The organism is Cohnella thermotolerans DSM 17683 (assembly GCF_000429825.1).
Lineage (GTDB): Bacteria > Bacillota > Bacilli > Paenibacillales > Paenibacillaceae > Cohnella > Cohnella thermotolerans.
Genome location: NZ_KE386961.1, coordinates 29702 through 87026, shown reverse-complemented (window position 1 = coordinate 87026; position 57325 = coordinate 29702). Strand labels below are relative to the sequence as shown.

Here is a 57325-nt window from a genome sequence, read left to right as displayed (position 1 = left end):
CCTTCGTTATCCGCCGCGGCGACGGCAATCGGCCGCCGTCCGGCGCCGTCGTTGGGCGCGCTCGGGAACGAGTAGACGCGGCCGCGAACATTCCGGTATAATGACCAAAGAATCGAACAGACAGGCGAACGCGAACGGCACGCTGCCGTCCGCGTTCGCCTGAAGTCAGGAGTGTTAGCGCATGCCACTGTCCTGTGGTATCGTCGGGTTGCCGAACGTCGGCAAGTCGACGTTATTTAACGCCATTACGCAAGCCGGCGCGGAATCGGCCAACTATCCGTTCTGCACGATCGACCCGAACGTCGGCGTCGTCGAAGTGCCGGACGAACGGCTTCAGAAGCTTGCGGACATCGTCACGCCGAACCGGATCGTGCCGACCGCTTTCGAATTCGTCGACATCGCCGGCCTGGTGAAGGGCGCCAGCCGCGGCGAAGGGCTCGGCAACAAGTTTCTGGCCAACATTCGCGAAGTCGACGCCATCGTGCACGTCGTACGCTGCTTCGTCGACGAGAACATTACCCACGTGTCCGGCAAAATCGATCCGATCGGCGACATCGAGGTCATCAACCTCGAGTTGATTCTGGCCGACATCGATACGGTAGAGAAGCGCATGGAACGGACCCGCAAGAATATGAAGGGCGGCGACAAGAAGTACGCGCAGGAGCTCGAGGTGCTGGAGCGGATCCACGCCGCGCTCACGGCGGAGAAGCCGGCCCGCAGCGTCGAGCTCAGCGACGAAGAGAAGCTGCTCGTTCGCGATCTGCATCTGCTGACGATCAAGCCCGTGCTCTATGCGGCGAACGTCCATGAGAGCGAAGCGGGGAACGCCGACGCCAATCCGTACGTCGAGAAGGTTCGCGAGTTTGCGGCGGCGGAAGGCTCCGAAGTCGTGCCGATCAGCGCGAAGGTGGAATCCGAGATCGCCGAGCTGGAAGGCGAGGACAAGGCGATGTTCCTCGAGGAGCTCGGCCTTGCCGAATCCGGCCTGAACCGTCTCATCCGCGCGGCTTACAAGCTGTTGGGATTGTACACGTATTTCACGGCGGGCGTGCAGGAAGTCCGCGCCTGGACGATCCGCAAAGGCACGAAGGCCCCGCAAGCGGCCGGCGTCATCCACAGCGACTTCGAGCGCGGCTTCATCCGCGCGGAAGTCGTCTCCTACGAAGACCTGATCGCCTCCGGCTCCATGGCGGCCGCCCGCGAGAAGGGGCTGCTTCGCCTGGAAGGCAAAGACTACGTCGTCGCCGACGGCGACGTCATGCATTTCCGCTTCAACGTTTAATCTCATATCGATCGTTTATCGCCAACTGACAGTGGGCTGTCCCATAAGTCATGGAAAATGACTTGAGGGATAGCCCCCTTCATTTTGATCCCGTTTCTGTTTTGGGGCGGGCTCTTTTTTCGTTATCGTCTATTTGCCGCGCTTCTTCTGATACTGCTCGGCGGTTCGGTTGAACTTGCGGAGCAGTTCCCCGAACGCCCTGCAGTCTTCCTCCGGCCATTCCTTCAGCAGTTCGGCGTAAAACTGCTCGCGATTGCGCCGGACTTCCGCCAGCAGCGCGGGCACTTCGTCTGCGATGCGCAGCATGCTGATCCGTGCGTCTTGAGGATCGGTCGTCCGCTCGACGAGCCCCTTCGCTTCAAGCGCCGCAATCTGCCTGCTTGCGGTGGAGATGTCGAGCTGTAAGTCGTCGGCGAGATACTTGATGCCGACCGGCCCGTTCCGCTCCAAATACCGGAGCAGCAAATAGGCGGACCTGTCCAGGTCCCGCCCGTTCAATCGGGCCAGGCGGACGGCTTCCGCCCGTCGCATGAATACGGCGATCTCCAGTTCGATCACGTCGAACAACCCTTTGCCGTTTTCCAACCGAACCCTTCCTTTCCCCATGAGAACGTGCTTCCCTAAGCTTACCGTCCCCGGATTGGGCGTTGCAAGCGGAACCCTTCCTTGTCGATTTTTCTCTGTTGACGGCAAAAAGGTTGTATCATACAATGTAAAAGTTGCATCGTACAATATATTGCGGGCAACGCCAAGCTTAAGCTTCGCACCCAAGGGGGAGTTACGTCACGTGCATAAGAAAAGCTTGTTTTTGCACGATTGGAAAGTGATATTGGGCCACAAGCAGTTGCGCCTTGCAGTGGTCATTTTGCTGATTATTCCCGTGCTCTACGCGGGAATGTTCCTGTCGGGCTATTGGAATCCGTACGCCAAGCTCGACAAGCTGCCCGTTGCGGTCGTCAATTTGGACCAAGGCGCCAGCGTAGACGGCCAGCCGCTTCGAATCGGCCAAGAGATGGTCGACGAGATGAAAAAAAGCGACAGCCTCGATTACCGCTTCGTCGGCAGCGAGGAAGCGGAAGACGGGCTAAGATCGGGACGGTACTATTTGAGCATCGTCATTCCGGAGAACTTCTCGGCCAGCATTGCGTCGCTGAACGGCGACCATCCCGAACCGGCGCAGCTCATTTACCGGACCAATCCGGGCAACAACTACGTATCCGGTCAAATCGGCTCCAGCGCCGTCAAAGAGCTTAAAGAAAAAGTAAGCCAGAATGTGATCAAAACGTATACGACGACGATTATGAACAGCATAAAGAAGTTGTCGGACGGCTTCGCGCAGGCCGGCGACGGGGCTTCCAAGCTGTCCCAAGGCGCGGCGAGCGCCAAGGTCGGAGCCGACAAGCTGCAGGAAGGCATCGGAACGCTGAAGGCCGGCGCCTACAAGCTGGAGGACGGCCTGTCGCCGCTGACCGGCGGCATGAAGTCGCTGAACGAAAGCGCCGGGCAGTTGAAGCAAGGAACGGCTGCGCTGGCGAGCGGCTTGAAAAAGCTGAGCGGCGCGCAATCCGCTTTGGTCCAAAGCAGCGCCGGCCTGGACGCGGCAATGACAAAGCTTGCGGCCGGGCTGGGCGACGGACAGAAGAGTGCGGCCGGCGCTTCGGACGAAGCGGAACGCCTGGAGGAAGAGCTGAAGCAGTTCGTTCAGGCGCATCCCGATCTGGCGTCGGACGAACAGCTGGCCACCATCGTGAAGACGAGCGGGCAGCTTGCCGCGGACAACGGAGCGCTTAAAGAGACGGAGAGCCGACTGGCCGAGACGGCTAGCAGCTTGAGCGCCGGCCACGCGAAGCTGACCGAGGGCTTGAAATCCGCATCGGCAGGTCTCGCCGCAAGCGCTGCAAGCGGGGCGAAGCTGTCGGCCGGCATGACCGACTTTGCCGGCGGATTGAACGCTTGGAACGGGGGCTTCAGCCGGTTCAGCGCGGGCCTTCATTCGTTGGCCGACGGCTCCAGCCGGCTCAATGCCGGGGCGGAGCAGCTGGCGCAAGGGTTTGTGAGTCTGGTCAACGGATCGAAGGAGCTGAGCGACAAGCTGACGGACGCCGCCGCTCAAGCGGCAAATGCGAACATGAGCGAGCAGATGCTGGATATGTACGCGCAGCCGGTGCAGCTCGTCGAGCAGCAATTGAACGAGGTGCCGAATTACGGCACGGGCTCCGCGCCTTACTTCCTGGCGCTCGGCCTGCTGGTCGGCAGCCTCATGGCCTTTAACATCATTCCGTTCAAACTTCCGGGGAGCCCGCAGGTGGACGGCTGGCGATTTACGTTGAGCAAGCTTGGCCTGTTCTATTGCATCGGCCTCGTCCAGACGGTCATCGTCAATCTCTTGCTTCTGTTCGCGTTCGGGATCCGGCCGGTGAATATTCCGCTCATGCTGCTGTTCAGCCTGGTCGTCTCGCTGGTGTTCCTGACGCTGATCATGATGCTGGTCGCCCTGCTTGGCACGTTCGGCAAGCTGCTGGGCGTCTTCATGGTCGTTACGCAGCTGGCATCCAGCGGAGGCACGTTCCCGTTCGAGCTGGCGCCCGATTGGATTCAGGCAGTCGGAAAATGCCTGCCGATGACCTACGCCCTCCGCGGCTTTCACGCCGTCATCTCGACCGGCGACTGGAGCCTGTACCGGAAGGAGATCGGCATCCTGCTGTCCTATCTGGTGGGTTTCGCGCTTGTGCTGCTCGTGCGCATCCTCATGCAGTCCAAGTCCGGCAAGCTTTATGCGCATTCCGCCGGAGCGCATTAAGCGGCAGGGGGCGGTGCGCCGCCTCCTTCCCGGCAAATGGCTTGCCCCGGCCTATAGCGGTTCGGGGCAAGCTTTTTTCTCATCTATAGCACGCCCTTCATTCTCGCAGCGCTAACCGTTCGCCTGTTTGCTAAACCGGACTCCACCTACATCTCCACCTCCACCTGCCATTTTCACCTGACACCGATGATCACAAAGGGGACGAATGAGCGAAATAGGATCTCCTGAAATATTGGGATAAGCACAACCCCTGAGTCGCGGGGATAGCCGGTCGGCATGAGATTCTTGACAGCGTGCTGTGCGTCCCAACGCAAAGAAGCCGTCGTTCTCCAGCGCATGAGAAAAAGCGGGCTTCTTTTTTACACCAACAAAGTCTGCGTCTTCTTCAGTTCGTCCAGCAACAATTGAAGCGGGCGGCTGACGAAGGCGTTCTTTCGCATCACGAAGTTCGTCCGCATCAATCGTTCGCTTGCCGGAAGTTCGTGGATGCGCAGCAGTCCTTCTTCCACCTTCTTGGCTGCAACCGCACGGGACAGCAGCGAAATGCCCAAGCCCGCGGCCACGCCGCCCATGATCGCTTCCAGCGTGCCGAATTCCATGAGAAGCGGCTTTTTCCACGTATTTTCCTTCAACCATTTGTCCATAACCGTCCGGTAGTAGCACCTGCCCGCAAAAACGAGCACGGGCTTGTTCGCCGCCTCGGTCAGGTCGGCCATGCTCGCTTCGGAGACCATAACCAATTCCTCTTCGAACGCCGGCACGGATACAAGTTCATCGTGCTCGACCGGGCCGGACAGGAACGCCCCGTCCAGCTCGTAGCGCAAAATCCGGTCGGCCATGGACTCGCCGTAATCGGTCGTCAGCGTAATCTCCACTTCCGGATACGAGCGATGATAGTTCGCCAGCAATTTCGGCAGCCGTACCGCGGCGCACGTCTGCGTCGAACCGATGGCCAGCGTGCCGCGCGGTTCCGTCGAAGAAGTGACGGCCTTGGAGGCCTCCTCCAGCAGCCCCAGAATTTTATTGGCATATTCGAGCAGCGACTTGCCGCTGGATGTCAGCGTCATGCCGCGGTTATGCCGGTGGAACAGAACGGTCTGCAAATCCGTCTCCAACTGCTGGATGCGCGACGTGACGTTGGACTGAACGTAATTGAGCTTCGCCGCGGCTTTCGTAATCGAGCCCTCGTTCGCGACGGCCAGGAACACCCGCAAATCTCCGCTTTCCAACGCGATCCCTCCAGTAGGCCCTTGTAGGGGCGGATCCTGATATCGATTGGAATGATGGCTGGTATTGATACTAATTATTTTATCTGAAACCAATACGGAAGTACAATAACAATCATCTTCTAGCATTGGAGGCGTTCCAAAATGAATCGAACGGTCTATGCCGCCCTTATTCTGATTACTACTTTGCTCAGCGGGCTGGCTTTCCCGATCGGCCGCATCGGCTTGGATTACACGAGTCCCTTCCTGCTGATGGGAGCCCGCTTCGCAATTGCGGGGGCCGTCATGGCCCTCTTCACGGCTCGCAGGCGTCAGCCGCAAGGGTTCAGGCAGTGGGGGCGGCTCGTTCTCATCGGCGTGTGCAATTCTGCGGGCGTCATGGGCTGCGCCTACTACAGCATGCATTGGATCACCTCGGGGGAATCCGCCATCCTGACGTTCGTCAACCCGCTTCTGGTTATCGTTCTGAGCACGATTTTTACCGGGGCGCGGTACAAAGGGAGACAATGGGCGGGCGTCATCGTCGGTCTGCTCGGCGTCGCCGTGACGTTCGGCACGCATTTCCACGTTCAGCCGGGAACGTTTATCGGCTTGCTGGGCGCCTTGTTTTTCGCCACCTCGTCTCTGCTCATCAAGTCATGGGGGCCCGGCTTCGACAACTATGTCATGACGGCTTACCAGATGATTTTCGGGGCTCTCGCTCTTTTCCTGCTGAGCGCGCTCACGGAGCATCCGCACCTGACGATCAATGGAACGACCGTCGGCGTGCTGCTGTGGCTCGTGTTCATGAACTCAATCGTGCAGTTCTCGGTATGGTTTTACCTGCTGCAGAACAGCGATCCCGCCCGCACCAGCGCGTTTCTGTTTCTGGCGCCCTTCTTCGGCGTGATCGGAGGCTGGGCGCTCCTCGGCGAACGGCTTCATTGGTATGCAGGTGCGGGGGGGAGCGCTCATCTGCGCCGGCATTTTTCTGGTCAACTGGCAATCGGGAGCCCGCCGGGCAGCGGCGGAAGGGCCGCAAAGGTTGCTGGAGTGTGATATAATATGATTTTAGACAGGGAGGAGATTCCCGGACGCAGCGGAAGCCGGCGAAGACCCGACTCCGCGAGACTTTTAGGAGGTTGAGTGAACGTGCTGGACCGTCTTCAAGCGTTGGCGGACCGATATGAGAAGCTCAGCGAGCTGCTGTGCGACCCGGACGTCGTGAACGATACCAACCGGCTTCGCACGTACGCCAAGGAGCAATCGGATCTGAACGAAGCCTATCAGGCATACTTGGAATATAAATCGGTCGTGGAGCAGCTGGCAAGCGCCAAAGCGATGCTGGAAGAGAAGCTCGACGACGAGATGCGCGATATGGTCAAAATGGAGATCGAAGAGCTGACCGAGCGCCAGGCGCAGTTGGAGGAGCGGGTGCGCATTCTGCTGCTGCCGAAGGACCCGAACGACAACAAGAACGTCATTGTTGAAATTCGCGGGGCCGCCGGCGGCGAGGAAGCGAACCTATTCGCGGCGGATCTGTACCGGATGTACGCCAAATACGCGGACAGCCAGGGCTGGCGGACGGAGCTGCTTGAAGCGAATGTAAGCGACCTTGGGGGCTTCAAGGAAGTGATTTTCTCCATCAGCGGCCAGGGCGCCTACAGCAAGATGAAGTTCGAGAGCGGCGCCCACCGCGTGCAGCGCGTTCCGGAGACGGAGTCGGGCGGACGCATCCATACGTCGACGTCGACGGTCGTCGTCATGCCGGAAGCGGAAGAGATCGACGTCGAGATTCTGGACAAAGACATCCGCGTCGACACGTTCTGCTCCAGCGGAGCGGGCGGGCAGTCGGTCAACACGACCAAGTCGGCGGTTCGCGTGACGCATATTCCGACCGGCATCGTCGCCACCTGCCAGGACGGCAAATCGCAGAACGACAACAAGGCGAAGGCGCTGCAGGTGCTGCGGGCGCGCATCCTGGACATGAAGATTCGGGAGGAAGAAGCGAAGTACGCCGGCGAGCGCAAGGAGAAGGTCGGAACGGGCGACCGCAGCGAGCGGATCCGCACGTACAACTTCCCGCAGAGCCGGGTGACCGACCATCGCATCGGCTTGACGCTTCACAAGCTGGACGCCGTGCTGAACGGCGACATGAACGAGATCGTGGAGGCGCTGACGCTCGCGGAACAGACGGAGCTGTTGGCGCGCGAAGGCATGGCGTAAGCGGGCGTCAGAAGTGCCGCGGGATTTGGGCAACGGGAATAGATCGGCGAACGGCGGTCAACCCTTCGGAGGAAGGGATGGCCGCCGTTTGATCGGAAGGGGAGGTCGGGCGATGGACGGAGCGGGGGAACGCCGTACGGAGGAAATGTTCGGAGCCGGTGGAAAAGGAAGCGCGCAGACGCTGGGCGAGGCGTGGCGCAAGGGGGCGGCGCGGCTGCGGGCGGCCGGCGTCGAGGAGTGCGAAGCCAATGCGGAGCTGCTGCTGCTGCATCTGCTCGGCATTAGCAAGGCCGAGCTGCTGCGCGATCTGCGCGAGCCGTTCCCCGAGGCGCGCGCGGACGAGTGGGAGCGGCTGCTCGAACGCAAAGCGGCGGGCGAGCCAGTCCAGTACATCGTCGGGCGGCAGGCTTTCTGCGGGCGTTGGTTCGCGGTGACGCCCGCCGTTCTTATCCCGCGCCCGGAGACGGAGCTGCTCGCGGAAGCGGTGCTGGAAGCCGCCGCCGGATGGGGCGGCGGCGGGGCGCTGACCGCGCTCGACGTCGGCACGGGCAGCGGCGCGCTGGCCGTCACGCTGGCCGCCGAGCGGCCGGCGTGGCGCGTCGTCGCGTCCGATCTGTCGCCGGACGCGCTGGAGGTGGCGCGGGGCAACGCCCGCGCCAATGGGGTCGCCGAACGGGTGACGTTCGTTCGGGGGGATCTGCTGGAGCCGTTTATTGCGGCGGCTGCGGGCGGTGCGGGGGCGGACGGGCTGGCGGCGGACATTCTCGTGTCCAATCCGCCGTATATCCCGTCCGCCGACTTGCCCGGCCTTCAGCGCGAAGTGCGCGAGTTCGAGCCGCGGCTGGCGCTCGACGGCGGCCCGGACGGCCTGGCGCCGTACCGCCGCATGGCGGACCGCATGCGGCTGTTGCCGCGGCTGCCGCGGCTGGTCGCCTGGGAGGTCGGGGCCGGGCAGGCGGAGGATGCGGCGGAGCTGCTGCGCCGCGCCGCCGAGTGGGAGCGCATCTGGTTCGTGAAGGACTACGCCGGCATCGACCGGCACGTTCTGGCCGAAAGAAAAGGATAGGAGGGCGGAGCAGCGCCCGGAGAAGCCCGCGAGCGTCGCGGGCTTTTTGCTACGAAAGCTTGAGGTACTGCCGCATTCAGCCGCAACAAGGCCGAAAAAGGGCCTTGTTGCGCCACGGCCCGCCGCGCGGAGCCGCAACAAGGCCCAAAAAAGGCCTTGTTGAGCCACGGCCCGCCGCGTGGAGCCACAACAAGGCCAAAAAAGGGCCTTGTAGAGCCACGGCCCGCCGCGTGAAGCCGCAACAAGGCAAGGCACAAACGGCCTAATCTATTAAATCCGATTTCGCAGGTTTAGAGATTCGCCGGAGGGACATACTAGGGCTAAGACGTTCCGGAACGCATCGCACGGCGCCGACGGGCGCTCACAAGGAGCGAGTACGATGCGTGGTCTTGGCCCTGCCATTATTCTTATTATCGTGTTGTCGATCGTCGGGACGGCCGCAGCCGTCCATGCCTCCGCCGCGAAGCCGCAAGCCGGCGCCGCGCAAACCCGGCTTATTCCGGACGAAGCGATCCGGATTCGCATTATCGCGCAATCGGACAGCGAGGAAGACCAAGCTGTCAAACGGGCGGTCCGCGACCGCGTCTCCGCCCTGATCGAATCGTGGGGCCCGATGCCTTCCACGATCGACGCCGCCAGAAGCCTGATCCGCTCGCATCTGGCGGACGTGCAGAAAACCGCCGATCGCGCGCTGGAAGAGACAGGCGCCGGCTACGGCGCGACCGTCGAATTGGCCAAAGTGCCGTTTCCGGACAAAACGTTCGAGGGGACCGACTACCCCGCCGGAGAGTATGAAGCCCTCAGAATCACCCTCGGCCAAGGTACGGGAGCCAACTGGTGGTGCGTGCTCTTCCCGCCGCTGTGCCTGACGTCCGCCACGGCGAAGGACGACCCGGCCCCCGCCGCCGATGCGAAGGCAGCCTCGGCTGCGACGAGCGGCGAGAAGCCCGCCAAGATCGCCAAGACGAGCGGCGAAGCCAAAGTCCAAGCGGAGGCGGCAGCCGGCGCGAACCGCAACGACGCCGGCGAGAGCGATAAGCCGAAGACGGCATTCTTCCTCTGGATTCTGATCGAGAAATTGTTCGCATGGCTCGGCTCCTTGTTCTCTTAAGGAGATTTGGACCCGTGTGCTATAATAGACGGCATTAAAGGTTAATATAAGGAAGGACTGCATGATGACTTTGCATACATCATACTGGCCGCCGGAGCGAACGGACGAAGGCGTGCGCGAAGCCGCCGCGGCGCTCGCCGCTGGCGGCGTCGTCGCGTTTCCGACCGAGACGGTGTACGGGCTCGGCGGCGACGCGAGGAACGCGGATGCGGTGGCGCGCATTTTCGCGGCGAAGGGGCGGCCTTCCGACAACCCGCTCATCGTGCATCTGGCGAGCGCGGAGGAAGCGGCCGCCTTGGCTTCCTCCATCAGCCCGCTGGAGCGGAAGCTGATGGAGCGGTTCTGGCCGGGCCCGCTGACGCTCGTGCTGCCGGTGCGCGCGGGCGCGGTGTCGGAGCGCGTGACGGCCGGGCTCGACACCGTCGCGGTGCGCGTGCCCGCGCACGAACTGGCGAGGCGGCTGATCGCCGCCTCCGGATGCCCCGTCGCGGCGCCGAGCGCGAACCGCTCCGGGAGGCCGAGTCCGACGCGCGCCGCCCATGTGCTCGAAGATCTGGCCGGGCGCATCGACGGGGTGCTGGACGGAGGACCGACGGGAATCGGCGTGGAGTCGACGGTTGTTCGGGTGCTGGGCGGCGAGATTCACGTGCTGCGCCCCGGCGGGGCGACGGCGGAGCAGCTCCGGGAAGCCGCAGGCGAAGACGGCGTCGTGAAGGCGGAGCCGGCGGCCGCGAAGGAGGGCGAAGCGGCCCCTGAAGCGCCGCGTTCCCCCGGCGTCAAGTACACGCACTACGCCCCGAAGGGCGACATGGCGATCGTGACCGCTTCCGATCCCGGCCGCCTGCGCGAGGCGCTGCAGCAAGCCGCTGACACCGAGCGCGCCCGCGGCCGCCGCGTCGGCATCCTCGCTTGCGACGAGCATGCCGGCGCCTACCGCGCGGACGCGGTGCTCGGGCTCGGCCCGCGCGCGAAGCCGGAACGCGCGGCGCAGGCGCTGTACGCCGCGCTTCGCGAATGCGACGAGCGCGGCATCGAGTTCATCCTCGCGGAAGGCTACCCCGAGGACGGCATCGGCGCCGCGCTAATGAACCGGATGCGCAAAGCTTCGGGCGGCCGCGTCATCGCCGTTTGATCCCGCCGTCCTCCGCTCCCTGCGAACGCCCCCGTCCCCCCGGGGACATGTTCGTTCCCTTGTCCGCATATGTTGAGGTATCGGCCCGCCGAGGCTTTGCCGCGCCGCCGACAGTACCGCATTCAAGCTTGCGGACAAGGGGGAACGATCGATGGAAAGTATGTCCGCGTCCGCGGGTCAAATGCTTACCATTCTAATCATGGCTTTCGCTTTGGGAATGGACGCCTTCTCGCTGGGCATCGGCATCGGTCTCAAAGGCGTGCGCAAGCTGGACATCCTGAAGCTTAGCTCCGTGATCGGGCTGTTCCACGTCCTGATGCCGCTCGCCGGCATGGTGACGGGCTATTACGTCAGCAGTTTGCTGGGAGGCGTGGCCACGTCGGCCGCCGGCGCGCTGCTGCTTCTGCTCGGCGGGCATATGGTCTACAGTTCGCTTCGGGGCGAAGCGGTTCAGTCGATCAATCACCGGACGTTCTGGGGGATGCTGGTGTTCGCCATGAGCGTCAGCGTCGATTCTTTTTCCGTCGGCGTGTCTCTCGGGATGTTCGCTTCGCATATTCTGGTTACGGTGCTGACGTTCGGCATCTCCGGCGGCTTCATGAGCGTGCTCGGGCTTATGCTGGGGCGGAGAATCAGCGGCAAGCTGGGCGGATACGGCGAAGCGTTCGGAGGCGTAATTTTATTTGCTTTCGGAATCCTTTTTCTGATATAACTAGGTTCACCATAAGATTTGTGCGTTCGCGGAAGGAAGGAAGGAGCATGCCAAAGGTTTTGATCGTCTGCACGGGCAACACTTGCCGCAGTCCGATGGCCGAAGCGATGTTGCGGAAAATGGCCGAACAGAGGAAGCTGGACGTGGAGGTCCGTTCCGCGGGCGTGTCCACCGTGGACGGCCTTCCCATCTCTTCCCATGCAGCCGAAGCGCTGCGCAGAAGATCGCTGCCGCTGCCGGAAGGCTCCACTTCGCTTACCGGAGAAGGCGCCGCTTGGGCGGACCTCATTCTGACGATGACGTCCGGGCACAAGCGGGCCGTCATCGAGCGTTTCCCCGAAGCGGCCGGCAAGACGTTCACGCTGAAAGAGTACGCCCTGAGCGGAGAAGCCGTCATGGACGATGTGGCGGAGGCGGAGCGGATTTACGCCGAATGGCAGGTGAGGCAGGCGCTCGGAGAGAGCTTGCCGGAAGAGGACCGCAAACGTCTGTTGGAGCTTCAGGCCAAGCTTCCCGATTTCGACGTCGCCGATCCGTTCGGCGGGCCGCTGGAAGTTTACGAGCGGTGCGCGGAAGAGATCGCGGAGGCGCTGGCGAAGGCGCTCGACAAGTTGCCGAAAGGCGATTGATTTTTTCCGCTTCCTTCGGTATGATGAGGTTACAAGTTGCAGTTCCGATGTGACTGGCGACACGAGGTGGGTTTAACCACGGTGGAGCATCGGAATGACGGCCGGTCGCCTGGGCAGAGAGCAGCGTGCGTCTTTTCGCGCGTTTGCTCTTTTTTCGTCTTTTTTCGCGCTTTTAGGTATAATACAAGTTGACCACAGAGGGAGGGGACTCGCATGAAAATCGCAATCGGCGCCGACCACGCCGGCTACCGCCTGAAGGACGTCATCGTTCCGTTCCTTCAGGCTCAAGGTCACGAAGTTATCGACGTCGGATGCAACTGCGCCGACTCCGTCGATTATCCGGATTACGCCGTTCCGGTATGCGACAAAGTCGTCCACGGCGAAGCGGATCGGGGCATTCTGATCTGCGGCACCGGCATCGGCATGTCGATCGCCGCGAACAAGACGCCGGGCATCCGCTGCGCGCTGGTGCACGACTTGTTCTCGGCCAAGGCCACCCGCGAGCATAACGACACTAACGTTCTCGCGATGGGCGAGCGCGTCATCGGGCCGGGCCTCGCGGAGGAGATCGTCCGCGTCTGGCTGGACACGCCGTTCTCGCAAGGCGAGCGCCATAAGGGCCGGATCGAGAAAGTGAAAGCGATCGAATCGCAATTTTCCCTTCATGCATAACTAGGCTTTGCAAATCGGGTACGGGGAGGTAAACCGCATGGCGACGCAATCAACGGGAACGCCTGAACGCCCGCCTATCGCCGATCAGGTCGAGCGGGCGCTGACCGAGCTGATCGAAGCCGGACGGCTCCGGAAGGGGCAGATCGTCGTGTTCGGGTGCAGCACGAGCGAGGTGCAAGGCGCCCGCATCGGCACGTCCGGCGCGGAGGAGATCGCCGAACGCATCTACGAAGGCGTGGAGCGCGTAAGGGCGCGCGTCGGATTCCACGCGGCATGGCAGTGCTGCGAGCATCTGAACCGGGCGCTCGTCGTCTCCCGCGAGCTGGCGGAAGCCAAAGGCTGGACTGTCGTCTCCGCCGTGCCCGTCCGCAAGGCGGGCGGATCGATGGCCGCCTATGCGTACCGCCGTCTGACCGATCCTTGCCTCGTCGAGTCGCTGCAGGCCGACGCCGGCTTCGATATCGGGGAGACGCTCATCGGCATGCATCTGCGGCCGGTCGCCGTCCCGGTGCGGCCTTCCGTTCCCTGGATCGGGGAAGCGAGGCTGACGATGGCTTATTCCCGGCCGAAGCTGATCGGCGGGGAACGCGCGGTTTATGCGCTGCCGGAGCGGGATGCGCCTTCTTCCGGCTCGTGCGATTAACCGCATGAAAAATAAATCCGCTTAAACGATTGAATATATTCGCTGCCCGAACGGGCGGCCCATCATCCCGAGGAGGAACCCCGCCATGGAACAATTGCGCAAGCAAGATCCCGAGATCGTCAAGGCGCTCAATCTGGAGCTGACGCGCCAACGCAACAACCTGGAACTGATCGCTTCTGAAAATATCGTCAGCGAAGCCGTGCTGCAAGCGATGGGCACCGTGCTGACGAACAAATACGCGGAAGGCTATCCGGGCAAACGCTATTACGGCGGTTGCGAATACGTCGACATTCCGGAAGAGATCGCCCGCAATCGCGCGAAGGAGCTGTTCGGCGCCGACCACGCGAACGTGCAGCCGCACTCCGGCGCCCAGGCGAACCTGGCCGTTTACCTGGCCGCACTGAAGCCGGGCGACACCGTGCTGGGCATGAATCTGGCGCACGGCGGCCACTTGACGCACGGAAGCCCGGTCAACGCTTCCGGCCTGCTCTATAACTTCGTCGCTTACGGCGTGAACGAGCAGACGTTCACGATCGACTACGACGAAGTCCGCAAAGCGGCGTTCAAGCATCGTCCCCGCCTGATCGTCGCCGGCGCCAGTGCGTATCCGCGCATCATCGACTTCGAAGCGCTCGGCCAAATCGCGCAGGATGTCGGCGCGCTGTTCATGGTGGACATGGCGCATATCGCGGGCCTCGTCGCCGGCGGCCAGCATCCGAGCCCGGTTCCGCACGCGCATTTCGTCACGACGACGACGCACAAGACGCTGCGCGGACCGCGCGGCGGCATGATCTTGTGCCGCCAGCCCTGGGCGGCGGCGATCGACAAAGCGGTGTTCCCCGGCACGCAGGGCGGTCCGCTCATGCACATTATCGCGGCCAAAGCGGTCGCGCTCGGAGAAGCGCTGCAGCCGTCGTTCAAAGACTATGCGAAGAACGTCGTGGACAACGCCAAGGCACTGGCCGACACGCTGCTGGCCGAAGGCTTGAATCTCGTCTCCGGCGGCACCGACAACCATCTGATGCTGGTCGATACGCGCAACCTGAACATCACCGGCAAAGACGCCGAGCACGTGCTCGACTCCGTCGGCATCACCGTCAACAAGAACGCGATTCCGTTCGATCCGACGAGCCCGTTCGTCACGAGCGGCATCCGGATCGGCACGCCGGCCGTCACCTCCCGCGGCATGGGCGTCGAGGCGATGAAGACGATCGGCCAAGTGATCGCGCTGACGCTGAAAAATCCGAAGGATGAGGCGAAGCTGGAGCAAGCCCGCGGCATGGTGCGCGACCTGTCCGCCCAGTATCCGCTCTATCCGGGACTCGGCTATTAATTCGTCAGCGGTAAATAAAGGGAACTTAGGCGGGGCGGAAGGCAACTTCCGTCCCGCCTTCTTTTGGCTTCGGCGTATTCTTCATGCGCCCGGAAGCCGCGTCGGGACGCGCCCAAACTGCTTGCCGCAGGACTCGGTCCCACCCGCACCAAACTTCGTTTACCCGCATCTAATAAAAGGAACAGCCGGGGCGATCGGGATCGAATTCGGCCCTATTCGTTTGACGCGGTCGGAAGAATGGGGTTATACTTTAAATACGCTTAATTTTCGGCGTCTAGCGCCGGAAAGCGGGGGAACCAATCTTTGGGGCGAATTGCGGCCGCCTTCGGCGGACGCATAGGGGAGCCATCTGACCGAGCCCGACAGCTAACCTCGTCAGCAGTGGATGGGTCAATTCACATAACGCATCGCATTCATTGACCCTGCCGACAGGGTCATTTTCTGTTTAATTTGACCCCTCGCTTGCAAGCGTGCCCGTTCCTGACCTTCTGGGGTCTCCCGGCGACCTCGCTTGGCTCTGGAACCATCAACCGGACAAGGAGGAATGAGAAAATGACGCTGCCGCACGATTACACCGATTCTCCTGCCGCCGGCGACGCCTTCGCTCCCGTCATGGGCGCGGCCGGGCCGATGTCCGACGTTGCGAAGGCCGAAGAGCGGCGCAAGGGCGATTTTCTGCATGTGAACCGGTCCACCCTGATTCTCTCGAACGCGGAAGTCACCGATTCGTCGCCCGCTCTGCAATACCTGGCGGAGCATGAGGAGATCAATCACGTTCTGCTCACCGGAACGGACGCCTTGAGCATGCCCGCCTCCAGACTTCGGGCCATTATCGAGCGGCTGAAGGCCATCGAGCACGTTCGGATGATTCGTCTGTACTCGAGAACCCCGGCCGTTCATCCGGAACGAATCGCGGGCAACGAAGAGCTTCTCGACTTGCTCTCCGCCCACTCCAGTGCGTCCCGCAACATCTACGTGATGATGCGATTCCATCGCCCGGAGGAAGTAAGCGAGCGGGCCATCGAGGCGTTTCAGGCGCTCGGCGACGCAGGAGCCGGCCTTGTGGCCGAAATTCCGCTCCTTCGCGGCGTCAACGCGGACCCGGGCGTGCTGGCGGAGCTGATTGAACGTTTGACGAACGCCGGCGTTATTCCCTATCAGTTCATTCTGGACGGACCCGGAACGGACTCGGATGCGGAAAGGGAAGACTCGGCGATTCCGCTGCAGGAAGCTTACCGGCTCGCGGAGAGCGTGAAGGCCCGCATCTCCGGGCCCGCCCGCAGGGCCCGGCTGACGATTATGCATCCTTCCGGCTACTTCGAAATTTTGGCGATCGAGAACGGCAAAGCCTACACCAAAGGCCATTTGTCGGGCGAAGACGCCAACGGGCGCTTCATGATCTTGGATTGCCCGCGTCACGCGACGTCCTTCGACGAGGTGCCGGCTTCCCGCCTCGAGGAACGAACCGGCAAAACGCCCAGCGACGCGACTTACTTGAAAGTTCCCTACGAGATTCCGGACTAATAACGACAGAAGCGGGGGCGCAACAGCAGGCCCCGCTTCTTTTTTTGTTAAACGAAGGCGCGGCCCCGCCTAACTCTTCGGCGGTGCCCCTGTTTGTTTTCACCGGAAGTGGGGATGGCATTTGTTGGGTTCGCCGACTATAATTATCTTGTACGTGTCGAAAGGTCTGAAGGCCGTTCATAAAACGCTTACAATCGGCTGCCGGATAAATTGGCGAGAAGCCGTTGAAACTCCGGACGCTGCCATACGTATTACAATTGCAAAAGGCAAGGGGCGACCTGAGACCCCAAGGAGGATAAGACATGTCCATTTTCAAACGCTTGCGCGACCTGACGTTGTCCAACGTTTACGCTCTGATCGAGAAAGCCGAAGACCCGGTGAAGATGACGGACCAATATTTGCGCGATATGCAGGAAGATCTGGAGGATGCCGAGAAGGCTGTAGCCGCCCAGATCGCTCTCGAGAAGAAATTCAAACAGCTTTACGAAGAACAGGAAGCTCTGGTGCAGAAACGCGACGAGCAAGCGAATATCGCCGCCCAGGCGAAAAATATCGACCTCGCCCGCCGCGCGCTCGAGGAGAAGAAAGCGGCCGAACAGAAAGCCGCGGAATACAAAGCCAGCTACGACCAGAACCGGGCGGCTGCCGAGCGTCTGCGCGAGAAGCTCGAAGAGATGCGCAAGCAGTTTACGGAGATGAAGAACAAGCGGGAGACGCTCGTCGCGCGCGCCAATGCCGCCAAGGCACAGGCGGAGATCAACAAGGCGATGACCGGCTTCAGCTCTGACACCGCCATGTCCGGCCTGAAGCGGATGGAAGAGAAAGTGCTTCAGATGGAGGCGCATGCGGAAGCGACCGAAGAGCTCAGCGGCTCGAAGGGCAAATCGCTCGACGACGAGATCGCCGCGCTCGGCAAAGACAAAGCGGTCGAGGACGAATTGGCCGCCCTTATGAAGAAATACGAAGGATAACCCCTCCGGGTTTTCCTTCTTTTTTGACCCCCTGCGCGATCGATTCGCTATCGGGCGGAACCGCCGCGGGGACTCTTAGCGTTGGAGAGGAGAGGCGTTCAAGTTGACGTTGGACGAGATATTGGGAACATTACTATGGACGGCGGCCGGCGCGGTGCTGCTGTTCATCCTGATGAGCATAGACGCCATGTTTACGAAATACCGCGACCTGCAGGAGATGAAGAACGGCAATATGGCGGTGACCGTCCGCTTCGTGCTGAAGCTGGCGGCTCAAGGCTATATTCTGTCGCGCTCCATCGCCACTTCCGAGAATTTGGGGGAGGCGCTGCTCGTCTCGTTCATCTCGTTCGTCATTCTTTTCCTGCTGGAATGGGTCGTGGAGGCCGCGCTGCGCGCTCTTGCCGATCTCCGGCTGGATGAAGGCGTGCGGAACGGGATCGTCGGCTACGGCTTGATCGCCGGCTCGCTTCACGCGGTCGGGTCGCTGATCATCGGCGCGTGCTTGTGACGCTGAGCGAGGGGAGGATCGGACATGAGCTTGTTTAAACGCGTTAAAAATATTTTCAAATCCCCCGAACCGCTCCAGGAGGAGAGAAGCATCCTGACGCTCGGACCGGGGGACGTGTGCGAGGTGTCGCTCGTCACCTACCAGGTCGTCGGGAGAACGAAGCCGTTCAATCGCAATGCCGTATGGCTGACGCTGCGGGACGGCTCCGACATCCGCTATTTGTCCGTCGAGGAACGGGAGAAGACGTCGTTCGGCTTGTACACCGTCATCGACGGCCGTCTGGACTCGGTCGACGAGGTGCCGACGGAGGTCGAGCTCGACGGGGTTCAATATTATCTCGAGGAGCGCTATTCCACCCGGATCGCCACGGCGGGCAACGCCCCGTTCAATGGCGGCGGAGGCGAGCTCTACGTCTGGCAGTACCAGTCCGACGGGCGCAAATTGCTTCGCATCGAGTGGCAGGACGGGCGGTTCATGCTGTATGAAGGAGAGTCGATTCTGCCCGCCGACGTGGAGTGGCTGCGGGGGAACGGAGGATGAGTCCCCGCCTGCGCAAATGGGCGACCCGTCTTCATCTGACGGTCATTCTGGCGCTGGTCGTCACCTTGCTGTCCGCTTGCGGCAGCCTGAACGTCGAGGAGACGTACCCGCTCGAATCGGTCAATAAAGACGGCAATCAAACTTCGTACGTTTACCGGGCCGCCGGGGAGACGGTGCCCGAGGTGGCCAAGGAGCTGGCCGACAAGAAGAAGCCGCAGCAGCAGTCCAAGGAAGACCCGGATCATATGTTTCTGGTCTATTCCGATCAGATTATTCACGTCCAGAAGGATGAGAAAAATCCGGAAGACTCGCTGATCGAAGTGGACAGCAAGGAGTACGTGCGGCAAAATTACAGCCCTTCGTTCCTGGAGGGCTACCTGCTGGCAAGCCTGATCGGAAGCTTGTTCGATTCTTCGCGTCCTTCCGGCGGCTACGGCGACTACCGGGGATACGGCAGTCTGGACTCGCACCCGCCCGCGAAGGGCTCGTACCACGCGCCGACTTCGAGCGACATGAAGACGGCGCCGCCGATGACGGTGCAGAAGAAAGGCTCCATCTTCAAGCGGGGGACGACGTCGTCGGACGATGGGAGCGCCGGTTCCAACGGCTTGTTCGGCAGAAAGACGGAGAGCGGCTCTTCCGGCACGAAGGGCACGATCACCCGCAACAAGGACGGGAGCTCGGGCAGCTCCAAGTCTTCCTCCGGCTGGCTCAAGCCCCGCAAATCGACCGTTCCGAAGACGAAGATCGGCGGCTTCGGCCGCATCTCAAGACGGCGGTGACACCATGGGCAAGACCCGCTGCTTGCGCGATTCGCCGCGCGGCTGCGGGTCTTTTTTTGCGAACGTTTGGAGTTCGGCCAAAAGCTCCGGAGTTGCTAGATTTCTTCGAACAACGCCTGTCATTGCTCAGAATAAAGCGGGTTGTCTGAGTGGACGAGTCTGTAGAGAACAAATGGCGATTCAGTGAATCGGGCTTCCCACGGAGCGCGAGGGTCCATCGGACGGCTCAGTAACCGCGCAAGTACGCCTTGGCGATCGGCGCCTCGTCGCCCAGGGCGCGGAGCGCGTCGATCGCCCAATACGGATTGCGCAACATGCCGCGCGCGACGGCGACCAGATCGGCGTCGCCGTTGGCGACGACGCTCTCCGCCAGCTTCGGGTCATCCAGCAAGCCGACGGCGATGACGGGCACGTTCAGCGCCTCGCGGATCGCGCGGGCGAACGGCACTTGGTAGCCGGGGTAGTTGCCCGGCTTCCTCGATCCCGCCGGCCCTTCCCCGCCGGTCGAGACGTCGAACAGGTCGACGCCTGCGTCGCGATAGGCCCGGCACATCTCCAGGGCGTGATCGAGTCCGTAGCCGCCGTCCATGTATTCGATGGCCGATATCCGCATCAGGAGCGGCATGTCCGGCGGCAGTTCCTTTTTGACGGCGCGGATGACTTCCACTCCGAATTTGGCGTAATCGCGGCCGAATTCGTCGTCTCTTTTGTTAATGCCCGGTGAATGGAACTGGTGGATGAGATACCCGTGCGCGCCGTGAAGCTCGATCGTGTCGACCCCCGCCTGAACGGCGCGACGGGCTGCATCGCCGAATTGGCCGATCACCTTCCAGGCTTCCTCGGTGGTCAGCGCCCGGGGCTTCTTAGCGTCTGCCTGGAACGGCTCGTTCCACGGTCCGACAGGGGGCTCGGCGTCCAGCGCCTTGCGCCCGGCATGCGCGATCTGGATGGCGGCTTTGGCGCCGTATTTGTGCAGCTCGTCGATGATCCGCTTGAACGCGGGGATATGCTCGTCCGACCAGAGCCCTAGATCGCGATTGCTGATCCGCCCGTCCGGGTCGACGTCCGTCATCTCCATAATGACGAGTCCCGTTCCCCCGACCGCACGGGACACATAGTGGACGAAGTGCCAGTCGTTCGGCGCCCCGTCCTCCGCGTCGACGGAATATTGGCACATCGGACTCATGACGATGCGGTTGCGCAAGGACAACGATTTCAACTTGTAGGGCGAACCCAAATGACTCATGCTTTTCTCTCCTCCTAATGGCCCTCTGCATAAGAAGGCCGGTTTCTCCCTCATTTTAACCCAATCGCCGCCATAAGCAAGCAAACCGAAAAAACGGTAATCGGTCGCGGTGGGCCGCACCGCCAAATGAAGGTGGCAGCCGTCCGTCCCGACGATCGTGCCTTCGTACGTACGTATGCCCGTCCAGGTCATCTGTCTACAGGCTATGCGAATGACTGCCAAGGGGTGCGGAAAACGGCCGCCGTGCCATTCTTCTCGGATGGTGTGCGCGAGCGAGGAGACAATGATATAATGTACGGGATGAACGAGGAAGGGGAGAAGGTTTTGGGTCGTTTCATTATTTGCGATCATCCGCTGATCCAGCATAAAGTAACTTTTCTACGTGATAAAAATACGGACACGAAGCAATTCCGCGAGTTGGTGGACGAGTTGTCGACCTTGATGGCTTACGAGGTGACCCGCGACATTCCGCTCGAGAAGATCACGGTGGAGACGCCGGTGGCGCAAGCGGAAGGGTGCGTCATCGCGGGCCGCATGCTCGGCTTGATTCCGATTCTTCGCGCGGGCCTCGGCATGGTGGACGGGATGCTGAAGCTGCTGCCTTCCGCCAAGGTCGGCCATATCGGCCTATACCGGGATCCGGAGACGCTGAAGCCGGTGGAATATTATGTCAGCCTCCCTTCCGACGTGACGGAGCGGGAATTGATCGTGTTGGACCCGATGCTGGCCACCGGAGGCTCCGCCAACGCGGCGATTCAGTCGCTTAAATCGAGAGGCTGCCGTCCGACGAAGCTTGTCTGTCTGATCGCGGCGCCCGAAGGCGTCAAGGCGGTGCAGGAGGCGCACCCGGACATCGATATTTACGTGGCCGCTCTTGACAAATATTTGAACGATCACGGTTATATTGTCCCTGGGCTCGGGGACGCAGGAGACCGCCTGTACGGAACGAAATAATCGGGGAACCGGATTCGGCAAGGGAGAGACCGACGTGAGCAAGATTAAAGCAATGACCATATTCGGCGTGCGCCCCGAAGCGATCAAGATGGCGCCGCTTATTTTGGAGCTGCAGAAGCATCCCGAGCAAATCGAGACGATCGTCTGCGTCACCGCGCAGCATCGCCAGATGCTCGACCAGGTGCTCGAGGTGTTCCGGATCAAGCCGGATTACGATCTGGACGTCATGCAGGCGGGACAGACGCTGAACGACGTGACGATCCGCGTTCTGCAAGGCCTGGAGCCGGTGCTGCGCGAGGCGAAGCCGGACGTGGTGCTCGTGCACGGGGATACGCTGACGACCTTCCTGGCCAGCTATGCGTCCTTCATCCAGCAGATCAAGGTGGGCCATGTGGAGGCGGGGCTTCGGACATGGAACAAGCTGGCGCCGTTCCCGGAAGAGATGAACCGTCAATTGACGGGCGTATTGGCCGATCTGCACTTCGCCCCGACAGACTGGTCGGCGGGCAACTTGCGCAAGGAGAACAAACCCGAAGAGGACGTCTACGTGACCGGCAATACGGTGACGGACGTGTTCCAATATACGGTCAAGCCGGACTTCGCCCATCCGGTGCTGGATTGGACGCAAGGCAAGCGGCTCGTGCTGATGACCGCCCATCGCCGCGAGGCGCAAGGCGAGCCGCACCGGCGGATCTTCCGCGCGGTTCGGCGGATCGCCGACGAATTCGAGGATATCGCGATCGTTTATCCCGTTCATCCGAGCCCTGCGGTCAAAGAGCCGGCTGAAGCCATTCTAGGCGGGCACCCGCGCATCCGGCTGATCGACCCGCTGGATGTGGTGGAGCTGCACAATTTTTACCCGCACACGCATCTCATTCTGACCGATTCGGGCGGCCTGCAGGAAGAAGCCCCGTCGTTCGGGGTGCCGGTGCTCGTGCTTCGGGAGACGACCGAGCGGCCGGAGGGCATCGAAGCGGGAACGCTGGAGCTGGTCGGCACCGAAGAGGAGACCGTTTACGAACGGGCGAAGGCGCTGCTGACGGATGAGGAACTATATAGGCGAATGAGCCGCGCGGCCAATCCGTATGGCGACGGCCAGGCGTCGAAGCGGATCGTGCAGGCGATCCTTCACCATTTCGGGCGGGGCGAGCGGCCGGAGCCGTTCCGGAGATAGTATTTTTACCAAATAGGCGGACAGGAAGGCCAAACCCCGGCGGCGCAGACCGCTAGCGCGGGGTTTGGCTGCCCTCGCATCTGCGGGGAGATACGGCATGGGGAAATCGCCAGAAACCGGCGTCAGGCGCATCCGGAAGGGACACATGGGTAAGTTGGCATGAATCGTCCAAAAGTTCACATACAGCATACAGTTCAGCTGTATGGTTAATAATGCCTGCAAATCGCGTCCTGACGGGCTTTTTACCCCATTCGTTCACATAAAGTTTGAATTTAAGCGAATTGACAAACACGTATCAGCAAAGATACAATATAACGGGAACCTTGGGAAGAAAGGGCTTACTTTAGCGCCTTTTCTCAATCCGAAGGCGTCGAAGGAGCGGATAGTCATGCCTGATTCCCGACGTCAACCGCCCGTCCCGCCGGATGAGAATCCGTGGCGGGCCGCCGGACTGGTCACCGCGATCGGCGCGGAGCTCGCCGTGTGCGTCGGCCTCGGCTGGTGGATCGGAGCGGTTATGGACCGCGATAACGGAACCTCTTACTGGTACCTGGTCGGCCTTGTGGTCGGACTGGTCGCCGGCGTCGGCTCCGCCATCGCCCTGATTCGGAAGTATGCAGGAGAAAGGCGAAAGTAATGGACGAATTACCCGCTCTGCTCAAACGCGTTTCCAGAATAGCGTTCTTTTTTTTGTCCATGGGTTGTCTTGGCTGGGCGATATGGCCCGGTTACAAGTCTGTTTTCGGAGGGTTCCTGATCGGCGCAATCGGCGGCCTGTTCATCTCCTGGCATCTCGCTTGGAAAGTCGTCAGGCTCGGCGATGCGGCCGCATCGGGACGCAAACCGCGCTCCGGGCTCGGGTTTCTGACCCGGGCGTGCATCGGCCTGCTCGCCGGCGTCGTCTCGGTGCGCATGCTCGAATTTAATCTGGCGGCCACCGTCGTCGGATTAATTACGGCTCCGATGGCAACACTTCTGTTGGGTATTATCTCCAGACGTCGTTATTCCGACGGCCATCCCACCGATGAAAGGGGTGAGAAGCACTAACATGGAACACTTATCGCCAATCGTCATCATCGGCGGAGTCAAATTCGATCTTGCCGCTATTTTCATGATCGTTCTGACGAGCATTCTCGCTTTTGTGCTTGCACGCTTGTCGGTTCGCAACCTGTCCGTGGAGAACCCGGGCAAGCTGCAGAACTTTATGGAATGGGTTGTCGAGTTCGTCAGCAACATCATCGGGATGGCGACGGATTTCAAGAGGGGACGCGTCTATCTTACTCTTGGCCTGACTTTGATTGTCTATATTTTCATCGGCAACATGCTGGGCCTTCCGTTCAACATCATTACCGAAGCGCATCACGGCCACGCCACCTTCCTGGGGATGGAATTGTTCATGGACGGCAAGGAGGAAGCGGAATTCGCCTGGTGGAAATCGCCTACGGCGGATGCCGCCATGACCATGGCGCTGGCGCTCACGGTCATTGTCCTGTCCCACATCCAAGGGCTCAGACATAACCGGAAGCATTACCTGAAGCACTATTTCGAACCGTGGCCTTTCTTCTTCCCGATCAACCTGATCGAGACGCTGGCCAAACCGCTCACGCTCGGCCTGCGGCTTTACGGCAACATCTACGCGGGCGAGGTCATGATCAGCGTCATTATGGGAATGGGCTTTATCGGCATTCCGGCGCTGCTCGTGTGGCAAGGATTCAGTATTTTCGTAGGCGCCATCCAGGCGTTCGTATTTACGATGTTGACCATGGTGTACATCGGTCAGGCAAGCATTCACGAAGAAGATCACTAATTTACTACCCCATTTGAGGAGGACATTTAAACATGGCGATTTACGGTCTGTTGGCAGCGGCAATTGTTTTCGGTTTGGGCGCTTTGGGCGCAGGTATCGGTAACGGTTTGATTTTCAGCAAGACGGTAGAAGGCATCTCCCGCCAGCCTGAACTGCGCGGCGCGCTGCAAACGACGGCGTTCATCGGCGTCGGTCTGGTCGAGGCCCTGCCGATCATCTCCCTCGTACTTGCCTTCATCTTCATGGCGCAGTAAGAATTGAATCAAGAACGACGGGCGCGGAGTGTCATTGGCCTCCACGCCTTCCTTATGAAATAGGTGTTTGGGATTCATTTATGCAGCAGGCGAAAGGAGTGACTGTCGGTGAGCTTTAACTGGACTAGCTTTCTCATCCAGATCGTGGCTTTCGGCATTTTGTACTTGTTGCTGTCGAAATTTGCCTTTAAACCGCTGTTCGGCATTATGGAAAAACGCCGCCAACTGGTCAAAGAGCAAATCGACGGCGCCGAGAAGAGCCGCGCGGATGCGGAACGTTTCTTGGAAGAGCAGAAGCAAGCGCTGCAGCAAGCGCGCAAAGAAGCTTACGATATTATCGAGACAGCCAAAACGACCGGCGCGAAGCAAGCGGACGAGATCGTGCAAGCGGCCCGCAACGAAGCGAACCGTCTGAAGGAAGAGGCGCTTCGCGACATCGAGAGCGAGAAGAACAAGGCGATCGCTTCCCTGAGGGCGCAAGTGAGCGGCCTGTCCGTTCTGATCGCTTCCAAAATTATCGAGAAGCAAATCGACGAACAAACGCAAGCTGAGCTGGTTGATCAATACCTCCAAGAGGTAGGGACGAAGTCATGAGCCGCAGCACCGTAGTCGCGAAGCGTTACGCCAAGGCGCTGTTCGAGCTGGCGCAGGAGCAGAACCTGGTTGCCGAGACGGAGACCCAGCTGCAGCTTCTCGTGAACGCGATTGAGCAGAATGCGGATTTCCGCGCCTTCCTCGCAGCCCCGGGCATTCCGGCCGCGACGAAGATCGAGGCGCTGAAGCAGTCGTTCGCGGGTCAGCTTTTACCAATTGTTCTGAATACGGTCGGCCTGCTGATCGAACGCGGACGCCAAGGCGAGCTGTCCGCCGTTCTGGACGCGTACTTGCAAGTCGCCGGCGCCGCTCTCGGGCGCGCCGACGCGGTAGTGACGTCCGCCCAGCCGCTGACGTTAGGCGAGAAAGACAAATTGGCCAAGAAATTCGGCGCTTTGCTCGGCAAGACGATCCGTGTGCACAATACGGTCGACGCTTCCTTGCTGGGCGGACTGACGGTCCGCATCGGAGACACGCTGTACGACGGCAGTCTCCGCGGCAAGCTGGAACGTTTGGACAAAGCGCTGCAATCGTCGGCAAATTAGACAGGGGTGAACGAATTGAGTATCCGGCCTGAAGAAATCAGCACGCTGCTTAAACAGCAAATTCAAAACTATCAATCCGATATTCAAGTCGTGGACGTCGGTACGGTCATCCAAGTCGGTGACGGTATTGCGCGCGTGCACGGGTTGGAGAAATGTATGGCGGGCGAACTGCTTGAATTCGCCGACGGCACCGTGGGCATGGCTTTGAACCTTGAAGAGGACAACGTCGGCGTCGTCATCATGGGCCCGTACCTCGGCATCCGCGAAGGCGACCAAGTCAAGCGCACAGGCCGCATCATGGAAGTGCCGGTAGGCGAAGAACTGCTCGGCCGCGTCGTGAACGCGCTGGGCCAACCGATCGACGGCAACGGCCCGATCAACACGAAGAAGTTCCGTCCGATCGAATCTCCGGCTCCGGGCGTTATGGACCGTAAGTCCGTCTTCGAGCCGATGCAAACCGGCATCAAGGCGATCGACGCGATGATCCCGATCGGCCGCGGCCAACGGGAGCTCATCATCGGCGACCGCCAAACGGGTAAAACGACGATCGCCATCGACACGATCGTCAACCAGAAGGGCAACGGCGTCATTTGTATTTACGTCGCCATCGGCCAGAAGCAGTCGACGGTTCGTACCGTCGTCGAATCGCTGCGCCGCCAAGGCGCGCTGGACTACACGATCGTCGTGTCGGCGAGCGCGTCCGAGCCTTCCCCGCTCTTGTACATCGCACCGTACACCGGCTGCGCGATGGGCGAAGAGTTCATGTACAACGGCAAGCACGTTCTGATCGTTTACGACGACCTGTCGAAGCAAGCCGCGGCTTACCGCGAATTGTCCTTGCTGCTCCGCCGTCCTCCGGGACGCGAAGCGTATCCGGGCGACGTCTTCTACTTGCATTCCCGTCTGCTGGAGCGCGCGGCGAAGCTGAACGACGAACTGGGCGGCGGTTCCTTGACCGCGCTTCCGTTCATCGAGACGCAAGCCGGCGACGTGTCGGCTTACATTCCGACGAACGTCATCTCCATCACCGACGGCCAGATCTTCCTTGAATCCGACCTGTTCTACTCCGGCCAACGTCCGGCGGTCAACGTCGGGATCTCGGTCTCCCGGGTCGGCAGCGCGGCGCAAATCAAGGCCATGAAGAAGGTTGCGGGCACGCTCAAGACCGACTTGGCCCAATACCGCGAATTGGCGGCGTTCGCCGCGTTCGGATCCGACCTCGACAAAGTGACGCAATCCCGCCTCGACCGCGGAATTCGTACGCTTGAAATTTTGAAGCAAGGCATCAACGCTCCGATGCCGGTCGAGCGCCAAGTCGTGTCCCTCTTCATCGTAACGAGAGGCCATACGGACGATATTCCGGTTCAGGACGTACGCCGCTTCGAATCCGAATTCCTGTCCTATCTGGATGCGAACAACCCGCAAATTTTCGCTTCCATTCGCGATACGAAAGACCTGACCGCCGACAACGAGAAAGCGCTCGTCGAAGCGATCGGCGCCTTCAAGAAAGGCTTTGCCACGACGGCCTAAGCCCGCTACGCAAACGTCCGAATAAGCTTGCGCCGGGCGGGCCGAGCGCGTCTCGGGAAGCCCGGCAATAAGGTGGTGACATGAATGGCTAAAGGAATGCGCGAGATCAAGCGCAAGATCAAGAGCACGCAGAACACGAAGCAGATCACGAAAGCGATGGAGATGGTCGCCGCTTCGAAGCTGCGGCGCGCACAGAACGCGGCGCTCGCGAGCCGGCCGTATTCCGACAAGCTCAAGGAAGTCGTCTCGAGCATCGCGACGGGAAGCGGCAGCGTGAAGCATCCGATGCTGCAAAGCCGTGAAATCAAGCGCAGCGCTTATTTGGTCATCTCCTCCGACCGCGGCCAAGCGGGCGGTCTGAACTCGAACCTGCTGAAGAAGCTGATGGAGACGATCAAGGAGAAGCACAAGTCGAACGACGAGTTCTCCTTGTTCGTCATCGGCCGCAAGGGCTACGATTTTCTGAAGCGCCGCGGCTTCACGATTCAGCAGGAAGCGATCGGCGTGCCGGACTCTCCGACATTCGCGGACATCAAGTCGATCGCATCCGCAGCCGTCAAGGGCTTCGAGAACGGAGACTACGACGAGTTGTTCGTCGTCTACAACCGTTTCATTAATGCGATCTCCCAGCTTCCGACGATCAAGCAGATGCTTCCGCTGGACGCCTCCCAGCTCGGCGGCGATAAGTCCGGCCCTTCGGCGGACTACGAGTACGAGCCTTCTGCGGAGGAAGTGCTGAGCGTTCTGCTTCCGAAGTACGCGGAGACGCTCGTTTACAGCGCGATGCTGGAAAACAAAGCTTGCGAATTCGGCGCGCGGATGACCGCGATGGGGAACGCGACGAAGAACGCGACGAAGATGATCAACGAGTTGACGCTGAATTATAACCGCGCGCGTCAGGCTGCGATTACGCAAGAGATTGCGGAAATCGTCGGCGGCGCGAACGCGCTCAGCTGACAGGCTGACGGATTGAAACGAAGTTATAGGAGGGACACGCATGAGCAAGGGGCGCATTGTCCAGGTCACGGGACCGGTCGTCGACATCGAGTTCGAACACGGTCATCTGCCGGACATTTACAACGCTATCAAGATTCAGCATTCCGGTGAACGCGAGATCAACCTGACGGTTGAAGTCGCGCAGCACCTTGGCGACAATCTGGTCCGCGCCGTCGCCATGTCGTCCACGGACGGCTTGGTCAGAGGCATGGAAGCCGTCGATTTGGGCAGGCCGATCACGGTTCCGGTCGGTCCGGCTACGCTGGGCCGGGTATTCAACGTTCTCGGGGACCCGATCGATGGCAAGGGCGAAGTAGACCGTTCGCTGGAAAATCCGATTCACCGCAAAGCTCCGGAATTCGAAGCTTTGTCCACCCAGCAGGAAATGCTGGAGACGGGCATCAAGGTCATCGACCTGATCGCTCCGTACGCCAAGGGCGGTAAAGTCGGTCTGTTCGGCGGCGCCGGCGTCGGCAAAACCGTTACGATGCAGGAGCTTATTCATAACATCGCGCAAGAGCACGGCGGGATCTCCGTATTCGCCGGCGTCGGCGAGCGTACTCGCGAAGGGAACGACCTGTACCACGAAATGAGCGAATCCGGCGTTATCTCGAAGACCGCGATGGTGTTCGGCCAGATGAACGAACCGCCGGGCGCCCGTCTTCGCGTCGCGCTGACCGGTCTGACGATGGCCGAGTACTTCCGCGACCAAGAAGGCCGCGACGTGCTGCTGTTCATCGACAACATCTTCCGCTTCACCCAGGCGGGTTCCGAAGTATCCGCGCTGCTCGGCCGCATGCCGTCCGCGGTCGGTTACCAACCGACGCTGGCGACGGAAATGGGCCAATTGCAAGAGCGGATCACTTCGACGAAGAAAGGTTCCGTTACGTCCATCCAAGCGATCTACGTTCCGGCCGACGACTACACCGACCCGGCTCCGGCAACGGCGTTCGCCCACTTGGACTCCACGACGAACCTGGAGCGTAATATCGCGGCCATGGGTATTTTCCCGGCCGTCGACCCGCTCGCTTCGTCTTCGCGTATTCTCGCTCCGGAAATTCTGGGCGAAGAGCATTACAACGTTGCGCAAGGCGTAAAGAAACTGCTGCAACGCTATAAAGAGCTGCAAGATATCATCGCCATCCTCGGGATGGACGAATTGTCCGAAGAAGACAAGCTGGTCGTTCACCGCGCCCGCCGGGTTCAGCTGTTCCTGTCGCAGCCGCTGCACGTCGCGGAGGCGTTCAACGGCATCCCGGGCGTATACGTGCCGGTCAAAGATACGGTACGCAGCTTCAAAGAAATTCTTGAAGGCAAGCACGACGACCTTCCGGAACCGGCTTTCCACAACGTCGGGACCATCGAAGACGCCGTCGAGAAGGCGAAAAAGCTCGCACAAGGGCTCTAATCCGCCGCTAAGGAGGAATACCGATGAGCACCTTACGGTTGGAGGTCGTAACGCCGGAACGGAAGGTTTACGAGCAGGACGTCGATATGGTCGTCGTCAAAGGCGTCGGCGGCGAGCTCGGTATTCTGCCGCGTCACATTCCGCTCGTGACGCCGCTTAAGATTGCGCCGGTCAAAGCCAAGAAGGCGGGCTCGGAAGAGTTCATCGCCGTGCACGGCGGCTTCATGGAAGTGCGCAAGGACAAAGTGGTCATTCTGGCAGAAACGGCGGAACTGGGCTCCGACATTGACGTCGCTCGCGCGCAGCAAGCGAAGGAACGCGCCGAGCAGCGTCTGGCCAGCAAGCAGGAAGAGATCGACCACAAGCGGGCCGAGCTGGCTCTGCAACGCGCCTTGACGCGCATTCAATCGTCCGGACACTGACAGGCTTCATCCGAATCGCCGAGAAGCGGCACCCGAGAGGGACGCGCTTCCCGGCGATTTTTCCTTTTTGGACGGGGTCGTCTTTTATGGTATAAGTATTAAATGAAGCAAAGGAAAGGCGGTGCATCGGAGTGGAAGACGTCGTCATTATCGGCGCCGGTCCTTGCGGCTTGTCGGCGGCGGCCGAACTGCAGGATCGGGGCTTCAATCCTCTCGTCATCGAGAAGGAAAATATTGTGCACTCCATTACGTGTTATCCGACGAACATGCAGTTTTTCAGCACGGCCGAGCTGCTCGAAATCGCGGGAATTCCGTTCGTCACGCCGAACGAGAAGCCGTCGCGGCTCGAAGCGCTGCATTATTACCGCATCGTATCCGAGCGCAGGCAGATGCGCATTCGGAGGTACGAACGGGTGACGGCGGTGGAGAAGCTGGAAGAAGGCGGCTTCCGCGTGACGTCGACGAACCGGGCGGGAGAGACGCTGCACACGCTGGCGAAGGCTGTCGTGGTGGCGACCGGCTATTTCGACCATCCGAACCGGATCGGCATTCCGGGGGAAGATTTGCCGCACGTCAGCCACTTCTTCCGCGAGGCGCATCCGTACGCGGGTATGCGGGTCGCCATCATCGGAGGCAGCAACTCGGCGGTGGACGCGGCGCTGGAGCTGGAGCGCGTCGGAGCGAAGGTGACGGTCGTCTATCGGGGCGAGTCGGTGTCGGCGAACATCAAGCCGTGGGTGCGGCCGGTCTTCGACAGCAAGACGGCGAAGGGCAAGATCGAGCTACTGCTGCAAAGCCGCGTCGTCGAGATCGGTCCGGATTGGGTCCGGATCGAGCGGACGCAGACCGGCGAAGCCGGCGGGGAGCCGAAGATGGCGGAGACGACGCTTCCGGCCGACTTCGTGCTGGCGCTGACGGGGTTCCGTCCGGACCGGGCCTTCCTGCGCTCGATGGGCGTCGAAGCGCCGGACGGCATCATTCCGCCGACGCACGATCCGGAGACAATGGAGACGAACGTGCCGGGCATCTATCTGGCCGGCGTCGTCTCGACCGGTCGCGATGCGAACGAGATTTTCATCGAGTCGGGCCGTTTCCACGGCCGCAAAATCGCGGCCCATCTGGCGAGCAAGCGATAGAAGCGGTTGAGAAGCGGCGCCCTTATCGCCGCCATGGTGCTGGCCGGCCAGAACGGCGCCTTCGTGACGCACAAAAGGGGACGCAGCCTTTGAAGATTGACTGGACGAAAACGATGCCCGTATACTGGTCTAGGAACCCGAGCTGTGAGAACGGTTATCAACCGTCATTCGGTTGCTCAGGGATCGGCCAGCGGGAGGCTTACGCTATGAGACGCGCATCGACGTTCGAAATTATCGCCGCACGGGCCTGGAACGTTCTCAACGAGGGACGGCCGTTCACTCCGGTGTTCGTGGCGGGCGTTTTTTTGCTTTATCATGCCGGCGATTGGGGACAGGCCGCGTTCTGGGCGGCGTTCGGCGCCGCGCTGGCGGCCGTGCTGCCGCTGCTCGCCATTTATTACGTTTACGATTTTCCGCTCTATTTGCGCAATTACTTGTGGCTTCCCGTCGTGGCGGCACTCGTCGTCTGGGACGGCGCAAAGGACGTTATCGGCCTGTGGTTGACGGGGATCGGGCTGTACTTCTTTTTTACCGTCTTCTTCTGGGGGACGTTCTACTATCATCTGCGAATCGGCACGACGTGGCTGAACTTCACGCGGTTCTGGAAGCTGGTGCTTCAGCACAGCGATTCGACCAGCGGCAACGCGCAGGAGCAGCTTCCGAAGACGCTTCTGCTGCTTTTCGTTATGGAGACGGTGTACGGCTGGACAAGAGAAGGGAGCTCCGGCTCCGAAGATTGGGTGACGCTCTATCTGTTTATGGCGGCCGTCTGGCTCATGGCCTGGGTGCTGCACCGCTATCTGTTCGACTGGAAGCCGAAGGAGCGGTCGGAGTCGCCGGCGACGCTTCCTCCGGTGCAAGGCGCGATCAGCCGCAAAGTGTACGTGCTCGTCGTGGACGGCATGCGCAAGGAACGGTTCGAGCAGGCGAACGCGCCGTTTCTCAAACGGCTTCGCTCGGAAGGAACGGAATTCACGGCGATGGAGACGGTATACCCGGCCCGCACGGTCGTCTGCTTCTCGTCGATGTTCACCGGCGCTTATCCGCGGGAGCACGGAATCCAATCCAACTTCGTCTACCGGCTTGGCGTTCGGACGGAGACGATCTTCGACAGCCTGCGCAAAGTCGGGAAGACGGGGAGGCTGCTCGGCATCGCGCATCTGATCGATTCGATGGGGGACGACGTCGACGCGATCACCGCCGTCATGCGCCACGACCGGGCGGACGCCGAGACGGTGGAGATGGCCAAGCGGATCGTCGAGGAACGCAACCCGGACCTGATGGTCGTGCAGCTTATCGGAACGGACCAGATCGGGCACAGCCGGGGCGTCTTCTATGACGATTATTTGGAAAAGATCGAGGCGGCCGACCGGCTGCTGGAGGACTTTGTCGGCTGGCTGGAGAAGCGCGGCCTGCTGGAGGAAGCGACGATCGTCGTCTGCGCCGACCACGGGCAAGCGATCGGCATCGGCGGGCATGGCCATCTCGACGAAGGGGAGCGCTGGGTTCCGTTTTTCATGGCGGGACACGGCATCCGTCAAGGAATCAAGGTGGACACGCCGCACTCGCTCGTGTCGCTCGCCCCGACTTTGGCTTATTTGCTCGGCGCTCCGTATCCGGATCACAGCCGCGGGCCCGTACTGACCGAAGCGCTCGCGGACCGGCGGGGAGAAGAAGCGAAAGAAGGTTTGGAGACGACTTGAAAACAAGCAAAATCGTTGTATTTCTACCGGCTCACAATGAGGAAAAAAATATCGGACAAGTCATCTCTAGAATTCCTCGCGACTTTCTGCCGGGCGCGGCGGTGGAGGTGCTCGTCGTCGACGACGGGTCCACGGACGGAACGGTGGCGGCGGCCAAGGCGGCGGGAGCCGACCGGATCGTCTCGTTCGGGGCGAATCGCGGGCTCGGCGCCGCCGTGCGGGAAGGGCTGCGGCAGTGCGTGGCGCTGGGCGCCGACATCGGGCTGATGATCGACGCGGACAACGAATATCCGCCGGAGCAGATTCCCGAGGTGCTCGATCCGATCGTCCGGGGTGAAGCCGACTATACGATGGGCTCCCGTTTCAAAGGGCAAATTCGGGGGATGACGCTCGTTCGCCGGCTCGGCAATTACGGGTTCACGCTGCTGCAATCGCTGCTGCTGCGGCGCTGGATTTGGGACGGGCAATCGGGCATGCGGGGGTTCTCGCGGGAAGCGATGGCTTCTGCACGCATTATTCACGACTACAATTATGCGCAGGTGCTGACGCTGAACCTGATCCGGCAAGGATTCCGCATGCGGGAAATTCCGATTCGCTATCGGGTGCGCACCGAAGGCGAATCGTTCATTCGCTTCCGGCAGTACGTGCGCAAAGTGCTGCCGGCCGTCTGGCGGGAGCTGCGGACGCCGATCGGGAGCCGCGGCTCCGCGGAAGGGCGTGCGGCCGAAACGCGCGATCCGGCCTGGCGCGAGCTTGCGGAGGAGCGCAACGGCAAGGCATGAACGGCTGTGCGGACTGCACGCTGCGGCACGGGACAGGCTGCTCCCGATGGATAGGCGGTTTAGGGCGATATGGGGCAGCGAAGGGCGTCTAAGAGGCGGCATCGGCGGGTGGAACGAATGAGCGTTTACGGAAGCGGGGATTCTGGAAAATGGCAGTAGAGGGAGATCGGAAAAGCGGATCTCGGGATCAGCGGGTCCGGAACGGGGGCGGCCGGGTGTGGATGGGCCGAACGTTCTCGCTCCTGGCGCTTGCGGTATACGTCTTCTATGGCGCCGCGCATTTGTCGCCCTGGGCCGCCTCCTGGGACGCGGTCGACTTCGTGCTGGCGCTCGACCGGTTCGATCTGCTCGCCATGCAGCCCCATGCGCCGGGTTACCCGTACTTCGTGCTCGGCGGCCGGTTGATGCGGGCGTTCGTCCGCCAGCCGGCGCAAGCGCTCGGGCTGTGGAATTTGCTTGTCACGGCAAGCTCGGCCGTCCCGATCTTTGCGCTGGCCCGGCGCTGGCTGAACGCGCCGGCCGCCGCGCTGACGGCGGCGATCGCGCTGACGCTGCCGATGAACGCGGCGCTGGCGACGGGCCCCATGTCGGAAGGGGCTGCATTGGCGCTGCTGTGGTGGTATTTGTGGGCGGTGACGGCAGCCGGAGAGAGGCGCACGACGCTCGCATGGACCGGAGCGGCGTTCGCCTTCGGGCTGCTGATGGGCACCAGATTGTCCTATGCGCCGTTCGGCCTGGGGCTGCTCATGGTTTGGCTGGCGGAATGGAGATCGGACGGGCAATCCGGGGAGGCGGGCGGCCGTTTGGAATCCGCCGCCGCTCCGAATCGACGGCGCCGGCTGGCCCGGCTGGCTGTCTGGCCGCTAATCGCGGCTGCGTTCCAGCTGCTGTGGCTGGCCGGTCTGGCGGCGGCGGAAGGCGGCTTCGCGGGGATGCTGTCGCTGATCGAAGCGTTCGCGGCGGGCCACTTCACCGAATGGGGCGGCGGGGTAACGGCGGTCTCGATGCCTTTCGGCGACCGCCTGCTGCAGTTCCTCGGCGACAACGTCCTCTGGACCGGAGCCTTCGCCCGTACGCCCGCCCTTCTCGGGCTAACGGCGGCGCTGCTCGGCTTCGCCGTCGTGCTGCACGGCCTGGCGGACGCGCCTGCTCCCCGCCCGCCGGCTAGCCTGCGCGAACAGCTGCGGCGCGCGTTCGCGCCCGGCCCGGCCGCGCTGCTCGCGCTGCCGGCGCTCGCCTACGGCGCCTGGGCGCTGCTTGGCCAGAACATCGCCAAGCCGCGCCATGCCGCCCCGCTCGCGGCGCTGCTCGCCTTCGCGCTGGCGGTGTACGCGCTCCGCGCCTGCCGCGGCCCGGCGCTCCGCGCGCCGAAGACGGCGGCCGCCGCGCTGGCGATCGCGCTCGCCGCCGCCCAATCGCTGACCGCCGCCCGGCTGGTCGGCCTGCAGGCTGCGCAGCGGCCGGCCGTCTACCAATTGGCCGACGCACTGCGAACCGAGCCGGTGCAGCACACGGTGCTGTACACCTGGGAGGAAGAGCGGGTGCTGGGCTATTTGCGCGTGCCGGTCGAAGCCCGTCCGATCTACACATACGATTATTTTCGCGCGGAAGTGAACGCCGACCCGGCGGCCCGCATTTTGCTGACGGACAGCGTGCTCCGGGGATTCCGCCTGCAGACGGACATTCCGGATTCCAGGCTGCGGAAGCTGGCCGCGTTCCGTTCCGATTCCCGGCTCGATCCCGTTTACGGCACCGTTACGCTGTACGAATGGATCCGCTGAAACGACTATTGACACTGTAATTGAAAATGATTATCATTTTGATCGACACCGCAATGGCAATATCCTATACATTCGCATCCCGAAAGGTGTTTTCCATGAGCAAAACGTTTACCCGGCTGCTTGTCTTCTTACTTGCGTTGTACTGGCTTGTGCCGTCCTCGGCGCAGGCCTATTCATATGGCAACGCGAACACGGAGGACATCGCCGTGGCCTTTACCGATATCAACGCGAAGCTGAACGCCGATCCGGCCGACTGGACCGGCGCCAAAGCCGCCTACGAAGAGCGGAAGTCGGAGATGGCCTCGCACTTCGGGGAGCAGGTGCCGAAGGAGCTGGACGCCGCCTTCGCCGCCCAGGACAAGGAACGCGTCATCGCGGACATGCAAGGCGTGCTCGTCCTGAACATCGAGCGCCGGTTCAAGTATGCGATCGAAGGCTTCAGCGACTACAACCAGACGAAGCTCCTGCTCGCCAAGGCGCGGGCCACTTACGAGACGCTCAAGCCGTATATGGCCGGCAAGCTGAGCGACCAAGATTTGCAAAGCCTTGACGCCCAATTCGAGACCGCGCTGGACGCGCTCGGCAATCCCGGATTGTTCGGCGTCGGCAAGAAGGAAGCGAACCAGCCGTTGTTCGAATCGACGCTGAAGGCGATCGACGACAAGATCCACCCGCTTTTCCCCTTCGAAGGGGGGACGATTACGGGCGACGGAAGCGAAGAGACCGGAGCTTCCCCGTCCGCTTCGGCAGGCGCGGACCACGCGCCGATGGAAGAGACGGACAAGACGAATCCGGCCGTCACGATCGGGGTGCTGGCGGGCGTCGTCATCGTCGGCGGCGCCGTCGTCTGGCTGGTGCGCCGGCGGAAATAGCGTTGCCCCAAGGCAACAATGATTGACGGGAGTGAACCATCATGAACATGCAGGCTTTCCTGATCACGTTCCGGGAAGCGATGGAAGCGATTCTGATCGTGGGCGTCATCCTGGCCTATATTCGGAAAATCGGCGAAACCCGCTGGAACAAGTGGGTATGGACCGGCGTCGTATTGGCCATTGCGGCCAGTTACGGCGTTGCGCTTCTTTTCCAGGTCGTGCTCAGCGGTTACGAAAGCATGTCCAACCAGAATTATCTTCGCATCGGCATTATGCTCGCTTCCACCGGGCTGCTGACGCATATGATTCTGTTCATGAGCAAGCAGAACCGCACCTACCAGCAGAGCGTGGAAAGCAAGGTCGCCACCATCCTGACGGCGGGCGGCGCGCTGAACATGATCGTTCACTCCTTCCTCGTCACGCTGCGGGAAGGCGTCGAGACGGTGTTCTTCTTCGCGGCGATCGGAGGCGGCGACATCCAGTCCGCGCTGGCAAGCTGGGGAGCGTTGCTCGGCGTCATCTGCGCGGGCGTTCTCGGCTTCGTCATGTTCAAAGGGGCCAAGCGCGTTCCGATCGGCAAGTTTTTCAAAGCGACCAGCGTCTTCCTCATGCTGATCTCGGCCGGGCTGCTCGTCCAGGCGATCGGCATGCTGCAGGATCTCGGCGTCATCGGTTCGGTCTACCGTACGGCGGGCGGACAGATCGGGGAAGTGTACAACATCGTCTGGTTGATGCCGGAGCACCCGAACGACGAGCTTCATTACATTCGCGATACGGGACACCATCCGCTGATCAACGGGCAAGTGGGCCTCTTTTTCAAAGCGTTCCTCGGCTACTCCCACAATCCGTCCGTCGAAGAAGTGGCCGCTTATTGGGGCTATATGCTCCTCCTCTATATCGGGCTGTCGCGCCGCAAATCCGCCAAAGCCGCCGCCACCAAATCTGCCGAAACCGCAGCCCTTGTGAACGGCAAGGAGCAGCGCCAGGGAGCCTGAACTTCGGGCCGAACGTTCGAACGCCTGCCGCGTCCGGACGTTTTTTTTTGTTTGCGATCCTCCTTCTCTGGGCACATTATCTGGGAACCAAGCTATCGGGGAGGTAAGGATCGTGAACCCAAAAATCGTCGATAAACTGAACATTCACCTGGCCGACTGGAATGTCCTCTATACGAAGCTGCACCATTATCACTGGTACGTGACCGGCCCCCACTTTCTTGCGCTGCACGCCAAATTCGAGGAACTGTACGAATTCGCGGCGACTTCGCTCGACGAAGTGGCGGAGCGCATTCTGGCGCTCGGCGGCAGGCCGATCTCTTCGCTCAGGCAGTATCTCGGCCAGACGCTGCTGACGGAAGCGGGCAAGGAATCGACGGATACCGAGATGCTCGAAGCGGTCATCAGCGACTTCCGGAAGCTGGCGGACAGCCTGAAAGAGACCGCGAATCTCGCGGACGAATCCGGAGATAAGGTTACGTCGGATTTCCTGGGCGGCCACACCGAGGAACTGCAGAAGCAGATCTGGATGCTGACGGCGACCGCCCAAGGGCTGCCCGTCAAAGCGTAAGCCTGGCCCGGAGCCGGCTATAAGCCGCAAAAGCGCCATCCGCCCGGTCTCGAGCGGGTGGCGCTTTGTTCGTGCCGTACGAGGCGAGCGGAAGTTTGGGCTAGTGAAGCTGGCGGTCCGCAGATGCCGTTATTGGCTTGAAGCGCCCCCTTTTTCGAAGAAAATTCGGGGGATGTCGGAGCAAAGCTTGCCGTCGAATCGTGCAAACGCTTTAATCATGGACGCCTTGGGGGGCTTTTGTTATAATTGTGGGGGAAATTTCCCAGCACATGCAGTCTCTTCATTCCCGACTGCCGGAGGCGATGGTGTGGAGAAATACGCGAATCAGTACGTCATTGTTACCGTGTTTCTGCTTTTGGGCATCGCGTTTCCGATCGTCGTGCTGTGGCTCGGCAAGCTGTTGCGTCCGAGCAGGCCGACCCCGGAGAAAGAGACTACCTACGAGAGCGGCAACGATCCGGTGGGAGACAGCCAGATCCGTTTTAACGTCAGGTATTATTTGTACGCGTTAATGTTCGTCATTTTCGATGCGGAGACCGTGTTCCTCTATCCCTGGGCCGTTGCGTACAAGCAACTCGGCCTTTTTGCGCTTGCGGAGATGGCCCTGTTCGTCGGGTTGCTGTTGATCGGCCTCATATACGCCTGGAGGAAGAAGGTGCTGCAATGGAATTCGATTTGACGAAGATTTCCCCGGAAGACGTGCAGGAACTGGAGCGCAACGTCTTCATCGGCAGTATCGAATCGTTGAAAGGCTGGGTGCGCAGCAACTCGCTGTGGCCGCTTACGTTCGGGCTGGCGTGCTGCGCCATCGAGATGATGGCGGCGGGGGCGCCGCATTACGACCTCGACCGCTTCGGCGTCATGTTCCGCACCTCTCCCCGCCAGGCGGACGTGATGATCGTCTCGGGCACCGTGACGAAGAAGATGGGGCCGCTGCTCCGCAGGCTGTACGACCAGATGCCGGAGCCGAAGTGGGTCATCGCAATGGGCTCTTGCGCGACGGCCGGAGGCCCTTATGTCAAGTCCTATTCCGTTATCAAAGGCGTGGATCAGATCGTCCCTGTCGACGTGTATATTCCGGGCTGCCCGCCGAATCCGGCGGCGCTCATTTACGGCATTAACAAGCTGCAGGAGAAAATCCGCTACGAGGCCAGAACCGGGAAGCGGGTGACGAATGCATGAGCGAGGAGGAGAAGCCGAAGTCGCCGGCGGAAGCGAACGGGCCGGAAGGGGCTGCCGAAGCTTCGGAACGTTCCGCAGAGTCTGCCGTCGAAGCGCTTTCAACCGAGGCGGCGCCCGCAAGCGGGCCTGCGGCCGCTCCCGAGGCGGCGCCGGAAGCTCCCGTCCGCCGCAAGGAGACGGACGAGGAGAAGGCCGCCCGGCGCAAAGCGGCGCTGGAGGCGCGCGAGGCGGCCAAGGCCGCGGCCGCGCAAGCCGCCGCCAAGCCCGCGCCGGCGGCCGGCGGCGACGCTCCCGCGGCGGACGCGCCGCCGCCCCCGCCGCCGTCGCCGAATCAGCCGCGGCTCGACCGCGCCGTGCAGCTGCTGCGCGAGCGGGTGGCGGAGGACGCCGTGCTTGAGGCGTCCATCAACGAGCCGAACGGCCATCTGCCGACGATCGTCGTCAAGCCGGAACGCTGGTACGCCTGCGCCCAGTTGTTTCGCACCCATCCGGAGCTGGGCATCAATTATTTGCGCAACGTAGCGGGCGTCGACCACGAGACGCATATGGAGGTTGTCTACCATCTGCTCAGCATGGACAGCGGCCACGTCTATGCGGTGAAGGTCCGCACCGACCGCGAGCGGCCGTCCGTCCCGTCGGTGACGCCGATCTGGCCGACCGCGAACTGGAACGAGCGGGAAATTTACGACCTGCTCGGCATCGATTTTCCCGGCCATCCCGATCTTCGCCGCATCATGATGCCCGACGACTGGGTCGGCCATCCGCTGCGCAAAGATTACGCGCCGCTCGATCCGGAGGTGTGACTAGGGCATGATTCGTACCGAAGAACTGCTGCTGAACGTCGGCCCCCAGCATCCGAGCACCCACGGGGTGTTCCGCATCATCGTCAAGCTCGACGGGGAGATCATTACCGAGGCCACGCCGGTGATGGGCTATTTGCACCGGGGCACCGAGAAGCTGGCCGAGAATTTGAATTATACGCAGATCATCCCTTACACCGACCGGATGGACTACGTGTCCGCCATGACCAACAATTACGTGCTCGTCCACGCCGTCGAGAAGATGATGGGGCTGGAAGTGCCGGAGCGGGCCGAATTTCTAAGGCTCATCGTCATGGAGCTGCAGCGGGTCGCCAGCCATCTCGTCTGGTGGGGAACTTACCTGCTCGACATCGGGGCGCTGAGCCCGTTCCTGTACGCGTTCAACGACCGGGAGCGGATCTTGCAGCTGTTCAACGAGCTGTGCGGTGCCCGCCTCACCTATAACTACATGCGCGTCGGCGGCGTCAAATGGGACGCTCCCGAAGGCTGGATCGACAAGGTCAAGGACTTCGTCCGGTCGATGTACGGCAGGCTGGAGGAATACGACGATCTCGTCAGCGGCAACGAAATTTTCCTGTCGCGGATCAAGGGCATCGGCGCTTACGACGCCGAGACGGCCATCGCTTACGGACTGTCCGGAGCGAACCTTCGATCGACCGGGGTGAAGTGGGATTTGCGCAAAAACGAGCCCTACAGCCTGTACGACCGCTTCGAGTTCGACGTCCCGGTGGGCCAAAACGGCGACTGCTACGACCGCTACCTCGTCCGCATGGCGGAAATCCGCCAGAGCCTGCGCATTCTGGAGCAGGCCTTGGAGCAGTTCCCGGAGGGCGGGGAGACGATGGGCAAAGTTCCCCGCGTCATCCGGCCGCCGGCCGGCGAGATCTACGTGCGGATCGAATCGCCGCGCGGCGAGATCGGCTGCTATATCGTCTCCAAAGGCAAAGCCGAGCCGTACCGGCTCAAGTTCCGCAGGCCTTCGTTCGTGAACCTGCAAATTCTGCCCAAGCTGCTCGTCGGCGAGAGCATGACGAATCTGGTGACGATTCTCGGCGGCATCGATATCGTGCTCGGGGAGGTGGACTGCTGATGCAGCGTTACTGGGACTCTCCCGTATCGTGGGGGCACGCGGGCATTTTCCTGCTCGGAGCGCTTGCGGTGCTCGCTGTCGTCATTCTGTTCGTCACCTACGCCATTTACTTCGAGCGCAAGGTGATCGGGTGGATGCAGTTCCGCCAGGGCCCGAACCGCACCGGGCCGCTCGGGCTGCTGCAGACGGTGGCGGACGTCGCCAAGCTGCTGCTCAAGGAGGATACGATTCCGGCCAAAGCCGACAAAGCGCTGTTCATTCTCGCCCCCGCGCTGGCGTTCATGCCTTCTTTTCTCGTGCTGGCGATCATTCCTTACGGACTTCACCTGCAGTTCGCCGACCTGAACGTCGGCTTCCTGTATTACATCGCCCTCTCCGGCATCACGACCATCGCCATCGTCATCGCGGGCTGGGCGTCCAACAACAAGTACGCCTTGCTCGGCGGAATGCGCTCCGCGGCCCAGATGATCAGCTACGAGGTGCCGCTCGTCATGTCCGTCGTCGGCGTCGCGATGATGGCGGGCAGCCTTAACCTGCGGGACATCGTCCTTCACCAGGCCGGCTACTTCTGGCATTGGAACTTCATTCCGCAAATCGTCGGCTTCGCCGTCTTCGTCGTCGCCGCGGTGTCGGAGCTGAACCGGACGCCGTTCGACCTTCCCGAAGCGGAGTCGGAGCTCGTCGCGGGCTACCATGTCGAGTACAGCGGCTTCCGTTTCGCTTTCTTCATGCTGTCGGAGTACATCTACGTGTACGCGATCGCCTGTCTGGGGACGATTCTGTTCCTCGGGGGATGGAATCCTCCTTTTCCGCAGCTCGATTTCATTCCCGGGCTCATCTGGTTCGCGCTCAAGTTCGCTTGCATCGTGTTCTTCCTGTTTTGGATCCGCGCCACGCTGCCGAGGCTTCGCGTCGACCAGCTCATGGGGCTCGCCTGGAAGGTGCTGCTTCCGCTGGCGATCGCGAATATTTTCCTGACGGCGCTCGGGATCGAATGGTTCGGTAAAGGAGGCTGACGAGGATGAAAGGAACGGGCATGCTTAAAGGGCTCGGCGTCACGCTGAAAACGATGGGAAGCAAGAAGGTGACGCTCAAGTACCCGGACGTCCCGATCGAAATGCCGGACCGGTTCCGCGGCATCCAGTATTTCGAGCCGGACAAATGCATCGTTTGCAACCAGTGCGCGCGCATATGTCCGACGGAATGCATCACGCTGACGGGCAAGCCCAATCCGGATCCGGAGAAAAAGGGCAAAGTCATCGATACGTTCGATATCAACTTCGAAATTTGCATCCTGTGCGATCTCTGCACGGAGGTGTGCCCGACCGAAGCGATCGTCATGACGAACAACTTCGAGCTGGCCGCCTACAGCCGCGACGATCTGTTCAAGGACCGCGACTGGCTGTACGGCAACAACACGAACGTCCGCCAGGACAACAACAACATCGGGGCTCCCCAGAGAGGAGGCGCGAAATAAGCCGTGCTCAACTTTAACATCGACTTTACCGGGGAATTTTTCGCCTTCTTCCTGCTCGCCGTTTGCGCGATCGTCGGAGCGGTGCTGGCCGTCAATTTCACCAAAGTCGTGCATATGGCGCTATCCCTGGCGTTCACCTTCGTCTCGCTGGCGGGGCTGTACGTCGTCCTGCAAGCCGAATTCGTCGCCTTCGTGCAAGTGCTGCTGTACGTCGGGGCGGTGACGATTCTGATGATCTTCGGCATCATGATGACGAAGCATCAGAGCGAAGGGCAGGAGCGGGGACGACCGCTGCTCGAGACGCTGGCGGCGATCGGATGCCTGTGCCTGTTCGGCATTCTGTTCTACGCGATCCGCAGCGCCGGGTTCGCCAAGCCGGACGTTCCGCTTCCGGACAACAATACGCTGAGCATCGGCAAGCTTCTTTATTCCACGTACGCGATTCCGTTCGAGCTGGTGTCGGTGCTCCTGACGGTGGCCTTCATCGGAGCGGTTGCGCTCGCCAAGAGGGAGGAAGATCAACCGTGAGCATGCTGGCTTCCTACCTGACGCTGGCCGCCGTGCTGTTCTGCATCGGGCTGTACGGCGTGCTGACCAAGCGCAACGCCATCATCGTTCTGCTCTCCATCGAATTGATGCTGAACGCGGCGAACCTGAACCTGGTCGCGTTCTCCAAATACGGCGTCGTCCCGTCGCTGACGGGGCAGGTGTTCTCGCTGTTCGCCATGACGCTCGCCGCTGCGGAAGCCGCCGTCGGCGTTGCGGTGCTGATTGCGCTGTATCGCAGGCGGGCGACGGTGAATGTGGACGAATTCGACGAATTGAGGAGGTGACGCCATGGCAACCGTCTTCTCGCAATACGCCTGGCTTGTGCCCGCGTTCCCGCTCGCGGCGTTCGCCATTCTGACGGCGTTCGGGCGCGGCTGGAGCCGGGCGGGAGCGTGGATCGCGACGCTCGCTTCGCTGGCTTCCTTCGCGCTGTCGCTGATCATCGCCATCGAGCGGATCGTGAGCAACGCCGAGGATTACGTAGGCGGCTTCGATTGGCTCCGGGCCGGCGCCGTGAACCTGACCGCGGGCTACGAGGTGACGAATCTGACCGCGCTCATGCTGGTCGTCGTCACCTTGGTCGCTTTTCTGGTCAACCTGTACTCCCTGGGCTATATGGGCGAAGACGAGCGCATGACGGTGTTTTTCTCCTACGTGGCCTTGTTCACCAGCTCCATGCTGGGGCTCGTGCTAGCCGACAACCTGATGATCCTGTACGTCTGCTGGGAGCTGGTCGGCGTCTGCTCGTTCCTGCTCATCGGCTTCTGGTACCGCAAGCCGGAGGCGAGGGCGGCGGCCAAAAAGGCGTTCATCGTCACCCGCGTCGGAGATTTGGGCCTGCTGATCGCCATCCTGCTGTTGTTCTGGTATATGCCCGATCACGCGCTCGACTTCGCGAGCTTGCACAACGTGTTCCACACCCAGAGCGGTATTATTTCGACTTCGATTACGACGCTGATCGCGCTCCTCATCTTCGTCGGCGCGGTCGGCAAATCCGGGCAATTCCCGCTGCACGTCTGGCTGCCCGACGCGATGGAAGGGCCGACGCCGATCAGCGCGCTCATTCACGCCGCGACGATGGTGGCCGCCGGCGTCTTCCTGGTCGTGCGGACGTTCGACATTTTCCAGGCTTCACAAGCCGCGTTGGACACGGTCGCGATCGTCGGCGCGTTCACCGCCCTGTTCGCCGCGACGATCGGCCTCGCGCAGAACGACATCAAGCGGGTGCTCGCCTATTCGACGGTCAGCCAGCTCGGCTACATGATGCTCGCGCTCGGCGTCGGCTCCACGACCGCCGCGATGTTCCACCTGTTCACGCACGCGTTCTTCAAGGCGCTGCTGTTCCTCGGCGCAGGCAGCGTCATCCATGCGATACATACGCAAGATATCCGCGAAATGGGCGGGCTCGGCAGCCGGATGAAAGCGACGGCCTGGACGTTCGGCATCGGCGTGCTCGCGCTAAGCGGCATTCCGCCGTTGTCCGGCTTCTGGTCCAAGGACGCCATTCTGTCCGCGGCGCTGGAGAAGAGCCCTTGGCTGTTCGCCGTCGGCGTCTTGACCGCCTTCTTCACGGCGCTGTATATGGCGAGGCTGTTCTTCCTCGTCTTCACGGGCAAAGCCCGGGGCGACGCCGCGACGTACGCCCGCGCGAAGGATGCGCCGTGGACGATGACGATTCCGCTGATCGTGCTGGCGGCGCTGGCCGTCGTCTCCGGGTTCGTGCAGACGCCGATGAGCGGTTGGCTGGGCTCCTGGCTGTGGAGCGGGGAGGCGAAAGAGCACGCCGAAGGGGTGGCGATCGTCGCTTCCGTGGCGGCGTCTCTGCTGGGCATTTACCTCGGCTGGCTCATCTATGCCAAAGGGACGATCCGCCGCGACGCCGTATCGTCCAGGCTGCCTTGGCTGGTCAAGCTGCTGGAACGTAAATATTACATCGACGAGCTTTACGAGCTTTTGTTCGTCCGGTCGCTGCGGGGCTTGGGCAAGGCGCTCGCCGTGTTCGACGACGTCGTCGTGGACGGCGCAGTCAAGCTGGCCGGCGGCGCGGTCGCCGGACTGGGCCGGCTCAACACGCGGCTGCAGAACGGCCAAGTCCAGACGTACGGGCTCGTCGCGGTCATCGCGACGGTCGTTCTCGTGCTGGCGATCGCCGGAAGGAGGTTCTGGTGATGCTGGAGAACCTGCCGGTCTTGTCCCTGATTATCTGGATTCCGCTGCTCGGTTCGCTCGTCGTTCTGTTTCTTCCCGGCTACAACGCCAGAGCGGTGCGGGGAGCCGCTATCTTTTTTGCCGTGGTGCCCTTGCTGCTCGCCCTTTGGCTCTACGCTTCGTACGAACCGATCGTCGGCGGGCAAGCCTTCGCGGAGCAGGGAACGTGGCTGTCGGTGCCGCTCAACGCGGAGGCCTTCGGTCTCCATGCGAACGTCGCGTCTTACCGGCTTGCCTTCGACTACCGGCTGGGCGTCGACGGCATCTCCCTGCCGCTCGTTCTGCTGACGGGCGTCGTCGCGGCCATGGCTTCGCTGGCATCGGTGCACATCCGCAAAAGGTGGAAAACGTACTTTACGCTCTTCCTTCTGCTGCAGACGGGCATGTACGGCGTGTTTCTGGCCCGGGACGTCACGCTGTTTTTCATCTTTTTCGAGCTGACGCTCGTGCCGATGTTCTTCCTGATCGGCATCTGGGGCTACTTCGGACGGGAAAAGGCCGCCAACCGCTTTCTCGTTTACAACGGGCTCGGCTCGGCGGTCATGCTGCTGGCGTTCCTCATTCTGATCGCGACGCTCGGCTTCTCCTCGGCGGAGACGTCCGGCGGAACGGAGCTGATCTTCAGCGGCAGCTACGACACGATGCTGGCCAATTTGAAGGATCCGAACGCCGCGGCCCATCAGAACAGCGCGATGTTCCTGTCGGAGAATCTGAAGTGGGCGGCGTTCGTTCTGCTGCTGGTCGCGTTCGGCATCAAGCTGCCGATGTTCCCGTTCCATACGTGGATGCTGAAGGTGCACACGGAAGCCCCGCCGGCCGTGGTCATGATCCACTCCGGCATTTTGCTCAAGATGGGCGCTTACGGTCTCATCCGCTTCGCCGCCTTTCTGCTGCCCGTGCAATTGCACGCCTCGTCGACGGTGCTCGCCATTATCGGCGTCGTCAATATTTTGTACGGAGCGGTACTTGCCTGCGTTCAGAAAGAATTCAAGCTCGTGCTCGCCTACTCCAGCGTCAGCCAAATGGGCATCGTGCTGCTGGGCATCGCGTCGCTGAACGAGACGGGCTTCGAGGGCGCGATCTATCAAGCCGTCTCGCACGGCCTCATCTCCGCGCTGCTGTTCCTTCTCGTCGGCAGCTTGCACGAGCGAACGGGCACGACGCGCATCGACGAGTTGGGCGGGCTGGCGCAGACGGTGCCGTTCCTGTCGGGCATTCTGCTGACGGCGGGGCTCGCGTCGCTCGGATTGCCGGGTCTGTCCGGTTTCGTCGGCGAATTTCTGTCCTTCCTCGGCTTGTTCAGCTCGATGAAGGCGTTAACGGCGGTCGGCGTCATCGGCGTGCTGCTCGCGGCCGTCTACGTGCTGCGAAGCGTACTCGCCATCACGAACGGCCCGCTGCCTGAGCGCTTCGCCGGCCTGAAGGACGCACGGTTCGTCGAGGCGCTGCCGATGGTCGTTCTGACGGCGCTCATCGTGCTGCTGGGCATTTATCCGTCCTTGCTGACCGATCTGATGCAGCACGGGTTCGACGGATTGCTCAAGGAACTTCAGACGAGGGTGGGGGGCTGAACATGGAAGCTTTGCAGACTTTGGCGTGGAGCGACGCCTGGTATCTCGCCCCGGAGCTCGCCCTGGCCGCCGCCACGCTTCTGCTCGCCGTCGTCGACCTGCTCTTGCCCGGCCGCGTAAACCGGGACGTTATCGGCTGGGGGGCGCTTGCCGGATTGCTCGTCGCCGGCGTCTTCGTCGGCTGGCATCTTCACGATTTGCAGGCGGCCGCCGACGCGGGGGAGCAGCCGGTCCGGAACGTGCTCGGCGGCAGCTATCGCGTCGACGACTTCGGCAATTTGCTGAAGCTCGTCTTCCTCGGGGCGTCGGCGCTGATCTTGCTGGCTTCGCTCGGAACGGTTAGGAGAGAGGACGTCCCGATCAAGGGCGAATTCTACTATCTGTTTCTGCCCGCCGTCATCGGCGCGATGGTGATGGCTTCCTCCGGCGACATGATCACGCTGTTCATCGGGATGGAACTGCTCGGCATTACCTCTTACGTGCTCGTCGGGGTCCGGAAAAGGAGCGGCCAGTCGGGCGAAGCGGCGTTTAAGTACGTGGTGACGGGCGGTACGGCTTCGGCGTTCGTGCTGTACGGCATGTCGTTCCTGTACGGAGTGACCGGCACGACGAACCTGACGCTAATCTCTCAGGCGCTGGGCACGGCGCTGACCGAGTACCGGGCGCTCGTATACGTCGCCTTCTTCCTGATGATCGTCGGCTTCGCCCTGAAACTCGCGCTGGCGCCGTTCCACGCCTGGGCGCCGGACGTTTACCAGGGGGCGCCGACGCCGGTTACCGCCTTTCTGGCCGTCGTCGCCAAGGGCGCGGCGTTTGCGATGGTGTACCGCATTTTTCTGAACACTGCCTTCTTCGCCTACGCGGACAACACGGAGGTGCGGGAGGACTTGTTCCTCGCGCTCGCCGTCCTCGCCGCTGCCGCCATGATTGTCGGCGTCGCGGGGGCGATGAAGCAGCAGAACGCCAAGCGGCTGCTCGCGCTCTCCGGCGTGGCGAACGCGGGCATCCTGCTCGTTCCGCTGACGCTGGACGTAACCAATCTGCATTCGTCGATGTTTTCCGAGTTTATTTATTACTTGCTGGCGTACCTCTTCATGAATGTCGGCGCGTTCGCGGTGCTGACCGTCGTCTCCCGCTCGTCCGGGCATGAAGAGCTGTCGGCGTTCGCGGGTCTGTACCACCGCGCTCCATGGACGGCGGGCGCGATGACCGTGCTGCTCTGCTCGCTCGCCGGACTGCCGGTGACGGGGGGCTTCTTCGGGAAGCTCTTCATTTTGTTCGGCACGGTGCAGACGCGAAGCTATTGGCTGGCGGCGATTTTGCTCGTCACGACGGTCGTATCCTATTACGTCTATTTCTCGTTCATCCGGCAGATGTACATGCGCAGCGGCGAAACCGAGCCCCCGGCAACCGTGCCGGTTCCGTCCGGCATCGTCATCTGGCTGTGCGCCGCGGCCTCCGTCGCGCTGGGCATTCTGCCCAAGCCGATTCTGGATTGGATTAACGATATTTTCTCGCTATCGGCGGATTTCTTAACAAGATAGGATGGCAAAGGCCGAGCGATCGGCACCCGTACAGACCTCCGAATCTACCGGGCAGGTAGGCAGGAGGTCTGTCGGCTTTTTAAGGCCGTCTCAGGAGAGGTGCTGCGGGCGGCTTCGACAATCGATACGGAATTGCGACAAAAGTCCCTTTTTTTCGGAACGAGACAGGAAAAGGGAGTCGAAACTCGAATCTTTTCTAAGAGAGAAAAAATCTTTTTATCCCGGACATGGAGTCAGATTCGAACGCCCGGGGTACATAAGATATACTGCACTACAACGGCGTGGGAGAATTAGAGGTTGGGATCGGCCATGGGAACCAGAATTAGACCGAGCGTTCTTGCATTCGCGGCGTGCTTCTTGGTCTTGGTGCAAGGGATCGCGGCAGCGGCATCCGCAGGCGGGGGCGCCGGCGAGGTTGGCAACTCCCGCGAAGTGCGGGCGCAGGGCGAGGCGACATCCGCGGCTCCGCCTTCCAAGCAGCCGTCCTTCCTGGCGGCCATCGGCGTTCCCGCCGCATGGCGGCTGCTCGCCGGCGATGTCGCCGGGACGATTGCGGTCGTCGATACCGGAGTCGACTTGAAAAGCGCGGCGTTGAAGCCGTATTTGACGAGCGGGATCAATCTGCTCGACGGAAGCAAGCCGCCGCAGGACGACAACGGACACGGAACCGCCGTCGCGGGCATTCTTGCGGAGATCGCGGGAGCTGCCTCCTCATCGTCTTCGGGCGCTTCCTGGAAGATGAAGATCATGCCCGTCAAGGCGCTTGATCGCAACGGCGAAGGCGAAGAGGCGGATCTTGCCCGGGGTATCCGCTATGCCGTCGAGCACGGAGCGGATATCGTCGTGCTCTCGCTCGGGCTTCGGCGAGACTCGCCGGAGATGAGGCAAGTGGTGGAGCTGGCCGAGAGCAAGGGCGTCCTCCTCGTCGCGGCCGTCGGCAACAATGCCGCCGAGTTCGGGACGAAGGCGGCGGTGCAGTATCCGGCGGCGTATCCGACCGTGCTGGCGGTAGCCGGTTCGGAAGGGACGAAGGCGGAGAGCCGCTCGACGTCCGGGACGGAAGTGGACGTGTCGGCCCCGTGGCAGGTGGAGACGCTCAAGCTGGGCGGCGGCACGACGTCGATGGAAGGCACGTCGATGAGCGCACCGCAGGCGGCGGGCGTCGCGGCGATGCTGAGAGCGCGCAGGCCCGAGGCGACGCCCGCGCAGCTGCGGGATCTGCTGCGGCGCACGGCGCAGGACATCGCCGCCAAAGGCTGGGACCGGAACACGGGCTACGGGTTGATCCGGGCGGATCGGGCCGTGCAAGCCGCGGGAGACGCCGACTGGCGCGAGCCGAACGACAGCCTTGCCTCGGCATCGGTTTTCCCGTTAGGCTCCGAGATCGTTGCGTCGTGGTCTTCGCCGGAGGATGTCGACGGGTACACGGTCGACATCCCCTATGACGGAGAATGGACGGCCGCCTGGCAAATTTACGATCCGGCTTACTCGGCGTCCAAATCGCCCAAGCCGAATCTCCGGCTGTACCCGGCGAATTCGTCCAAGCCGATCGATCCTTCGGTCCAAACCGGTTCCTCCCTGGGCTGGAAGGTAACGAAAGGGAAGTACTATCTGCGAACGAGCAAGGGAGCGTGGGGCGGTAACGGAGCCTCCGGTTATCGGCTCGTGTCGAGCTTCGCGATGGGGCCCGATCCGATGGAGCCGAATCCGAACGCGCTTGCGGCTTACACGCTGGCTCCGCGGAGCCAGACGTGGACCGGCACCTTCGACAGCCAAGGGGACGAGGATTGGGTTGTCGTCACGCTCCCGAAGCAGGGCAAGCTGCGGATACGCGTGGAGACGGACACGACCCGGATCGATCCCGCCATTCTCGTGCAGCATGCGGGAGAGTCTGCGGAGGAGACGGACAACAACGGCGACGGGAAAAGCGAAGAAATCGTGATCCCGAACGCTTCCGCCGGCAAATACTATATAAGGGTGCGCAACGCTGTATCCTCTTACCCGGATCCGGTTGTTGGGACGTATAAGGCTCAATTGGAATATATTACGGCATACGAAGATCAGCAGGAGCCGAACGACGGACCGCTCTCCGCGACTCCCTTGACGCTGACGCCAAGCGCGGCGCGGCAAGGGGCGATCGATACGAGCGAAGACAAGGATTGGTACCGCTTCTCGATGGACGAGAGCCACCGGATTCGTGTCCGGCTCGGCAACTTGCCCGATGGGACGAAAGCGACGGTGAGACTCTTCGACAAGCGGCTTGCCGCGTTGCAATCGTGGAGCAACGCGGCCGATCGCTCCTTCGTCGACGGCTCGCTGGAGCTGGAGCCCGGAACGTACTATTTGTCGATTGAAGCGGACCGAGCGTTTAACGGGTCTTATTACGAGCTGACCGTGCGGAGCGAGCCGCCGGGACCGTTCTTTACGGACATCGACGGCCATTGGGCCGAGAGGCAAATCCGGGCCGTGGCGCAAGCCGGCTGGATGGTCGGGTATGCGGGGAACGAGTTCGGACCCGAGCGGTATGTAACACGCGCGGAAGCGACGGTCATCGCGGTGCGGGCTTTCCGGCCGAAGGCCGAACCGGCCCGCATGCGGTTCACGGATGTGGCCGAAGGCTATTGGGCCTATTCCGCGATCCGGCAAGCGGACGCCGCGAAGTGGCTGGGCGGCATCGCCGGCCCCAAGTTCGAGCCGGGCCGTTCGATCACGCGAGGCGAAGCGGTTATTCTGTTCGCCAGAGGGGCCGGGTTGTCCATGTCCAAAACGCCGAAGCGCCTGTTCTCCGATGTGCCGTCCGGCGACCCTGTGGCCGGGGCGCTGGAAGCATTGGCGGGCAAAGGCTGGATATCCGGTTACGCCGACGGAACGTTTCGGCCGGCCAAGCCGCTGACCCGGGCGGAATGGGCGGCCATGCTGGCCCAGTTGTTGCAAGGAGATGAGAAAGCCAAATGAGCAGCATTTATTATTCGGCGGGCTGGAACGCTTTATTTTCGATGTTCGTGACGCTTGGTTTGATTGTGGTGGTCTGGGTTTTGTTGAGAGAGATTCGGTGGGACAAAATTTTCCTCCACCCGCTCAGCCCGGGAGCCCGGCTGCTGCAGCTGCTTCTGGCTATCGTCATTGGCCATCAACTGGCCAGATTCGTGCTCGACTATTGGAACTGGACCGCTTCGTTAAAATGGTTGTTCGGCTCCGAGTGACCAAAAATCAACGCATAACCGCAAGCCTGAAAGATAACAATGGGTAATATGGCGTAGAAGCGTTCGCAGGGCGTGCAGCCGCTGGGAAACCGTACATTTTTGTCAAAACTTGCCGCTTGTGCCAAGTGCATCGGCGGTGATATGATGAAATTTGGGTTTTCTGGGGGGCGGCTACCGCCTGTTGCTTCGGAATGATTATATACCCGCGGAGGGAACCACCCATGAGCAAAATCATCGTCCGCGGCGGCCGTCCCTTGTATGGGACAGTCCGCGTACACGGCGCCAAAAATTCAGTCCTGCCTATCCTTGCCGCATCCATTTTGGCGGAACAAGGAACCTGCGTCATTCATGACGTACCCGCCCTGGACGATGTGACAAACATTATACAGGTGCTCGCGGCTTTGGGGGTTCACGCGAAGCAGAGCGAAGGCAGTGTGCATTTGAACGCGAGCCGGTTGACTTCGTACGATGCCCCGTATGATTTGGTACGGAAAATGAGGGCTTCATTCCTCGTGATGGGTCCATTGCTTGCCCGTCTGGGCCAAGTTCGGATTTCGCTGCCCGGGGGATGCGCCATCGGCACGCGTCCGATCGATCAGCACCTCAAAGGCTTCGAAGCGATGGGAGCGGAGATCGGGTTCGGCCAAGGCTCCATCGAAGCGCGCGTGAACGGCAAGTTGCACGGCGCCAAAATTTATTTGGATATCCCTAGCGTAGGCGCCACAGAGAACATTATGATGGCAGCCGCTACAGCCGTCGGTACGACAACGATCGAGAATGCGGCCAAGGAGCCGGAGATCGTCGATCTGGCGAACTTCCTTAACGCCATGGGAGCGAAAGTTCGCGGTGCGGGAACCGGCGTGATTCGCATCGAAGGCGTCGAACGTCTATCGGGTGTGGAGCATGCGGTCATTCCGGACCGTGTTGAGGCCGGTACTTACATGGTTGCCGCCGCAATCTCAGGGGGCAACGTCTATATCGAAGGCGCGATTCGGGACCATCTGGGCCCGATCATCGCGAAGATGGAAGAGATGGGCGTCACCATCGAGTGCGACGAGAACGGCGTGCGCGTTATTTCCAACGGGCCGCTGCGTTCGGTCGACGTCAAGACGCTTCCGTATCCGGGCTTCCCGACCGATATGCAGGCCCAGATGATGACGCTCCTTCTTCGCGCGGAAGGAACGAGTATCGTGACCGAGACGGTATTTGAGAACCGCTTCATGCATGTCGACGAGCTCATCAAGATGGGGGCGGAGATTAAAGTGGACGGCCGCACGGCTATCGTGAAGGGCGGAGCGAAGCTGGTCGGCGCCCAGGTGTGCGCAACCGATTTGCGTGCGGGAGCGGCTCTCATTTGCGCCGCGCTGGCGGCGGAAGGCGCCACCGAAGTGACCGGCGTCCATCACATCGACCGGGGCTATGTGGATATCGTCGGCAAGCTCGCCGCGTTGGGAGCGGACGTCTACCGTGCGCCTTCGCCCGAAGACGTGCTGGCAGAAGCCGAACAGGCATCTCGGCGCCCGGCCAAAGTTCTCGAGGCCGTCCAGGAGCGGGCAACGGCGGATGTCGCAATGCTGCGCGTGCAGCCTACGCTGGCCTAACCGGCCATTTCGAATTCCATCGTCCTTATACTTAATCGCTTCTACAGCTTCCGTCGCTGCGAGGTCCGTCCTTGGACGCCTCGCCGAGGCGGAAGTTTTTTTGCTTAAATGGTTTGTTTTCCCAATTTACACTGCGCGTTAATACCCCTATTCTCCTTTATTGTGGGCTCATCCCCGCTGCTCAGTTGTGCTTTTTTAATATTGAAGACTCCCAGGAGCAGTCGTCTCCTAAACTTCCGGGCGTAATCCACAGATAGCACGAATTCAACCCTATCTTAAGGTCTCGCCTTCCGAGTCTACTTAAATTCCGTGTGGCCGTCATAAACTTCAAGTGAAGGTCATTTCGAACGAAGAACACGTTAAAAGAAGCCGACTCTCAACCGTTCAAGCGGCTTTGCGGGTAAGCTTGGGGTAGGTAATGACGGGGCGCGCGACGCACTGCCGCAGCAAATCCCGCACGATCGACTCTTCGCGGGAAGTGAAGTTGAAGCGGTAGCCGTACTCGTCCAAGTAAGCCTGCAAATGCTTGGGACCAATTCCACAGTAAATCTCGTTCATAAAACGCGACGCTTCATAGCAGAAAGCGTTCAAAGGCCGATAACGAGCGGAGTTGTAGATGCCGGGAGCGACCTTAAGGTCGGCTTCCGATGCGACGCATTGCTGAAGGAAGCACCGCATGCCGTATCTCGTCGTCACTCCCACGAACAAATGCTCCGCCGGCACTTGATGAAGCTTTACACGGAGCAGCTTGCCCTCCTCCGAGATGGAGGCGGCGGCAATCAAGGTCTGGTACTTCACATTTCGCCTGTAAACGGAGTAAAGAGAGGTCGGCCCATGACGGTCTTCATTGACCCGCACATGACCGGTGAGCGGAAGCTCGGATGTGGTCAGACGGATGGCGTGGCGAATCTTGTGGGCGATCAGCCAGGCGGTCTTGTACGTCACTCGAATCTCCTTGGATAACTGGCGGGCCGTTACGCCTCTGGTCAGCCAATAGATCGCCAGAAACCATTTGCGAAGGGGCGTTTTGCTTTTCTCCATCGCGGTTCCTACGGTTAACGACGTCTGGTGACGGCATTTCAGGCATTCATAGAGGGGAAGCCGCCGGGTACGCGTCACGGAAGCCTCCCGATGGCGACACAACGGGCAGACATAGCCTTCCGGCCATTTGATCTCGTACAGCTTGCGGGCGCAGGCTTCTTCGGTAGCAAACCGCCGGCTAAAGGCTCCAATAGACAACTTCCAATCCATCGAGACTCCCCCTCAAACCGAATGTATGTTCCTATATTTGGATTATAGCAAACAAATGTTCGCATTTCAAGAAGCAGTGCTCAACAAGTGAGAGGGAAAGGAACGCCCTATCTGAGGCAAAGGGAGCCTCAAAAAGAGTAGAAAGGGACAAATTTTAGGAAGGGACAAGCCTAGAAACGGAAGGTTAAAAAGGCTCCCCCTAAGCGAGCAAATAGACAAACCATGCATGGGCTGAGGTACGGGGATAAGCGTCCAAAAGAGTTGAGAGGCATATGTTTGAAGGTCGAAAGTCTAGGATGATTCTTGTAATGTGGCAAATGTAAAAGGGACGCGTCGGCTGAGGTATGGGGATAAGCCGCCAAATGTGTGAAATACCCATATAACGGGGGAGGGGGCGCCCAAGACGCTCAAGTTCCGCTAAGGCGATGCTCCCCGGGACAGGCTCGGGTTCTATCCTTTCGCACGGCGTCATAGATTGTAAGACTAGAGAGGCTCGATGATCCGGAGGTGGACGATGAACAGACGAAAAGGACTTCGCGCGGCCCTGATCCGAAGAATGGATTGGGCAGGCTTTGTCGGGGGGGCGCTGGTCGCGGCGGCGGTGTGGCTGATTGTTCATGGGAGCCATGAACCGTCGGTTAGTCCGGATCCCTGGAACGGGACCGGGACGGAGTGGACGGCGGGGGCCGAAGCGAACGGAGCGCCGGGGAACGATCGGGAGGCCGGCCAGGAGAAGAGCGGCGGAGAGAAGGCGAAGGCCGAACAGAAGGCGGGCGGGAAAAAGGGCCAAGGAGAGAGCCGGGAATCGTTCCCATCGGCGGATAAACCCGTTCAAGCGCAGTCGTCGATCCCGCTGACGGACAGGCTGCTCGTGAGAGTCTATTTATCGGCCGAAAAACGGATCGAGACGGTGCCGCTAGAGACGTACGTGCGCGGAGTGGTCGCGGCGGAAATGCCGCTTAGCTTCGAGCCGGCCGCGTTGGAAGCTCAGGCGTTGGCGGCCCGGACTTATATCGTCCGCAGGCTCCTATACAGGGACAAGACGGGCGTGCCCGTTCCGGCGGCGGATGTGACGGATACGCAGACGCATCAGGTTTACCGGTCGCTGGCGGACATGGACAGCCTCAAAAAGTCCGACGAGGCAGCCTGGGACAAGGCGGATGCGGCGGCCAGGAAAACGAAAGGCAAAATTCTGACCTATAAAGGCGAGCCGATCGAAGCGCTCTATTTCGCCTCGAGCAACGGCTATACCGAAAACTCGGAGGACGTCTTCCCCTTTTCGCTTCCGTACTTGCGCTCGGTGGCCAGTCCTTGGGACAGGGAGGAAACCGACGCTTGGTCGGAGACGAAGGAATTTTCGCTGCAGCAATTCTATAAAGCGCTCGGAATCAAGAACAGCGCGGTTTTGGCGCGCAACGGCGCCTCCGACGATGTGCACATCGCGGACCGAACGAAGGGCTTGCGGGTGAAAACGCTCCAGGTCGGCGGGCAAACGCTGTCCGGCACGGAGGCGAGGGACAAGCTGGAGCTGCGGTCGGCCGCGTTCGACCTGACGGCGACGAGCCGGAACGTCGTCATTACGACGTACGGCAACGGTCACGGCGTAGGCATGAGCCAATGGGGCGCGGAGGGCATGGCGAAGCAGGGCAAAACCGCCGAGCAAATCGTCAAACACTATTATCTCGGAATTCAGGTGGAGGAAGCTTCAAAGCTGGCAGGACGCCTTGCCCTATAAAAATGGCAATCTTCTAAAAGCGGGACGTATAAAACTCTATCACCTGGTAACACTTGCTTACTGAGGTGATAAAAAATGAGTGATCAAAACAAAACCACTCGCAAGATTGAAGAAGCCCCCAAACCGGGAGCCGCATCGTCGCAGGTCAAGCCGTCAGGGATGAAGAGGTTTTTCTCGAAACGCTGGGTCTTCCCGGCAGTTTACATGGCCGCCGCAGCAATCATCGTAACGATTCTCTGGCTGAATGCGGGCGGCGGCACGAAGGAACCCGATAACGCGGTTCCGGGATCGGCAGGCGTCGCAAGCGAAGGAGCCGCTGCGGGAACGAACAGTTCGGACGCGGTCGAAGCGAACGCCGGCGGAGAATCGCTTCGTTGGCCGTTCGAAAACGACAAGGACGTCACCCAAACGTTGTCCTTCTACGATTCGAACGCTTCGACCGAGCAGAAGCAGGCGGCGATGATCGAGTACAACAACAGCTTCATTCCGCACACCGCTGTTGACTTCGCCGGCAAGGACGACAAGCCTTTCGAAGTGCTTGCCGCGATGAGCGGTAAAGTAACGGTGGCGGAGCAAACGCCGCTTAACGGCTACGAAGTCGAAATCGAGCATCCCAACGGGTACGTCACCGTCTACCAAAGCCTTGAAAATCTGAAGGTGAAGGTGGGCGACGAAGTCAAGCAAGGCGATGTCATCGCGATGGCCGGACGCAGCGAAATGGAGCAAAACGAAGGCGTTCATCTCCACTTTGAAGTCCGCAACAACGGCGAATCGGTAGATCCGCACACGCTGATTAAAGAGCAATAAGAGGGATACGGCACGCAAGGCCAAGGGCCGGCGTCCGGAGAGCTTGCTTCTCCGGCGCCGGCCTTTTGTCTATTTCTAAAATGGACGGAAGCCGAGCGCGGGACGACCAGCGGCTCCGTAACGGCTATAATTCAAAGAGCCTTCAATCGCCGAGGTTGAAGGCTCTTTGCATGCGTTCTTGGTCGGCTATGTGATAATGCAAAAGGCGTCCAATCCAATGTTCAAACCTGTTGAGGAAGCCGTGGGAAAATAGGGGGTATAATAGGGTATAAATTTAGCCTCATGTCGCACAATAGCGATAGTCAGACTACCGAGGAGGAAACAGTTATGCATGACGCTTCCATACTTGCGATTCAACCGTCTTATTCGGCTGACATCCGGGA

Annotated in this window: 57 protein-coding genes and 2 riboswitches (1 of these 59 only partly in view); of the genes, 53 read left to right on the top strand and 4 right to left on the bottom strand. The window is 61.1% G+C overall.

The features are described from left to right. Both G485_RS0122180 and ychF read left to right on the top strand, forming a co-directional pair. Positions 1-163: the 3' portion of a hypothetical protein gene (locus G485_RS0122180; RefSeq protein ID WP_027094339.1), read on the top strand. 68 nt of this gene lie to the left of the window's left edge; 163 of the gene's 231 nt are visible here — the last part of the coding sequence; the start codon falls outside the window, past its left edge; it ends in the stop codon at positions 161-163. Between the two features lie 18 nt (positions 164-181). Beyond that, the gene (gene ychF, locus G485_RS0122175; protein WP_027094338.1) at positions 182-1282 is read left to right on the top strand and encodes a redox-regulated ATPase YchF; all 1101 of its coding nucleotides are present in this window, start codon (positions 182-184) and stop codon (positions 1280-1282) included. A 129-nt stretch (positions 1283-1411) separates the two neighbouring features. Here the strand turns inward: ychF and G485_RS0122170 are convergent, their stop codons facing one another. After that, positions 1412-1867 (bottom strand): MarR family winged helix-turn-helix transcriptional regulator, encoded by a 456-nt coding sequence (locus G485_RS0122170; protein ID WP_027094337.1) that lies wholly within the window; start codon positions 1865-1867, stop codon positions 1412-1414. A gap of 202 nt (positions 1868-2069) precedes the next feature. On the opposite strand from G485_RS0122170, the gene G485_RS27795 reads away from it, so the two are divergent. Continuing rightward, positions 2070-4082: a YhgE/Pip family protein gene (locus G485_RS27795; RefSeq protein ID WP_051318488.1), complete on the top strand. Its 2013-nt coding sequence runs from the start codon at positions 2070-2072 to the stop codon at positions 4080-4082. A 359-nt stretch (positions 4083-4441) separates the two neighbouring features. Here G485_RS27795 and G485_RS0122160 read toward each other — a convergent pair whose 3' ends face one another. After that, positions 4442-5311, bottom strand: a complete 870-nt coding sequence (locus G485_RS0122160; RefSeq protein ID WP_027094336.1) for a LysR substrate-binding domain-containing protein — start codon at positions 5309-5311, stop codon at positions 4442-4444. 141 nt (positions 5312-5452) lie between these two features. Here G485_RS0122160 and G485_RS27790 point away from each other — a divergent pair, with 141 nt between their 5' ends. The 15 genes from G485_RS27790 to G485_RS0122085 all read left to right on the top strand — a co-directional run bounded on the left by G485_RS27790 (position 5453) and on the right by G485_RS0122085 (position 19136). Continuing rightward, positions 5453-6346, top strand: a complete 894-nt coding sequence (locus G485_RS27790) for a DMT family transporter (RefSeq protein ID WP_338027785.1) — start codon at positions 5453-5455, stop codon at positions 6344-6346. Positions 6347-6439: 93 nt separating this feature from the next. Next, positions 6440-7513 (top strand): peptide chain release factor 1, encoded by a 1074-nt coding sequence (gene prfA / locus G485_RS0122150; RefSeq protein ID WP_027094335.1) that lies wholly within the window; start codon positions 6440-6442, stop codon positions 7511-7513. Positions 7514-7658: 145 nt separating this feature from the next. After that, a complete protein-coding gene (prmC, locus tag G485_RS0122145; protein WP_027094334.1) occupies positions 7659-8579 on the top strand; it encodes a peptide chain release factor N(5)-glutamine methyltransferase in 921 nt (306 codons plus the stop codon). Positions 8580-8958: 379 nt separating this feature from the next. Then, positions 8959-9690: a stage II sporulation protein R gene (spoIIR, locus tag G485_RS0122140; protein WP_027094333.1), complete on the top strand. Its 732-nt coding sequence runs from the start codon at positions 8959-8961 to the stop codon at positions 9688-9690. A gap of 64 nt (positions 9691-9754) precedes the next feature. Then, on the top strand, positions 9755-10822 hold the full coding sequence (locus tag G485_RS0122135; RefSeq protein ID WP_027094332.1) for an L-threonylcarbamoyladenylate synthase: 1068 nt from the start codon (positions 9755-9757) through the stop codon (positions 10820-10822). Positions 10823-10973: 151 nt separating this feature from the next. Beyond that, on the top strand, positions 10974-11534 hold the full coding sequence (locus G485_RS0122130; protein ID WP_027094331.1) for a manganese efflux pump MntP: 561 nt from the start codon (positions 10974-10976) through the stop codon (positions 11532-11534). Between the two features lie 47 nt (positions 11535-11581). Then, positions 11582-12163 carry a low molecular weight protein arginine phosphatase gene (locus G485_RS0122125; protein ID WP_027094330.1) on the top strand — a complete coding sequence of 194 codons (582 nt, stop codon included), beginning with the start codon at positions 11582-11584 and terminating at the stop codon, positions 12161-12163. Between the two features lie 39 nt (positions 12164-12202). Next, a riboswitch (ZMP/ZTP riboswitch) is annotated at positions 12203-12285 on the top strand. Positions 12286-12376: 91 nt separating this feature from the next. Beyond that, positions 12377-12835, top strand: a complete 459-nt coding sequence (gene rpiB / locus G485_RS0122120; RefSeq protein WP_027094329.1) for a ribose 5-phosphate isomerase B — start codon at positions 12377-12379, stop codon at positions 12833-12835. Between the two features lie 37 nt (positions 12836-12872). After that, the gene (locus G485_RS0122115) at positions 12873-13478 is read left to right on the top strand and encodes a TIGR01440 family protein (RefSeq protein WP_051318487.1); all 606 of its coding nucleotides are present in this window, start codon (positions 12873-12875) and stop codon (positions 13476-13478) included. An 85-nt stretch (positions 13479-13563) separates the two neighbouring features. Then, positions 13564-14811 (top strand): serine hydroxymethyltransferase, encoded by a 1248-nt coding sequence (locus tag G485_RS0122110; protein ID WP_027094327.1) that lies wholly within the window; start codon positions 13564-13566, stop codon positions 14809-14811. Between the two features lie 247 nt (positions 14812-15058). Next, positions 15059-15207, top strand: a riboswitch (cyclic di-AMP (ydaO/yuaA leader). A gap of 156 nt (positions 15208-15363) precedes the next feature. Continuing rightward, positions 15364-16335: a hypothetical protein gene (locus G485_RS27785; protein WP_051318486.1), complete on the top strand. Its 972-nt coding sequence runs from the start codon at positions 15364-15366 to the stop codon at positions 16333-16335. Between the two features lie 302 nt (positions 16336-16637). Continuing rightward, positions 16638-17306 carry a PspA/IM30 family protein gene (locus G485_RS0122100; protein ID WP_027094326.1) on the top strand — a complete coding sequence of 223 codons (669 nt, stop codon included), beginning with the start codon at positions 16638-16640 and terminating at the stop codon, positions 17304-17306. A gap of 103 nt (positions 17307-17409) precedes the next feature. Next, positions 17410-17814: a DUF350 domain-containing protein gene (locus tag G485_RS0122095; protein ID WP_027094325.1), complete on the top strand. Its 405-nt coding sequence runs from the start codon at positions 17410-17412 to the stop codon at positions 17812-17814. A gap of 24 nt (positions 17815-17838) precedes the next feature. Then, entirely contained in the window at positions 17839-18354 is a 516-nt protein-coding gene (locus tag G485_RS0122090) for a DUF4178 domain-containing protein (RefSeq protein ID WP_027094324.1), read from the top strand. Then, positions 18351-19136, top strand: a complete 786-nt coding sequence (locus tag G485_RS0122085; protein ID WP_027094323.1) for a DUF4247 domain-containing protein — start codon at positions 18351-18353, stop codon at positions 19134-19136. The genes G485_RS0122090 and G485_RS0122085 overlap by 4 nt, the downstream gene beginning before the upstream one ends. A gap of 226 nt (positions 19137-19362) precedes the next feature. Here the strand turns inward: G485_RS0122085 and G485_RS0122080 are convergent, their stop codons facing one another. Then, the gene (locus tag G485_RS0122080) at positions 19363-20382 is read right to left on the bottom strand and encodes an NADH:flavin oxidoreductase/NADH oxidase (RefSeq protein WP_027094322.1); all 1020 of its coding nucleotides are present in this window, start codon (positions 20380-20382) and stop codon (positions 19363-19365) included. A gap of 324 nt (positions 20383-20706) precedes the next feature. On the opposite strand from G485_RS0122080, the gene upp reads away from it, so the two are divergent. The 33 genes from upp (at position 20707) to murA (ending at position 53149) form a co-directional block, all read left to right on the top strand. Continuing rightward, the gene (gene upp / locus G485_RS0122075) at positions 20707-21336 is read left to right on the top strand and encodes a uracil phosphoribosyltransferase (protein ID WP_027094321.1); all 630 of its coding nucleotides are present in this window, start codon (positions 20707-20709) and stop codon (positions 21334-21336) included. 34 nt (positions 21337-21370) lie between these two features. Beyond that, entirely contained in the window at positions 21371-22510 is a 1140-nt protein-coding gene (gene wecB / locus G485_RS0122070) for a non-hydrolyzing UDP-N-acetylglucosamine 2-epimerase (RefSeq protein WP_027094320.1), read from the top strand. 388 nt (positions 22511-22898) lie between these two features. Beyond that, positions 22899-23147 (top strand): AtpZ/AtpI family protein, encoded by a 249-nt coding sequence (locus G485_RS30545; RefSeq protein WP_035157708.1) that lies wholly within the window; start codon positions 22899-22901, stop codon positions 23145-23147. Continuing rightward, complete coding sequence (locus G485_RS0122060; RefSeq protein ID WP_027094319.1) at positions 23147-23557, top strand: ATP synthase subunit I; 411 nt, start codon at positions 23147-23149, stop codon at positions 23555-23557. The genes G485_RS30545 and G485_RS0122060 overlap by 1 nt, the downstream gene beginning before the upstream one ends. 1 nt (position 23558) lies before the next feature. Then, positions 23559-24317, top strand: coding sequence for a F0F1 ATP synthase subunit A (gene atpB, locus G485_RS0122055; RefSeq protein WP_027094318.1), 759 nt, complete (start codon positions 23559-23561; stop codon positions 24315-24317). 32 nt (positions 24318-24349) lie between these two features. Continuing rightward, the gene (gene atpE / locus G485_RS0122050; RefSeq protein ID WP_027094317.1) at positions 24350-24571 is read left to right on the top strand and encodes a F0F1 ATP synthase subunit C; all 222 of its coding nucleotides are present in this window, start codon (positions 24350-24352) and stop codon (positions 24569-24571) included. A 108-nt stretch (positions 24572-24679) separates the two neighbouring features. Next, entirely contained in the window at positions 24680-25165 is a 486-nt protein-coding gene (gene atpF / locus G485_RS0122045) for a F0F1 ATP synthase subunit B (protein WP_027094316.1), read from the top strand. Continuing rightward, positions 25162-25710 (top strand): F0F1 ATP synthase subunit delta, encoded by a 549-nt coding sequence (locus tag G485_RS0122040; RefSeq protein WP_027094315.1) that lies wholly within the window; start codon positions 25162-25164, stop codon positions 25708-25710. Before atpF ends, G485_RS0122040 begins: the two co-directional genes overlap by 4 nt. A 15-nt stretch (positions 25711-25725) precedes the next feature. Next, the gene (gene atpA / locus G485_RS0122035; RefSeq protein WP_027094314.1) at positions 25726-27240 is read left to right on the top strand and encodes a F0F1 ATP synthase subunit alpha; all 1515 of its coding nucleotides are present in this window, start codon (positions 25726-25728) and stop codon (positions 27238-27240) included. An 84-nt stretch (positions 27241-27324) separates the two neighbouring features. Beyond that, positions 27325-28197, top strand: coding sequence for an ATP synthase F1 subunit gamma (gene atpG / locus G485_RS0122030; RefSeq protein WP_027094313.1), 873 nt, complete (start codon positions 27325-27327; stop codon positions 28195-28197). Between the two features lie 40 nt (positions 28198-28237). Beyond that, on the top strand, positions 28238-29644 hold the full coding sequence (atpD, locus tag G485_RS0122025) for a F0F1 ATP synthase subunit beta (protein ID WP_027094312.1): 1407 nt from the start codon (positions 28238-28240) through the stop codon (positions 29642-29644). Between the two features lie 23 nt (positions 29645-29667). Further along, on the top strand, positions 29668-30066 hold the full coding sequence (locus G485_RS0122020; RefSeq protein ID WP_027094311.1) for a F0F1 ATP synthase subunit epsilon: 399 nt from the start codon (positions 29668-29670) through the stop codon (positions 30064-30066). 131 nt (positions 30067-30197) lie between these two features. Further along, the gene (locus G485_RS0122015; RefSeq protein ID WP_027094310.1) at positions 30198-31202 is read left to right on the top strand and encodes a YpdA family putative bacillithiol disulfide reductase; all 1005 of its coding nucleotides are present in this window, start codon (positions 30198-30200) and stop codon (positions 31200-31202) included. 206 nt (positions 31203-31408) lie between these two features. Next, complete coding sequence (locus G485_RS0122010) at positions 31409-32905, top strand: alkaline phosphatase family protein (protein WP_027094309.1); 1497 nt, start codon at positions 31409-31411, stop codon at positions 32903-32905. Beyond that, positions 32902-33687, top strand: a complete 786-nt coding sequence (locus G485_RS0122005) for a glycosyltransferase family 2 protein (protein ID WP_027094308.1) — start codon at positions 32902-32904, stop codon at positions 33685-33687. Before G485_RS0122010 ends, G485_RS0122005 begins: the two co-directional genes overlap by 4 nt. Before the next feature lie 149 nt (positions 33688-33836). After that, on the top strand, positions 33837-35468 hold the full coding sequence (locus tag G485_RS0122000; protein WP_084423448.1) for a glycosyltransferase family 39 protein: 1632 nt from the start codon (positions 33837-33839) through the stop codon (positions 35466-35468). Positions 35469-35563: 95 nt separating this feature from the next. Continuing rightward, positions 35564-36340 (top strand): hypothetical protein, encoded by a 777-nt coding sequence (locus G485_RS27775; RefSeq protein ID WP_051318485.1) that lies wholly within the window; start codon positions 35564-35566, stop codon positions 36338-36340. A 41-nt stretch (positions 36341-36381) separates the two neighbouring features. Further along, positions 36382-37335 carry an FTR1 family iron permease gene (locus G485_RS0121990; protein ID WP_027094306.1) on the top strand — a complete coding sequence of 318 codons (954 nt, stop codon included), beginning with the start codon at positions 36382-36384 and terminating at the stop codon, positions 37333-37335. Positions 37336-37447: 112 nt separating this feature from the next. Beyond that, positions 37448-37903 carry a Dps family protein gene (locus G485_RS0121985; protein WP_027094305.1) on the top strand — a complete coding sequence of 152 codons (456 nt, stop codon included), beginning with the start codon at positions 37448-37450 and terminating at the stop codon, positions 37901-37903. 307 nt (positions 37904-38210) lie between these two features. After that, positions 38211-38582, top strand: a complete 372-nt coding sequence (locus tag G485_RS0121980) for an NADH-quinone oxidoreductase subunit A (RefSeq protein WP_027094304.1) — start codon at positions 38211-38213, stop codon at positions 38580-38582. Continuing rightward, a complete protein-coding gene (locus G485_RS0121975; RefSeq protein WP_027094303.1) occupies positions 38567-39085 on the top strand; it encodes a NuoB/complex I 20 kDa subunit family protein in 519 nt (172 codons plus the stop codon). Before G485_RS0121980 ends, G485_RS0121975 begins: the two co-directional genes overlap by 16 nt. Continuing rightward, on the top strand, positions 39082-39888 hold the full coding sequence (locus G485_RS0121970; protein WP_027094302.1) for an NADH-quinone oxidoreductase subunit C: 807 nt from the start codon (positions 39082-39084) through the stop codon (positions 39886-39888). The genes G485_RS0121975 and G485_RS0121970 overlap by 4 nt, the downstream gene beginning before the upstream one ends. Positions 39889-39895: 7 nt before the next feature. After that, positions 39896-40996 carry an NADH-quinone oxidoreductase subunit D gene (locus G485_RS0121965; protein WP_027094301.1) on the top strand — a complete coding sequence of 367 codons (1101 nt, stop codon included), beginning with the start codon at positions 39896-39898 and terminating at the stop codon, positions 40994-40996. Next, a complete protein-coding gene (nuoH, locus tag G485_RS0121960; protein ID WP_027094300.1) occupies positions 40996-42012 on the top strand; it encodes an NADH-quinone oxidoreductase subunit NuoH in 1017 nt (338 codons plus the stop codon). Before G485_RS0121965 ends, nuoH begins: the two co-directional genes overlap by 1 nt. 5 nt (positions 42013-42017) lie before the next feature. After that, on the top strand, positions 42018-42473 hold the full coding sequence (gene nuoI / locus G485_RS0121955; RefSeq protein WP_027094299.1) for an NADH-quinone oxidoreductase subunit NuoI: 456 nt from the start codon (positions 42018-42020) through the stop codon (positions 42471-42473). A gap of 3 nt (positions 42474-42476) precedes the next feature. After that, positions 42477-43001 carry an NADH-quinone oxidoreductase subunit J gene (locus tag G485_RS0121950; protein WP_027094298.1) on the top strand — a complete coding sequence of 175 codons (525 nt, stop codon included), beginning with the start codon at positions 42477-42479 and terminating at the stop codon, positions 42999-43001. 2 nt (positions 43002-43003) lie between these two features. Then, positions 43004-43306 (top strand): NADH-quinone oxidoreductase subunit NuoK, encoded by a 303-nt coding sequence (gene nuoK, locus G485_RS0121945; RefSeq protein WP_027094297.1) that lies wholly within the window; start codon positions 43004-43006, stop codon positions 43304-43306. Between the two features lie 4 nt (positions 43307-43310). Continuing rightward, positions 43311-45191 carry an NADH-quinone oxidoreductase subunit L gene (gene nuoL, locus G485_RS0121940; protein ID WP_027094296.1) on the top strand — a complete coding sequence of 627 codons (1881 nt, stop codon included), beginning with the start codon at positions 43311-43313 and terminating at the stop codon, positions 45189-45191. Further along, on the top strand, positions 45191-46801 hold the full coding sequence (locus G485_RS0121935; RefSeq protein WP_035157701.1) for a complex I subunit 4 family protein: 1611 nt from the start codon (positions 45191-45193) through the stop codon (positions 46799-46801). Before nuoL ends, G485_RS0121935 begins: the two co-directional genes overlap by 1 nt. A 2-nt stretch (positions 46802-46803) precedes the next feature. Beyond that, positions 46804-48345 (top strand): NADH-quinone oxidoreductase subunit N, encoded by a 1542-nt coding sequence (locus G485_RS0121930; RefSeq protein ID WP_027094294.1) that lies wholly within the window; start codon positions 46804-46806, stop codon positions 48343-48345. 366 nt (positions 48346-48711) lie between these two features. Further along, a complete protein-coding gene (locus G485_RS27770) occupies positions 48712-51300 on the top strand; it encodes a S8 family serine peptidase (protein WP_240489245.1) in 2589 nt (862 codons plus the stop codon). Next, positions 51297-51548 carry a DUF1146 domain-containing protein gene (locus G485_RS0121920; RefSeq protein ID WP_027094293.1) on the top strand — a complete coding sequence of 84 codons (252 nt, stop codon included), beginning with the start codon at positions 51297-51299 and terminating at the stop codon, positions 51546-51548. The genes G485_RS27770 and G485_RS0121920 overlap by 4 nt, the downstream gene beginning before the upstream one ends. A 221-nt stretch (positions 51549-51769) precedes the next feature. Beyond that, positions 51770-53149, top strand: a complete 1380-nt coding sequence (murA, locus tag G485_RS0121915) for a UDP-N-acetylglucosamine 1-carboxyvinyltransferase (protein WP_027094292.1) — start codon at positions 51770-51772, stop codon at positions 53147-53149. Between the two features lie 384 nt (positions 53150-53533). Here murA and G485_RS27765 read toward each other — a convergent pair whose 3' ends face one another. Next, entirely contained in the window at positions 53534-54400 is an 867-nt protein-coding gene (locus G485_RS27765) for a transposase (protein ID WP_051318482.1), read from the bottom strand. A 514-nt stretch (positions 54401-54914) separates the two neighbouring features. On the opposite strand from G485_RS27765, the gene spoIID reads away from it, so the two are divergent. Together spoIID and G485_RS0121900 are read left to right on the top strand one after the other, a co-directional pair. Continuing rightward, positions 54915-56135 carry a stage II sporulation protein D gene (gene spoIID / locus G485_RS27760; protein WP_051318481.1) on the top strand — a complete coding sequence of 407 codons (1221 nt, stop codon included), beginning with the start codon at positions 54915-54917 and terminating at the stop codon, positions 56133-56135. 204 nt (positions 56136-56339) lie between these two features. Further along, positions 56340-56942, top strand: coding sequence for a M23 family metallopeptidase (locus G485_RS0121900; protein WP_240489243.1), 603 nt, complete (start codon positions 56340-56342; stop codon positions 56940-56942). The last annotated feature ends 383 nt before the right edge of the window (positions 56943-57325 follow it).

Coding starts and splice junctions, on each gene's coding strand:
- nuoH (WP_027094300.1), top strand. CDS start 40,996: ATGCAGCGTTACTGGGACTCTCCCGTATCGTGGGGGCACGCGGGCATT.
- G485_RS0122100 (WP_027094326.1), top strand. CDS start 16,638: ATGTCCATTTTCAAACGCTTGCGCGACCTGACGTTGTCCAACGTTTAC.
- G485_RS0121920 (WP_027094293.1), top strand. CDS start 51,297: ATGAGCAGCATTTATTATTCGGCGGGCTGGAACGCTTTATTTTCGATG.
- G485_RS0122130 (WP_027094331.1), top strand. CDS start 10,974: ATGGAAAGTATGTCCGCGTCCGCGGGTCAAATGCTTACCATTCTAATC.
- G485_RS0122115 (WP_051318487.1), top strand. CDS start 12,873: ATGGCGACGCAATCAACGGGAACGCCTGAACGCCCGCCTATCGCCGAT.
- spoIIR (WP_027094333.1), top strand. CDS start 8,959: ATGCGTGGTCTTGGCCCTGCCATTATTCTTATTATCGTGTTGTCGATC.
- G485_RS27785 (WP_051318486.1), top strand. CDS start 15,364: ATGACGCTGCCGCACGATTACACCGATTCTCCTGCCGCCGGCGACGCC.
- spoIID (WP_051318481.1), top strand. CDS start 54,915: ATGAACAGACGAAAAGGACTTCGCGCGGCCCTGATCCGAAGAATGGAT.
- G485_RS0122060 (WP_027094319.1), top strand. CDS start 23,147: ATGGACGAATTACCCGCTCTGCTCAAACGCGTTTCCAGAATAGCGTTC.
- G485_RS30545 (WP_035157708.1), top strand. CDS start 22,899: ATGCCTGATTCCCGACGTCAACCGCCCGTCCCGCCGGATGAGAATCCG.
- rpiB (WP_027094329.1), top strand. CDS start 12,377: ATGAAAATCGCAATCGGCGCCGACCACGCCGGCTACCGCCTGAAGGAC.
- nuoK (WP_027094297.1), top strand. CDS start 43,004: ATGCTGGCTTCCTACCTGACGCTGGCCGCCGTGCTGTTCTGCATCGGG.
- G485_RS0122010 (WP_027094309.1), top strand. CDS start 31,409: ATGAGACGCGCATCGACGTTCGAAATTATCGCCGCACGGGCCTGGAAC.
- atpE (WP_027094317.1), top strand. CDS start 24,350: ATGGCGATTTACGGTCTGTTGGCAGCGGCAATTGTTTTCGGTTTGGGC.
- prmC (WP_027094334.1), top strand. CDS start 7,659: ATGTTCGGAGCCGGTGGAAAAGGAAGCGCGCAGACGCTGGGCGAGGCG.
- G485_RS27775 (WP_051318485.1), top strand. CDS start 35,564: ATGAGCAAAACGTTTACCCGGCTGCTTGTCTTCTTACTTGCGTTGTAC.
- G485_RS0122110 (WP_027094327.1), top strand. CDS start 13,564: ATGGAACAATTGCGCAAGCAAGATCCCGAGATCGTCAAGGCGCTCAAT.
- G485_RS0121900 (WP_240489243.1), top strand. CDS start 56,340: ATGGCCGCCGCAGCAATCATCGTAACGATTCTCTGGCTGAATGCGGGC.
- G485_RS0122040 (WP_027094315.1), top strand. CDS start 25,162: ATGAGCCGCAGCACCGTAGTCGCGAAGCGTTACGCCAAGGCGCTGTTC.
- G485_RS27765 (WP_051318482.1), bottom strand. CDS start 54,400: ATGGATTGGAAGTTGTCTATTGGAGCCTTTAGCCGGCGGTTTGCTACC.
- G485_RS0121975 (WP_027094303.1), top strand. CDS start 38,567: ATGGAATTCGATTTGACGAAGATTTCCCCGGAAGACGTGCAGGAACTG.
- nuoL (WP_027094296.1), top strand. CDS start 43,311: ATGGCAACCGTCTTCTCGCAATACGCCTGGCTTGTGCCCGCGTTCCCG.
- G485_RS27790 (WP_338027785.1), top strand. CDS start 5,453: ATGAATCGAACGGTCTATGCCGCCCTTATTCTGATTACTACTTTGCTC.
- G485_RS0122080 (WP_027094322.1), bottom strand. CDS start 20,382: ATGAGTCATTTGGGTTCGCCCTACAAGTTGAAATCGTTGTCCTTGCGC.
- G485_RS0122090 (WP_027094324.1), top strand. CDS start 17,839: ATGAGCTTGTTTAAACGCGTTAAAAATATTTTCAAATCCCCCGAACCG.
- G485_RS0122020 (WP_027094311.1), top strand. CDS start 29,668: ATGAGCACCTTACGGTTGGAGGTCGTAACGCCGGAACGGAAGGTTTAC.
- G485_RS0121935 (WP_035157701.1), top strand. CDS start 45,191: ATGCTGGAGAACCTGCCGGTCTTGTCCCTGATTATCTGGATTCCGCTG.
- G485_RS0121990 (WP_027094306.1), top strand. CDS start 36,382: ATGAACATGCAGGCTTTCCTGATCACGTTCCGGGAAGCGATGGAAGCG.
- ychF (WP_027094338.1), top strand. CDS start 182: ATGCCACTGTCCTGTGGTATCGTCGGGTTGCCGAACGTCGGCAAGTCG.
- murA (WP_027094292.1), top strand. CDS start 51,770: ATGAGCAAAATCATCGTCCGCGGCGGCCGTCCCTTGTATGGGACAGTC.
- atpD (WP_027094312.1), top strand. CDS start 28,238: ATGAGCAAGGGGCGCATTGTCCAGGTCACGGGACCGGTCGTCGACATC.
- atpB (WP_027094318.1), top strand. CDS start 23,559: ATGGAACACTTATCGCCAATCGTCATCATCGGCGGAGTCAAATTCGAT.
- G485_RS0121965 (WP_027094301.1), top strand. CDS start 39,896: ATGATTCGTACCGAAGAACTGCTGCTGAACGTCGGCCCCCAGCATCCG.
- atpG (WP_027094313.1), top strand. CDS start 27,325: ATGGCTAAAGGAATGCGCGAGATCAAGCGCAAGATCAAGAGCACGCAG.
- nuoI (WP_027094299.1), top strand. CDS start 42,018: ATGAAAGGAACGGGCATGCTTAAAGGGCTCGGCGTCACGCTGAAAACG.
- G485_RS0122125 (WP_027094330.1), top strand. CDS start 11,582: ATGCCAAAGGTTTTGATCGTCTGCACGGGCAACACTTGCCGCAGTCCG.
- G485_RS0122000 (WP_084423448.1), top strand. CDS start 33,837: ATGGCAGTAGAGGGAGATCGGAAAAGCGGATCTCGGGATCAGCGGGTC.
- G485_RS0122085 (WP_027094323.1), top strand. CDS start 18,351: ATGAGTCCCCGCCTGCGCAAATGGGCGACCCGTCTTCATCTGACGGTC.
- G485_RS0122135 (WP_027094332.1), top strand. CDS start 9,755: ATGACTTTGCATACATCATACTGGCCGCCGGAGCGAACGGACGAAGGC.
- G485_RS0121930 (WP_027094294.1), top strand. CDS start 46,804: ATGGAAGCTTTGCAGACTTTGGCGTGGAGCGACGCCTGGTATCTCGCC.
- G485_RS0121970 (WP_027094302.1), top strand. CDS start 39,082: ATGAGCGAGGAGGAGAAGCCGAAGTCGCCGGCGGAAGCGAACGGGCCG.